Source organism: Streptomyces sp. NPDC031064 (assembly GCF_055570965.1).
In genome coordinates, this window is the sequence record NZ_JBVIGF010000001.1 from 1,206,509 (window position 1) to 1,264,179 (window position 57,671).

45 protein-coding genes (2 of these 45 running past the window's edge) are annotated in these 57,671 nt (G+C 71.1%); 34 read left to right on the top strand and 11 right to left on the bottom strand.

The features are described 5' to 3' along the window. The 7 genes from ACZ46W_RS05130 to ngcE form a co-directional block, all read right to left on the bottom strand. Positions 1-668 carry the 5' portion of a sugar ABC transporter permease gene (locus ACZ46W_RS05130; RefSeq protein WP_468331471.1) on the bottom strand. The gene continues 613 nt to the left of window position 1, outside the view, so 668 of the gene's 1,281 nt are visible here — the first part of the coding sequence; it begins with the start codon at positions 666-668; the stop codon falls past the left edge of the window. Beyond that, positions 665-1,459 carry an ATP-binding cassette domain-containing protein gene (locus tag ACZ46W_RS05135; protein WP_468331474.1) on the bottom strand — a complete coding sequence of 265 codons (795 nt, stop codon included), beginning with the start codon at positions 1,457-1,459 and terminating at the stop codon, positions 665-667. The genes ACZ46W_RS05130 and ACZ46W_RS05135 overlap by 4 nt, the downstream gene beginning before the upstream one ends. A gap of 690 nt (positions 1,460-2,149) precedes the next feature. Beyond that, on the bottom strand, positions 2,150-3,250 hold the full coding sequence (locus ACZ46W_RS05140; protein WP_468331477.1) for a substrate-binding domain-containing protein: 1,101 nt from the start codon (positions 3,248-3,250) through the stop codon (positions 2,150-2,152). A 122-nt stretch (positions 3,251-3,372) separates the two neighbouring features. Then, positions 3,373-4,572, bottom strand: a complete 1,200-nt coding sequence (locus ACZ46W_RS05145; RefSeq protein ID WP_366129868.1) for an ROK family transcriptional regulator — start codon at positions 4,570-4,572, stop codon at positions 3,373-3,375. 255 nt (positions 4,573-4,827) lie between these two features. Next, complete coding sequence (locus tag ACZ46W_RS05150) at positions 4,828-5,757, bottom strand: carbohydrate ABC transporter permease (RefSeq protein WP_468331481.1); 930 nt, start codon at positions 5,755-5,757, stop codon at positions 4,828-4,830. A gap of 10 nt (positions 5,758-5,767) precedes the next feature. Next, complete coding sequence (locus tag ACZ46W_RS05155; RefSeq protein ID WP_468331484.1) at positions 5,768-6,691, bottom strand: carbohydrate ABC transporter permease; 924 nt, start codon at positions 6,689-6,691, stop codon at positions 5,768-5,770. A gap of 83 nt (positions 6,692-6,774) precedes the next feature. Next, positions 6,775-8,226, bottom strand: coding sequence for an N-acetylglucosamine/diacetylchitobiose ABC transporter substrate-binding protein (gene ngcE / locus ACZ46W_RS05160; protein WP_468331487.1), 1,452 nt, complete (start codon positions 8,224-8,226; stop codon positions 6,775-6,777). 396 nt (positions 8,227-8,622) lie between these two features. On the opposite strand from ngcE, the gene ACZ46W_RS05165 reads away from it, so the two are divergent. After that, on the top strand, positions 8,623-12,510 hold the full coding sequence (locus ACZ46W_RS05165) for a GH92 family glycosyl hydrolase (RefSeq protein ID WP_468331490.1): 3,888 nt from the start codon (positions 8,623-8,625) through the stop codon (positions 12,508-12,510). Positions 12,511-12,586: 76 nt separating this feature from the next. Here ACZ46W_RS05165 and acnA read toward each other — a convergent pair whose 3' ends face one another. Then, positions 12,587-15,301 carry an aconitate hydratase AcnA gene (acnA, locus tag ACZ46W_RS05170; RefSeq protein WP_468331493.1) on the bottom strand — a complete coding sequence of 905 codons (2,715 nt, stop codon included), beginning with the start codon at positions 15,299-15,301 and terminating at the stop codon, positions 12,587-12,589. Between the two features lie 211 nt (positions 15,302-15,512). Here acnA and ACZ46W_RS05175 point away from each other — a divergent pair, with 211 nt between their 5' ends. The 3 genes from ACZ46W_RS05175 (at position 15,513) to ACZ46W_RS05185 (ending at position 18,925) form a co-directional block, all read left to right on the top strand. After that, the gene (locus tag ACZ46W_RS05175; protein WP_468331496.1) at positions 15,513-15,968 is read left to right on the top strand and encodes a helix-turn-helix transcriptional regulator; all 456 of its coding nucleotides are present in this window, start codon (positions 15,513-15,515) and stop codon (positions 15,966-15,968) included. Between the two features lie 10 nt (positions 15,969-15,978). Further along, positions 15,979-16,395, top strand: a complete 417-nt coding sequence (locus tag ACZ46W_RS05180) for a VOC family protein (RefSeq protein WP_468331499.1) — start codon at positions 15,979-15,981, stop codon at positions 16,393-16,395. Between the two features lie 136 nt (positions 16,396-16,531). Next, positions 16,532-18,925 (top strand): ATP-binding cassette domain-containing protein, encoded by a 2,394-nt coding sequence (locus ACZ46W_RS05185; RefSeq protein ID WP_468331501.1) that lies wholly within the window; start codon positions 16,532-16,534, stop codon positions 18,923-18,925. On the opposite strand, the gene ACZ46W_RS05190 is transcribed toward ACZ46W_RS05185, so the two are convergent. Next, the gene (locus ACZ46W_RS05190) at positions 18,910-19,356 is read right to left on the bottom strand and encodes a protein-tyrosine phosphatase family protein (protein WP_468331505.1); all 447 of its coding nucleotides are present in this window, start codon (positions 19,354-19,356) and stop codon (positions 18,910-18,912) included. The two genes, ACZ46W_RS05185 and ACZ46W_RS05190, sit on opposite strands and share 16 nt — an antisense overlap. Positions 19,357-19,518: 162 nt before the next feature. Between ACZ46W_RS05190 and ACZ46W_RS05195 the strand changes: the two genes are divergently transcribed. From ACZ46W_RS05195 to ACZ46W_RS05205, 3 genes are all read left to right on the top strand, one after another. Further along, entirely contained in the window at positions 19,519-19,875 is a 357-nt protein-coding gene (locus tag ACZ46W_RS05195) for a VOC family protein (protein WP_468331508.1), read from the top strand. Positions 19,876-19,925: 50 nt separating this feature from the next. Then, positions 19,926-21,455, top strand: coding sequence for a helix-turn-helix domain-containing protein (locus tag ACZ46W_RS05200; RefSeq protein ID WP_366129857.1), 1,530 nt, complete (start codon positions 19,926-19,928; stop codon positions 21,453-21,455). A 74-nt stretch (positions 21,456-21,529) separates the two neighbouring features. After that, positions 21,530-22,495, top strand: coding sequence for a DMT family transporter (locus tag ACZ46W_RS05205; protein ID WP_468331512.1), 966 nt, complete (start codon positions 21,530-21,532; stop codon positions 22,493-22,495). Between the two features lie 73 nt (positions 22,496-22,568). On the opposite strand, the gene ACZ46W_RS05210 is transcribed toward ACZ46W_RS05205, so the two are convergent. After that, on the bottom strand, positions 22,569-23,408 hold the full coding sequence (locus ACZ46W_RS05210) for a helix-turn-helix transcriptional regulator (RefSeq protein WP_468331515.1): 840 nt from the start codon (positions 23,406-23,408) through the stop codon (positions 22,569-22,571). Positions 23,409-23,683: 275 nt separating this feature from the next. Here ACZ46W_RS05210 and ACZ46W_RS05215 point away from each other — a divergent pair, with 275 nt between their 5' ends. From ACZ46W_RS05215 to ACZ46W_RS05330, 24 genes are all read left to right on the top strand, one after another. Then, a complete protein-coding gene (locus tag ACZ46W_RS05215; RefSeq protein WP_468331518.1) occupies positions 23,684-23,872 on the top strand; it encodes a hypothetical protein in 189 nt (62 codons plus the stop codon). A gap of 53 nt (positions 23,873-23,925) precedes the next feature. After that, positions 23,926-24,804, top strand: coding sequence for a thioesterase II family protein (locus ACZ46W_RS05220; RefSeq protein WP_468331521.1), 879 nt, complete (start codon positions 23,926-23,928; stop codon positions 24,802-24,804). Between the two features lie 40 nt (positions 24,805-24,844). Beyond that, positions 24,845-25,681 carry an isocitrate lyase/PEP mutase family protein gene (locus tag ACZ46W_RS05225; RefSeq protein WP_468331524.1) on the top strand — a complete coding sequence of 279 codons (837 nt, stop codon included), beginning with the start codon at positions 24,845-24,847 and terminating at the stop codon, positions 25,679-25,681. Between the two features lie 9 nt (positions 25,682-25,690). Beyond that, entirely contained in the window at positions 25,691-26,677 is a 987-nt protein-coding gene (locus ACZ46W_RS05230) for a beta-ketoacyl-[acyl-carrier-protein] synthase family protein (RefSeq protein WP_468331527.1), read from the top strand. Next, positions 26,674-28,941: an iron-containing redox enzyme family protein gene (locus ACZ46W_RS05235; protein ID WP_468331529.1), complete on the top strand. Its 2,268-nt coding sequence runs from the start codon at positions 26,674-26,676 to the stop codon at positions 28,939-28,941. The genes ACZ46W_RS05230 and ACZ46W_RS05235 overlap by 4 nt, the downstream gene beginning before the upstream one ends. A gap of 47 nt (positions 28,942-28,988) precedes the next feature. After that, positions 28,989-30,191, top strand: coding sequence for an acyl-CoA dehydrogenase family protein (locus ACZ46W_RS05240; RefSeq protein WP_468331531.1), 1,203 nt, complete (start codon positions 28,989-28,991; stop codon positions 30,189-30,191). A 27-nt stretch (positions 30,192-30,218) separates the two neighbouring features. After that, positions 30,219-31,361, top strand: a complete 1,143-nt coding sequence (locus ACZ46W_RS05245; protein ID WP_468331534.1) for a cytochrome P450 — start codon at positions 30,219-30,221, stop codon at positions 31,359-31,361. Positions 31,362-31,437: 76 nt separating this feature from the next. Beyond that, a complete protein-coding gene (locus ACZ46W_RS05250; protein ID WP_468331537.1) occupies positions 31,438-32,544 on the top strand; it encodes a saccharopine dehydrogenase in 1,107 nt (368 codons plus the stop codon). Further along, positions 32,541-33,722 carry a saccharopine dehydrogenase family protein gene (locus ACZ46W_RS05255; protein ID WP_468331540.1) on the top strand — a complete coding sequence of 394 codons (1,182 nt, stop codon included), beginning with the start codon at positions 32,541-32,543 and terminating at the stop codon, positions 33,720-33,722. Before ACZ46W_RS05250 ends, ACZ46W_RS05255 begins: the two co-directional genes overlap by 4 nt. Then, positions 33,719-35,110, top strand: a complete 1,392-nt coding sequence (locus ACZ46W_RS05260) for an ATP-grasp domain-containing protein (protein ID WP_468331543.1) — start codon at positions 33,719-33,721, stop codon at positions 35,108-35,110. Before ACZ46W_RS05255 ends, ACZ46W_RS05260 begins: the two co-directional genes overlap by 4 nt. Beyond that, a complete protein-coding gene (locus ACZ46W_RS05265) occupies positions 35,100-36,608 on the top strand; it encodes an MFS transporter (protein WP_468331546.1) in 1,509 nt (502 codons plus the stop codon). Before ACZ46W_RS05260 ends, ACZ46W_RS05265 begins: the two co-directional genes overlap by 11 nt. Positions 36,609-36,798: 190 nt before the next feature. After that, entirely contained in the window at positions 36,799-38,130 is a 1,332-nt protein-coding gene (locus ACZ46W_RS05270) for a lysine N(6)-hydroxylase/L-ornithine N(5)-oxygenase family protein (protein WP_468331549.1), read from the top strand. Beyond that, positions 38,130-39,251, top strand: a complete 1,122-nt coding sequence (locus ACZ46W_RS05275) for an NAD(P)/FAD-dependent oxidoreductase (RefSeq protein ID WP_468331552.1) — start codon at positions 38,130-38,132, stop codon at positions 39,249-39,251. Before ACZ46W_RS05270 ends, ACZ46W_RS05275 begins: the two co-directional genes overlap by 1 nt. Before the next feature lies 1 nt (position 39,252). After that, positions 39,253-41,526, top strand: a complete 2,274-nt coding sequence (locus ACZ46W_RS05280; protein WP_468331554.1) for a class I tRNA ligase family protein — start codon at positions 39,253-39,255, stop codon at positions 41,524-41,526. Continuing rightward, positions 41,523-44,855 (top strand): non-ribosomal peptide synthetase, encoded by a 3,333-nt coding sequence (locus tag ACZ46W_RS05285; RefSeq protein WP_468331557.1) that lies wholly within the window; start codon positions 41,523-41,525, stop codon positions 44,853-44,855. Before ACZ46W_RS05280 ends, ACZ46W_RS05285 begins: the two co-directional genes overlap by 4 nt. After that, a complete protein-coding gene (locus tag ACZ46W_RS05290; RefSeq protein WP_468331560.1) occupies positions 44,852-46,375 on the top strand; it encodes an AMP-binding protein in 1,524 nt (507 codons plus the stop codon). The genes ACZ46W_RS05285 and ACZ46W_RS05290 overlap by 4 nt, the downstream gene beginning before the upstream one ends. After that, positions 46,365-46,715 carry an acyl carrier protein gene (locus tag ACZ46W_RS05295; RefSeq protein WP_468331563.1) on the top strand — a complete coding sequence of 117 codons (351 nt, stop codon included), beginning with the start codon at positions 46,365-46,367 and terminating at the stop codon, positions 46,713-46,715. The genes ACZ46W_RS05290 and ACZ46W_RS05295 overlap by 11 nt, the downstream gene beginning before the upstream one ends. 5 nt (positions 46,716-46,720) lie before the next feature. Then, positions 46,721-47,347, top strand: coding sequence for a GNAT family N-acetyltransferase (locus ACZ46W_RS05300; RefSeq protein WP_366129838.1), 627 nt, complete (start codon positions 46,721-46,723; stop codon positions 47,345-47,347). Continuing rightward, complete coding sequence (locus ACZ46W_RS05305) at positions 47,344-48,396, top strand: C45 family autoproteolytic acyltransferase/hydolase (protein WP_468331566.1); 1,053 nt, start codon at positions 47,344-47,346, stop codon at positions 48,394-48,396. The genes ACZ46W_RS05300 and ACZ46W_RS05305 overlap by 4 nt, the downstream gene beginning before the upstream one ends. Further along, positions 48,393-49,106, top strand: coding sequence for a 4'-phosphopantetheinyl transferase family protein (locus ACZ46W_RS05310; protein ID WP_468331569.1), 714 nt, complete (start codon positions 48,393-48,395; stop codon positions 49,104-49,106). The genes ACZ46W_RS05305 and ACZ46W_RS05310 overlap by 4 nt, the downstream gene beginning before the upstream one ends. A 71-nt stretch (positions 49,107-49,177) precedes the next feature. Further along, a complete protein-coding gene (locus ACZ46W_RS05315; RefSeq protein ID WP_468331572.1) occupies positions 49,178-49,618 on the top strand; it encodes a protein kilB in 441 nt (146 codons plus the stop codon). 110 nt (positions 49,619-49,728) lie between these two features. After that, the gene (locus tag ACZ46W_RS05320) at positions 49,729-50,136 is read left to right on the top strand and encodes a hypothetical protein (RefSeq protein ID WP_468331575.1); all 408 of its coding nucleotides are present in this window, start codon (positions 49,729-49,731) and stop codon (positions 50,134-50,136) included. A 240-nt stretch (positions 50,137-50,376) separates the two neighbouring features. Then, positions 50,377-50,697: an alpha-amylase gene (locus tag ACZ46W_RS05325; RefSeq protein ID WP_468331578.1), complete on the top strand. Its 321-nt coding sequence runs from the start codon at positions 50,377-50,379 to the stop codon at positions 50,695-50,697. 5 nt (positions 50,698-50,702) lie between these two features. Next, positions 50,703-51,236: a quercetin 2,3-dioxygenase gene (locus tag ACZ46W_RS05330; RefSeq protein WP_468331581.1), complete on the top strand. Its 534-nt coding sequence runs from the start codon at positions 50,703-50,705 to the stop codon at positions 51,234-51,236. 15 nt (positions 51,237-51,251) lie between these two features. Here the strand turns inward: ACZ46W_RS05330 and ACZ46W_RS05335 are convergent, their stop codons facing one another. Continuing rightward, on the bottom strand, positions 51,252-52,658 hold the full coding sequence (locus tag ACZ46W_RS05335) for an FAD-binding oxidoreductase (RefSeq protein ID WP_468331584.1): 1,407 nt from the start codon (positions 52,656-52,658) through the stop codon (positions 51,252-51,254). Positions 52,659-53,472: 814 nt separating this feature from the next. On the opposite strand from ACZ46W_RS05335, the gene ACZ46W_RS05340 reads away from it, so the two are divergent. The 3 genes in view from ACZ46W_RS05340 to ACZ46W_RS05350 are tightly spaced (at most 6 nt apart) and all read left to right on the top strand, a layout consistent with a single transcriptional unit that may run on beyond the window. Beyond that, complete coding sequence (locus ACZ46W_RS05340; protein WP_468331587.1) at positions 53,473-55,338, top strand: DUF2334 domain-containing protein; 1,866 nt, start codon at positions 53,473-53,475, stop codon at positions 55,336-55,338. A gap of 6 nt (positions 55,339-55,344) precedes the next feature. After that, positions 55,345-56,412 carry a glycoside hydrolase family 113 gene (locus ACZ46W_RS05345; RefSeq protein ID WP_468331590.1) on the top strand — a complete coding sequence of 356 codons (1,068 nt, stop codon included), beginning with the start codon at positions 55,345-55,347 and terminating at the stop codon, positions 56,410-56,412. Further along, positions 56,409-57,671: the 5' portion of a glycosyltransferase gene (locus ACZ46W_RS05350; protein ID WP_468331593.1), read on the top strand. Its footprint extends 147 nt past the window's final position; 1,263 of the gene's 1,410 nt are visible here — the first part of the coding sequence; its start codon is at positions 56,409-56,411; its stop codon lies off the right edge, out of view. Before ACZ46W_RS05345 ends, ACZ46W_RS05350 begins: the two co-directional genes overlap by 4 nt.

Below are 57,671 nucleotides of genomic sequence, written 5' to 3' on the forward strand. Positions count from 1 at the left end.
TCCAGCAGCAGGGACGCGGCGTAGGCGAGGACGGCGACCAGGGCGAGGCCGTACGCGGCGGCCTTGTCCTCGAAGTAGTAGCCGGTCAGGTGCTCCACGACGCTGCCGGTCGGGGCGTTGATGGAGCCCTCCTGGCCCATGAGCCAGATCTGGAGGCCGCTCCAGCCGAGGAAGCCGGCCAGGGTGACGACGAACGCCGGTACGCCGATCTTGGCGAAGAAGAAGCCGTGCAGCAGGCCGAGCGCGAGGCCGGAGAGGACGGCGATGGCGACGGCGAGCCAGTCGTTCATGCCGTTGCTCACGTTGAGCACGGCCCAGACGGCGGCGCCGACGCCCGCGACGGAGCCGACCGACAGGTCGATCTCGCCGAGGATCAGGACGAAGACGATGCCGACCGCCATGATGCCGAGGCCGGAGGTGTAGACGGCGATGTTGGCGACGGAGCTGGCGGAGAGGAAGTTGCTGTTCTGCGACTGGAAGACGATCGCGATGACGATCAGGCCGATGAACACGGGCAGGGAGCCCAGCTCCCCGCCGCGGACCTTGCGCTTGAACTCGGTCCAGTAGCCCTTGAGGCCCTCTTCGCGGACGAGGAGCCGCGGGTCGACGGCGGGGACGGGGGCCGCCGACTCCTCGGGGGCCGCGGGGGTCTTGGTGAGGTCGCTCACTTCGCGTCCTCCTTCGTGGCCGTACGCGCCTGCCGGCGGGTCACGGCGTTGTCCGTGGCGCCGGTGATCGCGGCGATGATCGTTTCGTGCGTGGTGTTCTTGACGTCGAAGACACCGTTGTTGCGGCCCAGGCGCAGCACCGCGACCTTGTCCGCGACGGCGCGGACGTCGGCCATGTTGTGGCTGATGAGGATGACCCCGTGGCCGCGCTCGCGCAGCCGCTCGACCAGGTCGAGGACCTGGGCGGTCTGCTCGACGCCGAGGGCGGCGGTCGGCTCGTCCAGGATGACGATCTTGGGGTCGCCGATCAGGGCGCGGGCGATGGCCACGACCTGGCGCTGACCGCCGGAGAGGGAGGCGACGGGGATGCGGACGCTGGGGATGCGGATGGACAGGGTGTCCAGCAGCTCCTTGGCGCGCTTCTCCATCGCGATCTCGTCGAGGACGGAGAGGCTCTTCAGCTCGCTGCCGAGGAAGAGGTTGGCGACGACGTCGAGGTTGTCGCAGAGCGCCAGGTCCTGGTAGACGGTGGCGACCCCGAGTTCCTGGGCGTCGTTCGGCCGGTTGATCCGGACCGCGTTGCCCTCCCATTCGATGGCGCCTTCATCGATGGGGTGGACTCCCGAGATGGTCTTGACGAGCGTCGACTTGCCGGCGCCGTTGTCGCCGACCAGGGCGACGACCTCACCGGAATGGATCTCCAGGTCTACGTCGGTGAGCGCCTGGACGGCGCCGAACCGCTTGGAGACTCCGCGCAACGCCAGCACTGGCGTAGCGAACACGTGAATCATCTCCTTCGCCGCCTGTCCGGCGGGGATGGTGGTACGTGGAGCACAGGGGTGGTGTGCGGTACCCGCCCGACGGTGGCCGGGCGAGCCATGCTGGCCCCCGGCCGGGGCCGGGTGGCCCGTGGCCGTGACCGGTGGCCGGTGGCCCGTGGCCGGTGGCTGAGGCCGGTGGCCGGAGCCGGTGGCCGGGTGGCCTGGGCCGGTGGCCGGGTGGCCTGGGCCGGTGGCCCGTGGCTGAGGCCGAGGCCGGTGGCTGGGGCCGGTGGCCGGGTGGCCTGGGCCGGTGGCCGGGTGGCCTGGGCCGGTGGCCTGGGCCGGTGGCCGGAGCCGGTGACCCTGACCGGAGCCGTAGCCCGGGGGCCGGATGGCCATGGCCTGGGCCGGGAGGCCGAGGCCCGTGGCCCGTGGCCCGTGGCCGGGGCCGGTGGCCCTGACCGGAGCCGTAGCCCGGGGGCCGGATGGCCATGGCCTGGGCCGGGAGGCCGAGGCCCGTGGCCCGTGGCCCGTGGCCGGGGCCGGTGGCCCTGAGCGGAGCCGTAGCCCGGGGGCCGGGCCTGGGGCTGGTGGTCCGGGCGGATGGCGGGTGGCCGGTGGCCTCGGACCGGTGGCCGGGTCGGGTCCGGGTGAGTCCGGCGCCTGCCCGTGCTTGCGGGGCGTGGTGGGGCGGGCGCCGGACCGGTACGGGGTGGCGGGTTACTTGATGCCGGCCGCGGCGCAGGCCGCCTTGTACTCGGCCGTGCAGATGTCCGCGGCCTTGTAGACCTTGTCCGCGATGATCGTGGAGGCGATGTTCTCCTTGGTCACGATCTGCGCGTCGTACAGCTTGGCCGGGATGCCCTTGAACTCACCGGTGAGGCTGGTGACCTTGGTCGGGGTGAGGTCGTCGATCTTCTCGCCCTTCAGCAGGCGGACCGCGATCTCCGCGGTGGTCTCGGCCTCCGGCTTGATCTGCTTGTAGATCGTGAAGGCCTGGTCACCCGTCAGGATGCGCTGGAGACCGGCGAGCTCGGCGTCCTGGCCGCCGACCGGGACCTTGATGCCCTGCTTCTTGAGGGCGGTGATGATGCCGCCGGCCATGCCGTCGTTGGCGGAGTAGACGCCCTGGAAGCCGTCCTTGCCCAGGGAGTCGATGGCGGCGCCCATCTTCTTGTTGGCCTCGTCCGGGGACCAGTCCGGGATGTCCTGCTCGTAGACGACCTTCTTGACGCCGGTGTCCAGGACGCTGTGCGCGCCCTTCTTGAACAGCGGGGCGTTCGGGTCGGTCGGCGAGCCGTTGATCATGACGACGTTGCTGTCCTTGGCCTTGGCGCCGAGCGCCTTGACCAGGCCCTCGCCCTGGAGGCGGCCGATCTTCTCGTTGTCGTACGACACGTACGCGGAGATCGGGCCTTCGGCCAGCCGGTCGTACGCGACGACCTTCACGCCCTTCTTCTCGGCCTGCTGCACCCAGGACTTGGTGGCCTTGTAGTCGACCGAGTCGAGGATGATCACCTTGACGCCCTGCGTGACCAGCGCGTCGAACTGCTTCTTCTGGGTCTCGGTGTCCTGCGCGGCGTTGTTGTACTTGACCTCGCAGTCGCCGCACAGTTCCTTGATCTTCGCCTCGATGATCGGGCGGTCGAACGTCTCGTAACGGGTCGTCTTGTTCTCCGGCAGCAGCAGACCGATGGTCTTGCTGTCGCCTCCACTGCCGCCGGCGGTGTCGCCGTCGCCCGCCTTGCCACAAGCGGCGAGGGAAGCGGCCATGGTTACCGCTGCCGTGCCTATGACGATGCGTCGCGTCATTGCGTTCATGTGGGGTTGCCTCCCTGACGAGGCCGCGACGTTGCGGCCGAGGTGGCTGGAAGTCAACTCGGCCGTAACGTCGTCGTCAAGGAGTAAATTGACAACGAGATGACAACGGTGCCATCCGTTATCTAAGTGAACGCAGGCGTAGTCGACGGCAGCGCGCTCTCCAACAGGGTCGAATCACCCATTTCGCTCAGTACGAGCGCGAGCGCGCCCAGCACCTCCGCCCGCCCGCCGAGCGCCCCCGGGGCGACCGAGAGCTGCCGGGCCGCGCTGGGGATGGCGTACCGGGAGACCGAGTCGCGGATGGGTCCCAGCACCAGTTCCCCGGCCTCCGCGAGGTCGCCGCCCAGGACGACGCGGCTGGGGTTGAGGAGATTGCACAGGTTGGCCACGCCGCTGCCGATGTGCCGCCCGACGTCGCCGATCACCCGGCGGCAGCCGGGGTCGCCCTCGCGCGCGAGCTGCACGACCCGCTCCATGGTCAGGTCGGCCCCGTGACTGGGCTGGAGCAGCGGCAGCACGTACCGGGCGGCGGTGAACGTCTCCAGGCAGCCGCGGTTGCCGCAGCGGCACACCGGACCCGACTCGTCGAGCGTGATGTGGCCGATCTCGCCGGCCGTGCCGCCGGGGCCCCGGTAGATCTGCCCGTCGATCACCAGGCCGGCTCCTACCCCGCTGGCCACCTTGATGTACGCGAGGTCCTTGACCCCGCGCCCGCCGCCCCAGACCAGCTCGCCGAGCGCGCCGAGGTTGGCGTCGTTGTCGACGTACACCGGGACGCCGAGGCGCCGGGAGAGCTCCTCGCTGGGGTTGATCCCGGTCCAGCCCGGCAGGATCGAGGTGGAGCCGAGGGTGCCGGAGGAGACGTCGATGGGGCCGGGGACGCCGAGGCCGACGCCGATCACCTTGTCCTGGCCGATCCCGGTGGCCGCGATCAGCCGCTTGACCAGCGCCTGCGCCCGGTCGAAGCCCTCCTCGGAGGACGCGTCGACGTCCAGCGGCTCGGACTCCTCGGCGAGCACCTGGTGGGCCAGGTTGCCGACGGCGACGCGCAGGTGGGTGTGGCCGAAGTCGACGCCGATGACGATGCCGGCGTCCCCGCTGAGCGAGACGCTGCGGGCCCGGCGCCCGCCCGCCGAGGTGGGCGTCACCTCGACGGTGCCGCCGTCCTTGAGCTCGCGGACGATGTTGGAGACCGTGGCGGCGGACAGGCCGGTGGTCCTGGCGATCTCCGCCTGGGTGAGCGAACCGGCCATGCGCACCGCGCGCACGACCCGCTCGAGATTGGCCCGATGCAGAGATGTCTGCGACCCCGGAGTCTCCATCGACTCACTCACTCCTGCCGTTTTCTCCAACATGTGAACTCTAAGCTGAGCCTTTTGGGTTGGTCCCCGTCAAGACCTTGAGCGTTGTAGACCTCCGATGAGCGAATGAGATGCGGAGGAATCGGATATTTACCACCACGACATACGGAAACGGCCCGTCGGGAGCTGGCGCTCCACCGACGAGCCGTTTCGTTTCGTGACGCGAACCGTGACGCGAACCGTGGCGCGAACCGTGCTGCGAACGGGTGAGGCGGACTACTTCAGCGCACCGGCCGTCAGGCCCGACTGCACCTGCCGCTGGAAGACCGAGTACACGATCAGCACCGGCAGCATGGCGATCATCATGCCCGCCATCAGCGCGCCCCAGTCGTTCTCGTAACCCTGCTGCAACGCGATCATCGCCAGCCCCTGGGTGAGGACGTATTTCTCCTCCTGCTGATTGAGCACCATCGGCAGCAGGTACTGGTTCCACTGCCCCAGGAAGTTGAAGATGCCGATGCTGATCAGACCCGGCTTGGCCATCGGCAGCATCACCTGGAAGAACGTCCGGGTGTGCGAGGCGCCGTCGATCATCGCCGCCTCGGCCACCGAGGTCGGCAGCGTACGGAAGAACGCCGTCATGAAGAACACGGTGAACGGCAGCGAGTACGCGATGTAGACCAGGATCAGCCCGTGGTACGTGGCCAGCAGCGAGCTGCCCGGGAAGTCGCGCATCACGAAGAAGAGCGGAATGACCAGCATGAAGACCGGGAAGGACATGCCGGCCACGAACAGGTAGTAGATGAGCCGGTTGCCGGGGAAGGTGAAGCGGGCCAGGACGTACGCCGCCATCGACCCGAGCACCATCGTGCCGATGACGGATCCGCCCACCACGATCGCCGTGTTGACGAAGTACTGGCCCATGTTCGCGTCGTTCCACGCGTTGGACCAGTTCTCCCAGTGCAGGACCGTCGGCAGGCCCCACGGGTCGGTCAGGATGCCGTTGCTGTCCTTGAAGGCGCTCCACAGCACCCACAGCAGCGGAACGCCCACCATCAGCGCCCACAGCACGAGGATGCCGTGGGAGAAGACGTTGAGCACCCCGCCCTCCGAGGTGCGGCCGTTCGTCGGGCCGAGCCGGCGGGTGACCTTGGCGGGCGCCGGGGACTCCTGCTTGGTCACGGCTTCGATCTCGTCGGTCGTCATCCCCGTACCCCTAGTACTCGATCCGCTCACGGCGCGCGAAGCGCATCGTGAGCACTGCGAACGTCATGGTGACGATGAGCATCGCGACGCCCATGGCGGAGGCGTAGCCGAACTGGCTGTCCCGGAACGCCGTCAGGTACAGCCGCAGCGGCATGACGTCGGTGGCGCCGTCGGGCCCGCCCATGTTCACCGACATGATCTGGACCAGCGCGAAGGCGTCCAGGGCGATGATGCCCATGTAGACCCAGCCGGTCTGGACGGTGTCCCACAGCAGCGGGAGGGTGATCCTGAAGAAGGTGTGGAAGCGGCTGGCGCCGTCCAGCAGGGCCGCCTCGTAGATGTCCCGGGGGATGGAGGCCATCGCGGCGGAGAAGAGCACCACGTAGAAGCCGACGTGGCCCCAGACCATGACCGCGCTGATGCACCACAGCGCGAGGTTCTTCTCCCCCAGCCAGGAGTTCTGGAGGCCGTCCAGCCCGACCGCGCCCAGCAGGGAGTTGAGCATGCCGTCGTCGGGATCGGGGTTGTAGATGTTGAACCAGATGACGGCGATGATCGTGATGGAGATGACCTGCGGGAAGAAGAAGACGAACTTGTAGAACTTGGAGCCGGCGACACCGGTGACGACTTCGTTCTTCCGGCGGCGGCCGCCCACATTGAGCATGAAGGCGAAGAAGAGGCCGAGCGCGAGCGTGACCACGGGGACGAGCGCCAGCATGTAGACGTTGTGGCGCAGCGCGTTCCAGAATTCTTCGCTTTCCCACAGCTTGCTGAAGTTGTCCAGGCCCACGAATTCCGCCGTGCCCACCAGTCCGGACCAGTCGGTCATGGAGATCTGGAACGCCTGGACGAACGGCGAGATGACGAAAACGCCGTAAATGAGCAGAGGCAGGGCCAGGAAGCCCACGATGAATCGGTATTTGCCGTGTTGCATGGTGCTCCCCGGCCCTTCCCCTCGTTTTGTCGAACTGTCAGGTCAGGTGATTCGGACCGTCATGCCGTTATGCCGTCATGCCATCACGCCGTGCGCTTGAACTTGGTGACCGAGTCGTCCTTGGCGACCCTGTCGCATTCCGCCTGGGTCTTCTTGATCCAGTCGGCGGCCTTCAGCTCACCGGCGAGGAGCTGGCCGGTCAGGCCGCCGATCTTCTCGTCGGTGAGCGCCGGGTACCACTCCTGGAGCTGAAGGCTGATCAGGTTGTCCCCGGCCTCCTTGAAGACCTTGCTGGCGGAGGAGAGCCCCGGTGAGAGGGTCATGCCCTCGGTGGCGTTCATGACACAGGTCAGGGACTTCACCTTCGTCGCGAAGTTCTGCGCGTGCTTCTTGGAGAGCATGATGCGCAGCAGTTCCATGCCGCCGGCCGGGTTCTTGCCCTTGCTGGCGACGATGTACGGCTCGCTCGGCTCGGCGCGCAGGGTGCCGTGCGGCATCTTGTCGCCGGTGCCGTCGAAGAGGGCGCCGACGGCCATGCCGAAGTCGGCGGGCGTGGTGGGGGCGGCCTCGTTCTCGACCCAGGAGCCGTTGGGGATGAAGACGGCCTTGCCCTTGTTCCAGGCGGTCTGGGACTGGATGTGGGTCAGGCCCTGGCTGCCCTCGAGGAAGTACTTCTTGGCGGCGAGTTCCTCGTAGTGCTCGACGACCTCCTTGACCGCGTCGTTGGAGGTCCAGGCATTGGGCTCCAGGTTGTCGATGGCGATCCACTTCTCCATGCCGCCGATCTTGGCGATCTGGGCGAAGAGGTTGAAGTGGACGTAGTAGGGGAATTTGCCCGCGTAGGTCCAGGGGGCGATGCCGGCCTTCTTGATCTCGCCGCAGAGGGTGACCATCTCGGAGAGGGTCTTGGGGTACGTCCAGCCCTTGTCGGCCAGCAGTTTCTGCGAGTACCAGGTGCCGTAGATGGTGAAGGCGTAGTAGAGCACGTCGAAGGTGTCGCCGTGCTTGCCCTTCTCGATGGTGCTCGGGTGGATCGTGTCGCGGACCTTCTTGGCCGGGTCGTCGAGCGAGGGCGCGTCGAGCAGCGGGGCGAGGTCCTGGAGCTGGCCCTGGGTGGACAGCTTGTTCATGTCGAGGTGGTCGGCGCCGGAGTTGTCGATGACGTCCGGCGGGTTGCCGCCCGCGAAGCGCGGGGTGAGCTTGGGGCCGACCTGCTGGGTGCCGGTGTGCTTGACCTCGGCGCCGTAGGTGGCCTTGTAGTCGGCCTCGGCGTCCTTGGCGTACTGGTCGCCGAGGCCGCCCTTGAAGATGAAGGCCTCCAGCGCGGCGCCCTTGGCCACGCCGAGCGGGTTCTTCTCGGACTTCGGCCCGCCGGGCGCCTTCGTCTGCGTGTCGTTGCCGCCGCCACCGCCGGTGGCGCAGGCGGACAGGACGCTCATGGTCGGCACGGTGATCAGGCCGAGCGCGGCGGACCGCTTGATCAGGTCGCGACGGCCGAGGCCGTCGCCGTCGTTGCGGGCGGACGTGGATCCCATGCTCAAGTCCTCGCCTTCTCCAGGACTCAGGCGGTGTACCGGTCGCCCGTCCTGCTCGCCTGAGGCGAAGGGCCCCGCCACCGCGGTCATTTGCTGGGTCGTGCAGGTGCTGGGTACGCGTACTGTGCTGGCCGACAGGTATAGTCCACTTCGCGTCACATGAGCAAGATCGAAAGCAACTTTGGACAGCAGTCTTTCCCGAGTTGAGACCTCGGGGAAATACCGAAGCACCGGGTCCGCATACGTCGGCCATATGGTTCGACAGAACGGCTGAATCGGATCTTGCCGCGCCGTCAACACCCTTGACACCGCACGCCACTTAGCTCCCTACTGGTTCTTGCCCAGTTGGCCTGACAACGTTGTCCAACGCGCTTTCGGCAGGAGGCAGGACGCGGGATGCAGCCCAGACAGCCCAGCACGTCCGCACCGAGAACCCGTTACCGACACACCCGTGCACGCCCCCGCGCGCACCCCCGTGGATACCCCCGTACGGCCGCCCTCGTGGCGGCCGCTTCGCTGATCGCGGCGGCCGTCCCGTCGGCCACCGCCCTCGCCCTGCCCGGCCGGCCGGCCGTCCCCGCCCAACCGGCCGCGGCCGAGCGGGAATTCCACTCGTCCTTCGAGGCGGACGAACGCCCACCCGACTGGCGCAACACGGTCGACGTGGGCGCCGACGGCCACAAGCGGGCGTCCGGCGTCGACGGCGCCTACTCGGCGGGCATACCCGGCAACGTCACCGACAAGGTCACCGCGCTGCGCGCCAACGGCGAGAACAGCGGCGCCGGCGAGACCAAGGAGAACCTGGTCGACCTCCAGCCGGGCACCAAGTGGCTCACCTTCACGCCCACCGCCTGGGTCGAATTCGACCTGGACGAACCCGTCAAGGTGGTGACATACGCCCTCACTTCCGCGAACGACCACGCCCCGCGCGACCCGAGGAACTGGACGCTTCTGGGCTCGGCCGACGGCACGGAGTGGAAGGTCCTGGACACCCGCGAGGGAGAGACCTTCTCCAAGCGCTTCGAGACCAGGACGTACGACTTCGACAATTCAACGGAGTACGCGCACTACCGGCTGGAGATCTCGGCGAACAACGGCGCCGTTGGCATCACCCAGCTCGCCGACGTCCAGTTCTCGAACGGTGACGCCTCCACGCCCGTCCCGCCCGACATGCGCAGCCACGTCGACCGCGGCCCCGGCGGCTCCCCCACCGCCAAGGCGAACGCCGGGTTCACCGGGGTGCGGGCCCTGCGGTACGCGGGCACGCACAAACCGGGCGGGCGGGCCTACTCGTACAACAAGGTCTTCGACGTCGACACGCCCGTGCGGCGCGACACCGAGCTGTCGTACCGGATCTTCCCCGCCATGCCGGAGACGGACCTGAACTACCCCGCCACCAACGTCGCCGTGGACCTGGCCTTCACCGACGGCACCTACCTGAGCGACCTGCGGGCCGTCGACAGCCACGGCGGGGCGCTCACCCCGCAGGGACAGGGCGCCGCCAAGCGGCTCTACGTCAACCAGTGGAACCAGGTGACGTCCGGGATCGGGACGGTGGCGGCCGGCCGGACCGTGGACCGGATCCTGGTGGCGTACGACTCCCCCACGGGCCCCGCGAAGTTCCAGGGCTGGATCGACGACATCACCATCAAGCGGGCGGCCCCCGCCGACCACCCCTCCCGCCCCTCCGACCTCGCCTCGACCGTACGCGGCACCAACTCCAGCGGCTCCTACTCGCGCGGCAACACCTTCCCCGCGACGGCGGTGCCCCATGGCTTCAACTTCTGGACGCCCGTGACCAATGCCGCGTCCAAGAGCTGGCTGTACGAGTACGCGCGCGGCAACAACGCCGACAACCTGCCCACCGTGCAGGCGTTCAGCGCCAGCCACGAGCCGAGCCCCTGGATGGGCGACCGGCAGACCTTCCAACTGCTGCCATCGGCCGCCGCCGGGACGCCGGAGACCGACCGCGTCCGCCGCGCCCTGCCCTTCCGCCACGAAAACGAGACGGCCAGGCCCCACTACTACGGCGTGACGTTCGAGAACGGCATCCGGGCCGAGATCACCCCGAGCGACCACGCGGCGATGATGCGGTTCCGCTACCCGGGCGCGGACGCGTCGGTGGTCTTCGACAACGTCACCGACGAGGGCGGCCTCACGCTCGACCCGGCGACCCGGTCCTTCACCGGCTTCTCGGACGTCAAGAGCGGCCTGTCGACCGGCGCGACCCGGATGTTCGTGTACGGCGTCTTCGACGCGCCGGTCACCGGCTCCGCCTCGGCGGGCGTCAAGGGCCACCTGCGCTTCGACGCGGGCGCCGACCGGACGGTGACGCTGCGCATGGCGACCTCGCTGATCAGCGTCGAGCAGGCGAAGCGGAACCTGGCCGCCGAGATCCCTTCCGGAACCCGGTTCGAACGGGTCCGGGAGCGGGCGCAGGACGCCTGGGACGACATCCTGGGCCGGGTGAGGGTCGAGGGCGCCACCCGCGACCAGCTCGTCACCCTCTACTCCAGCCTCTACCGGCTGTACCTGTACCCCAACTCCGGCTTCGAGAAGGTCGGCGGCAAGGACCGGTACGCGAGCCCCTTCTCACCGCAGACCGGCCCGGACACCCCGACCCACACGGGCGCGAAGATCGTCGACGGCAAGGTGTACGTCAACAACGGCTTCTGGGACACCTACCGGACGACCTGGCCCGCGTACTCCTTCCTCACCCCCGGCAAGGCGGGCGAGCTGGTGGACGGCTTCGTCCAGCAGTACAAGGACGGCGGCTGGATCTCCCGCTGGTCGTCGCCCGGATACGCGGACCTGATGACCGGTACGTCCTCGGACGTGGCGTTCGCCGACGCGTACGTCAAGGGCGTCGACTTCGACGCGGAGGCGGCGTACGAGGCCGCGCTGAAGAACGCGACAGTGGTGCCGCCCGCGTCGGGCGTCGGCCGCAAGGGCATGGACACCTCCCCCTTCCTCGGCTACGCCTCCACCGCGACGCACGAGGGCCTGTCCTGGTCCCTGGAGGGCTACCTCAACGACTACGGCCTGTCGAAGATGGCCGACGCGCTGCACAAGAGGACCGGCAAGGCCCGCTACCAGGAGGAGTCGGCGTACTTCCTCAACCGCGCCCGCCAGTACGTCACGCTCTTCGACAAGGACGCCGGCTTCTTCCAGGGGCGGGACCTCAAGGGCGCGTGGCGGGTGCCGTCGGCCTCCTACGACCCGCGGGTGTGGGGCTACGACTACACGGAGACGAACGGCTGGGGGTACGCCTTCACCGCCCCCCAGGACAGCCGGGGCCTGGCCAACCTGTACGGCGGTCGCGGGGGCCTGGCGAAGAAGCTCGACACGTACTTCTCGACGCCCGAGACCGCGTCGCCGGAGTTCGTCGGCTCCTACGGCAGCGTCATCCACGAAATGACCGAGGCACGGGACGTACGGATGGGCATGTACGGGCACTCCAACCAGGTCGCCCACCACGTCACGTACATGTACAACGCGGCCTCGCAGCCGTGGAAGACGCAGGAGAAGGTGCGCGAGGTGCTGTCCCGCCTGTACACGGGCAGCGAGATCGGGCAGGGCTACCACGGTGACGAGGACAACGGCGAGCAGTCCGCCTGGTGGCTCTTCTCGGCGCTCGGCTTCTACCCGCTGGTGATGGGCAGCGGGGAGTACGCGATCGGCTCGCCGCTGTTCACCAAGGCGACCGTGCGGATGGACAACGGCCGCACGCTGGTGGTCAAGGCGCCGGAGAACAGTGCGCGGAACATCTACGTGCAGGGGCTGAAGGTCAACGGCAAGCGCTGGACGTCGACGGCGCTGCCGCACACGCTGGTCGCGCGCGGCGGGACGCTGGAGTTCGACATGGGGCCCGAGCCGTCGGCGTGGGGCACGGGCCGGAACGCGGCGCCCGTCTCCATCACGCGGGACGACTCCGTGCCCTCGCCCCGCCGGGACGTGCTGGCGGGCGCGGGCGAGCTGTTCGACGACACGTCCGCGACGGCGGCCTCGGTGGAGGCCGTGGAGCTTCCGGTACCGGCGGGCGGCACGCGGGCTGTCCAGTACACGCTGACCTCGTCGGCTCGGGGGTCCGCCCCTACTGGGTGGGTGCTCCAGGGCTCGCGGGACGGCACGGCGTGGACGGACCTCGACCGGCGCTCTGGTGAGTCGTTCGCCTGGGACCGCCAGACCCGGGTGTTCACGGTGGCCCGGCCCGGTACGTACGAGCGGTACCGGCTGGTGCCGAGTGCCGTGGCGACGCTGGCGGAGGTGGAGCTGCTGCGCTGAGCCGTACGCGTGTACGCGGAAGGGCCGCACCCCGTCGCTCGGACGGAGTGCGGCCCTTGTGCCGTGCGGCTGATCCCTAGCTGCGGATCAGGTTGCGCAGCACGTACTGCATGATGCCGCCGTTGCGGTAGTAGTCGGCCTCACCGGGGGTGTCGATGCGGACGACCGCGTCGAACTCGACGCCCGTGTCGGTGGTGACCTTCACCGTGCGGGGCGTGGTGCCCTCGTTGAGCTCGGTGACGCCGGAGATGGAGAAGGTCTCCTCGCCGGTCAGGCCGAGGGTCGCGGCGGACGCGCCCTCCGGGAACTGGAGCGGCAGGACGCCCATGCCGATGAGGTTCGAGCGGTGGATGCGCTCGTAGCTCTCGGCGATGACGGCCTTGACGCCGAGGAGCGCGGTGCCCTTGGCGGCCCAGTCACGGGACGAGCCGGAGCCGTACTCCTTGCCGGCCAGGACGACGAGCGGGATGCCCTGCTCGATGTAGTTGCGGGAGGCGTCGTAGATGAACGACACCGGGCCGCCGTCCTGGGTGAAGTCGCGGGTGTAGCCGCCCTCGGTGCCCGGCGCGATCTGGTTGCGCAGGCGGATGTTGGCGAACGTACCGCGGATCATGACCTCGTGGTTGCCTCGGCGGGAGCCGTAGGAGTTGAAGTCACGACGCTCCACACCGTGCTCGGTGAGGTACTGGCCGGCCGGGGTGTCGGCCTTGATGGCACCGGCCGGGGAGATGTGGTCGGTGGTGACCGAGTCGCCCAGCTTGGCGAGCACCCGGGCGCCCGTGATGTCGGAGACCGGGGTGGTCTCCATCGTCATGCCCTCGAAGTACGGGGGCTTGCGGACGTAGGTGGACTGCGGGTCCCACTCGAAGGTGTTGCCGGTCGGGATCGGCAGCGCCTGCCACTGGGCGTCGCCCGCGAAGACGTCCTGGTAGGACTTGTTGAACATGTCCTCGCCGATGGCGTTGGCGACGACGTCGTTCACCTCGGCCTCGGAGGGCCAGATGTCCTTCAGGTAGACCGGGTTGCCGTCCTGGTCGGTGCCCAGGGCGTCCTTGGTGATGTCCACCTTCATGGAGCCCGCGATGGCGTACGCGACGACCAGCGGCGGGGAGGCCAGGTAGTTCATCTTGACGTCGGGGTTGATCCGGCCCTCGAAGTTGCGGTTGCCGGAGAGGACCGACGTGACGGCGAGGTCGTGGTCGTTGACGGCCTTGGAGACCTCCTCCGGCAGCGGGCCGGAGTTGCCGATGCAGGTGGTGCAGCCGTAGCCGACGAGGTTGAAGCCGACCTTGTCGAGGTACGGGGTCAGGCCCGCCTTGTCGAAGTAGTCGGTGACGACCTTCGAACCCGGGGCGAGGGTGGTCTTGACCCACGGCTTGCGGGTCAGGCCCTTCTCGACCGCCTTCTTGGCCACCAGCGCGGCGGCGACCATGACGTACGGGTTGGAGGTGTTGGTGCACGAGGTGATCGCGGCGACGGTGACGGCGCCGTGGTCGATCTCGTACGTGGTGCCGTCGGGGGCGGTGACGGTGACCGGGTTGGACGGCACGCCGTTGGTGACCGCGGGGGCGTCGGAGGCCGGGAAGGACTCCTGGCCCGCCTCGTCGACCATGTCGACGTAGTTGCGGACGTCCTGCTTGAACTGCTCGGCGGCGTTGGCGAGGACGATGCGGTCCTGCGGGCGCTTCGGGCCGGCGATGGAGGGGACGACCGTGGAGAGGTCCAGCTCCAGCTTCTCGGAGAAGTCCGGCTCGGCGGCCGGGTCCAGCCAGAGGCCCTGCTCCTTGGCGTACGCCTCGACCAGCGCGACCTGCTGCTCGGAGCGGCCGGTGAGCTTGAGGTAGTTCAGGGTCTCGCCGTCGATCGGGAAGATCGCGGCGGTGGAGCCGAACTCGGGCGACATGTTGCCGATGGTGGCGCGGTTCGCGAGGGAGGTGGCGGCGACGCCCTCACCGTAGAACTCGACGAACTTGCCGACGACGCCGTGCTTGCGCAGCATCTCGGTGATGGTGAGCACCAGGTCGGTGGCGGTGGTGCCGGTGGGCAGCTCGCCCGTCAGCTTGAAGCCGACCACGCGCGGGATCAGCATGGAGACCGGCTGGCCGAGCATGGCGGCCTCGGCCTCGATGCCGCCGACGCCCCAGCCGAGCACACCGAGGCCGTTGACCATGGTGGTGTGGGAGTCGGTGCCGACGAGGGTGTCGGGGTACGCCTGGCCGCCCCGGACCATGACGGTGCGGGCCAGGTGCTCGATGTTCACCTGGTGGACGATGCCGGTGCCGGGCGGGACGACCTTGAACTCGTCGAAGGCGGTCTGGCCCCAGCGCAGGAACTGGTAGCGCTCCTTGTTGCGGCCGTACTCCAGCTCCACGTTCTGGCCGAAGGCGTCCGGCGTGCCGAACTTGTCGGCGATGACGGAGTGGTCGATGACCAGCTCGGCCGGGGCCAGCGGGTTGATCTTCGCCGGGTCGCCGCCGAGCTCCTTGACGGCCTCGCGCATGGTGGCGAGGTCGACGACACAGGGCACACCGGTGAAGTCCTGCATGATCACGCGGGCCGGCGTGAACTGGATCTCCTGGCTGGGCTGGGCCTGCGAGTCCCAGTTGCCGAGGGCCCGGATGTGGTCGGCGGTGATGTTCGCGCCGTCCTCGGTGCGGAGCAGGTTCTCCAGGAGGACCTTGAGGCTGTAGGGGAGGCGCGCGGAGCCCTCGACCTTGTCCAGCCTGAAGATCTCGTACGACTCGTCGCCCACGCGCAGCGTGCTGCGGGCGTCGAAGCTGTTCGCCGACACGACAGTCTCCTTCATCAATGTGCGCGTTCTTACCGCATCCTGCCGTGATGGCTCCTCGCCGATCCGCTAAGGTAAGACTTAGTTAGGTAACCCTTACCGGCTGGCGCGGCTGCGGTGCGTCTTTCGGCAGATATCTCGATGTCGAGATAACTCTAGTACATGACCGGCCGTGCGACGAGGCGTGCCCGGCGTGCCGTGGGATGCTGGGCCCATGGACCTGGAGGATCTGCGTCGGCTTCGCCGTGCCCGGGACACGATGGACCGCGATTACGCGCAGCCTCTGGACGTTCCGGCGCTGGCGAGGGTCGCCCTCATGTCGCCCGGGCACTTCTCCCGCAGCTTCCGCGCCGCCTTCGGGGAGACGCCGTACAGCTATCTGATGACCCGCCGTGTCGAGCGGGCCAAGGCGCTGCTGAGGCGGGGCGACATGAGCGTGACCGAGGTCTGCTTCGCGGTCGGCTGCACCTCGCTGGGGTCGTTCAGCTCCCGCTTCACCGAGCTGGTCGGGGAGAGCCCCAGCGCCTACCGGGCCCGCTGCCACGAGTCCGGCGCCGCCATCCCGCCCTGCGTCGCCAAGGTCTTCACACGACCGGCGCGGAACGGGCAGCCGGTCGCCGGCGGCGAACCGGTCAGGAATGGAGAAGCGCAATCGCCGGCCGCCTCGTAGCGTCGACGGCATGGACATCAAGCTCTCACAGTGCTTCATCGCAGTCGACGACCATGACAAGGCGCTCGCCTTCTACCGCGACGTCCTCGGCCTGGAGGTACGCAACGACGTCGGGTTCGAGGGGATGCGCTGGGTGACGGTCGGCTCACCCTCGCAGCCGGACGTGGAGATCGTCCTCGAACCGCCGCTCGCCGACCCCAACGCACCCGAGGCCGACCGCCAGGCCATGGCGGAGCTGCTGGCCAAGGGCATGCTGCGCGGCGTGATCTTCTCGACCGACGACGTCGACGCCACCTTCGAACGCGTCCGGGCCGCCGGCGGCGAGGTGCTCCAGGAGCCGATCGACCAGCCGTACGGCGTTCGCGACTGCGCCTTCCGCGACCCGGCGGGCAACATGCTCCGCTTCAACCAGCCCCGCAAGCGCTAGGCCCGGCCCACAGAAGCGATCCAATTCGGCGGAACCGTACGGGGACCGGCCGTTACGCTCGGACGCCGGTCGGATCGGGCCGCCGATGACGACGGGGACCGCGACGGCGGTCCCCGTACAACCAGATGGAGACAGGATGACCAGGGGCACGAGGACGGACACGCAGTCGCCTGAGCAGCACGTCGCCGACAGCCACGATCTGATCCGCGTGCACGGCGCGCGCGAGAACAACCTCAAGGACGTCAGCATCGAGATCCCGAAGCGCCGGCTGACGGTGTTCACCGGCGTGTCCGGCTCGGGCAAGAGCTCGCTCGTCTTCGACACCATCGCCGCCGAGTCGCAGCGGATGATCAACGAGACCTACAGCACCTTCATCCAGGGCTTCATGCCGACGCTGGCGCGGCCCGAGGTCGACGTACTCGACGGGCTGACCACCGCCATCACCGTCGACCAGCAGCGGATGGGCGCCGACCCCCGCTCCACGGTCGGCACCGCCACCGACGCCAACGCGATGCTCCGCATCCTCTTCAGCCGGCTCGGGCGGCCGCACATCGGCCCGCCCAGCGCGTTCGCCTTCAACGTCGCCTCGGTGAGCGCGAGCGGCGGGCTCACCGTCGACCGGGGCACCGACAAGACGAAGACCGAGAAGGTGACCTTCACCCGCACCGGCGGCATGTGCACGCGCTGCGAAGGCCGGGGCACCGTCTCGGACATCGACCTCACCCAGCTCTACGACGACTCCAAGTCGCTGGCCGAGGACCCGTTCACCATCCCCGGCTACACCGGGGGCGGCTGGGTGGTGCGGGTCATCACCGAGTCGGGGTTCTTCGACCCGGCCAAGCCGATCCGCGAGTACACCAAGAAGGAGCGGCACGACTTCCTGTACCGCGAGCCGACCAAGGTGAAGATCAACGGGGTCAACCTCACCTACGAGGGGCTGATCCCGAAGATCCAGAAGTCGTTCCTCGCCAAGGACCGGGAGGCGATGCAGCCGCACATCCGGGCGTTCGTGGACCGGGCGGTCACCTTCACCACGTGTCCCGAGTGCGACGGAAGCCGGCTCAGCGAGGCGGCCCGCTCGTCGCGGATCGGCGGGATCAGCATCGCCGACGCGTGCGCGATGCAGATCAGCGACCTGGCCGCCTGGGTGCGCGGCCTCGACGAGCCGTCGGTGGCGCCGCTGCTGGCGAAGCTGGGGCACACCCTGGACTCGTTCGTGGAGATCGGCCTCGGTTACCTCTCGCTGGAGAGGCCATCGGGCACGCTGTCGGGCGGCGAGGCACAGCGGGTCAAGATGATCCGCCACCTCGGCTCCTCGCTCACGGACGTCACCTACGTCTTCGACGAGCCCACCGTCGGGCTGCACCCGCACGACATCCAGCGGATGAACGGCCTGCTGCTGCGGCTGCGGGACAAGGGCAACACGGTGCTCGTCGTGGAGCACAAGCCGGAGGCGATCGCCATCGCCGACCACGTGGTCGACCTGGGCCCCGGCGCCGGCACGGCGGGCGGCAGCGTCTGCTTCGAGGGCACCGTCGAAGGGCTGCGCTCCAGCGGCACGGTCACCGGCCGTCACCTCGACGACCGGGCCACACTCAAGGAGACGCCGCGCAAGGCCACGGGGACGCTGGAGATCCGCGGGGCGGCGGCGAACAACCTGCGTGACGTGGACGTCGACATCCCGCTCGGTGTGCTGTGCGTGGTCACCGGCGTGGCCGGCTCCGGCAAGAGCTCGCTCATCCACGGATCGATCCCGGCCTCGGAGGGTGTGGTGTCCGTGGACCAGACACCGATCCGCGGCTCGCGGCGGAGCAACCCGGCGACGTACACCGGGCTGCTCGACCCGATCCGCAAGGCGTTCGCGAAGGCCAACGGCGTGAAGCCGGCGCTGTTCAGCGCCAACTCCGAGGGCGCCTGCCCCACCTGCAACGGCGCCGGTGTCATCTACACCGACCTGGCGATCATGCAGAGCGTCGCCACCACCTGCGAGGACTGCGAGGGGAAGCGGTTCGACGCGTCGGTGCTGGAGTACCACCTCGGCGGCCGCGACATCAGCGAGGTGCTCGCGATGCCGGTGACCGAGGCCGAGGAGTTCTTCGGCGCGGGCGAAGCGCGTACACCGGCGGCCCACAAGATCCTCCAGCGGCTCGCCGACGTCGGCCTCGGCTACCTCACGCTGGGCCAGCCGCTCACCACCCTGTCCGGCGGCGAGCGGCAGCGGCTCAAGCTGGCCACGCACATGGCCGACAAGGGCGGCGTCTACGTCCTGGACGAGCCGACCACCGGCCTCCACCTGGCCGACGTCGAGCAGTTGCTCGGCCTGCTCGACCGGCTGGTCGACTCCGGCAAGTCGGTCATCGTCATCGAGCACCACCAGGCGGTCATGGCGCACGCCGACTGGATCATCGACCTCGGTCCGGGCGCGGGTCACGACGGCGGCCGGGTCGTCTTCGAGGGCACGCCCGCCGACCTGGTCGCCGCCCGCTCCACCCTGACCGGCGAGCACCTGGCGGCCTACGTCGGCGCCTGAGCGACGCCGAAGCGGCGAACGAAACGTCTCTGCCAGGGGGTTTCGACGGCGTGGCGGTCGTAGTCGCGGCGGACGAACTCCACCGCTTCGCCGGCCGGCACGCCGTCGAGGACGGCGAGGCAGGCCAGGGCCGTACCGGTACGGCCGCGGCCGCCGCCGCAGGCGACCTCGACGCGCTCGGTGGCGGCCCGCTCCCACGCCTCGCGGAGCACGGCCCGGGCGTCCGCCGGGTCGCTGGGCAGCCGGAAGTCGGGCCAGCGCAGCCACCGGGCCTCCCAGGAGACCTCGGGCGGCTGCTTGCCGAGCAGGTACACGGCGTAGTCGGGCGCCGGCCCGGCGGGAAGCGGACGGCGCAGCGCGCGGCCCCGGACCAGCCGCCCGGAGGGCAGGCGGAGGACACCGGGACCGGAGGCGTTCCAGGTATCGGTCACCGGGCCACGGTAATCGGTCGCGGCGCCGGCGGGGGGTGGTTCGGGGGCGGTCGCCGGGGGTGCTTTTGGGCCGGTACCGGGAAGGGCCACCTGGGGGACATTCAGGACAAACTGACCGATTTTCGGGTTGCGGGGGCGGGCGGGTGCGCCGAGCATCGGAGCATGTTCAGTGGCGCGCACGTCATCCTCTACACCAAGGACGCCGACGCCGACCGGGCGTTCCTCCGGGACGTCCTCGGGTTCGCCAACGTCGACGCCGGGCGCGGCTGGCTGATCTTCAAGCTGCCGCCGGCCGAGGTCGCCGTACACCCGACGCCGGGCGAGCCCAGGCATGAGTTCTCCTTGATGTGCGACGACATCGAGGGCACCCTGCGGAAGTTGGCGGAGCGCGGGGCCGAGGTGTCGCGGCCGGTCAGCGACCAGGGCTGGGGGCTGCTCGCGGCGGTGCGGCTGCCCAGCGGCGGTGAACTGCCGCTCTACGAGCCACGGCACCCCACGGCGCACGGCCTGTCACCCTGACGGCGGACCCCGTCGCGAGCGTCATCTCATATGTGAGATAACCTTCCCCCATGGCAGACGACTACCTCGTACGCATCGGCAAGCTCATCCGTGACGCCCGGCAGCACCGTGGCTGGACGCAGACGCAGCTCGCCGAGGCGCTGGCCACAAGTCAGAGCGCCGTCAACCGCATTGAGCGCGGTAACCAGAACATCAGCCTTGAGATGATCGCCCGGATCGGCGAGGCGCTCGACAGTGAAATCGTGTCACTCGGGTACGCGGGTCCCATGCACCTCCGCGTAGTGGGCGGGCGCCGGCTGTCCGGCTCCATCGACGTCAAGACGAGCAAGAACGCGTGCGTGGCGCTGCTGTGCGCCTCGCTCCTCAACAAGGGCCGTACCACGCTGCGGCGGGTCGCCCGGATCGAGGAGGTCTACCGGCTGCTCGAAGTCCTCAACTCCATCGGCGTCCGCACCCGTTGGATCAACGACGGGATGGACCTGGAGATCGTCCCGCCCGCGCACCTCGACATGGCGGCCATCGACGCGGACGCGGCGCGCCGCACCCGGTCCATCATCATGTTCCTCGGCCCGCTGCTGCACCGGCTGCGGCAGTTCAAACTCCCGTACGCGGGCGGCTGCGACCTGGGCACGCGCACGATCGAGCCGCACATGATCGCGCTGCGCCGCTTCGGCCTGGACATCACGGCCACGGAGGGCCTGTACCACGCGGAGGTGGACCGCCAGGTCACCCCGGACCGCCCGATCGTGCTGACCGAGCGCGGCGACACCGTGACCGAGAACGCGCTGCTGGCCGCCGCCCGCCACGACGGCGTCACCGTCATCCGCAACGCCTCCTCCAACTACATGGTCCAGGACCTGTGCTTCTTCCTGGAGGCGCTGGGCGTACGGGTCGAGGGCATCGGCACCACCACGCTGACCGTGCACGGCATCCCCTCCATCGACGTGGACGTCGACTACTCCCCCTCCGAGGACCCGGTCGAGGCGATGAGCCTGCTGGCGGCCGCGGTCGTCACGGAGTCGGAGCTGACGATCCGTCGCGTACCGATCGAGTTCCTGGAGATCGAGCTCGCGGTCCTGGAGGAGATGGGCCTCGACCACGACCGCACGGCGGAGTACGCCGCCGACAACGGCCGTACGCGGCTGGTGGACCTCACGGTGCGCCCCTCCAAGCTGGAGGCGCCGATCGACAAGATCCACCCCATGCCGTTCCCCGGCCTGAACATCGACAACGTCCCGTTCTTCGCGGCCATCGCGGCCTCCGCCCAGGGCCAGACCCTCATCCACGACTGGGTCTACGACAACCGCGCCATCTACCTCACCGACCTCAACCGCCTGGGCGGCCGCCTCCAGCTCCTCGACCCGCACCGGGTCCTGGTCGAGGGCCCCACCCGCTGGCGCGCCGCCGAAATGATGTGCCCGCCGGCCCTGCGCCCCGCCGTGGTCGTCCTGCTCGCCATGATGGCCGCCGAGGGCACGTCCGTCCTGCGCAACGTCTACGTCATCAACCGCGGTTACGAGGACCTGGCGGAACGCCTCAACTCGGTGGGTGCGCAGATCGAGATCTTCCGGGACATCTGACCGGCCGCCCCTCCTTCGCCATGCCAACAGGCCTTTGTCATGCCAAGGTCACAGCCGATCGCTACCATGCCAGGATGGATCACACAACCGGCGGTTCCCGAACCGATCGTCGTGCCCTGTTAGCAGCCTCCGTGACGGTGGTTCTGTGGGCGTCGGCGTTCGTCTCCATTCGCGCGTCAGCGGAGCACTTCCATCCAGGAGTGCTGGCGCTGGGGCGGCTGTTGACCGCGTCGGTCGCCCTCGGCGTCGTCTTCCTGCTCAAGGGCGGCACCCTGCCCGACCGCCGGGCGTGGCCCGGCATCCTGGTGTCGGGTGTGCTGTGGTTCGGCGTCTACATGGTCGCCCTGAACTGGGGCGAGCAGCAGGTGGACGCGGGGACGGCCGCGATGGTCGTCAACATCGGGCCCGTGGTGATCGCGCTGCTCAGTGGCTGGCTGCTGAAGGAGGGGTTCCCCCGGCTGCTGCTCGCGGGCATGGGCGTGTCGTTCCTGGGCGCGGTCGTGGTGGGCTGGTCCATGTCGGGGCACGGGTCGTCGTCCGTGACGGGCGTGCTGCTGTGTCTGCTCGCGGCGGTCACGTACGGGGGCGGGGTCGTGGCGCAGAAGCCCGCGTTGCGGTACGCGAGTCCGTTGCAGGTGACGACGTTCGGCTGTTTCGCGGGCACCGTCGCGTGTCTGCCGTTCAGCGGTCTGCTGCTGGAGGAACTGCCGAAGGCCCCGTGGTCGGCGACGCTGAACCTGGTCTACCTGGGCCTGTTCCCGACGGCGCTGGCGTTCAGCACGTGGGCGTACGCGCTCGCCCGGACGAGTGCGGGAAAGCTCGGCGCGACGACGTACGCGGTACCGGCCGTGGTGGTGCTGATCTCGTGGGTGTGGCTGGCCGAGGTGCCGGGCTCGCTGACGCTGCTCGGCGGTGCCATCTGCCTGGCGGGCGTGGCGGTTTCCCGGCTCCCGGGGCGGCGGAAGCCGACGGCGGACGGCGCCCCGGAACCGCAGCGTTCCGACAAGGAACGGACGCCGTCGGGCACCACGACGGACTGAGTAGAAGACTGGGACCCCCAAGGGCCGGCCGTCTCATGACGGCCGGCCTTTCCGTTGTCGGGCGCCGGTTCGCTCAGAGGATGTACGTGGTTTCGTTCCGCCCCAGCAGGTAGCCGAGTTGGAGGCGGTTGTGTGCGCCCAGTTCCTGCTTCATGGCGGCGATGTGGGCCTGGAGTGACCGCTCGCTGATGCCCATGCGGCGGGCGATCCGTTTGTCGGAGTAACCCTCGACCAGGAGTCGGCTGATCGACTCCCGTATCGCGGGCATGACTTCATCGGCGGCCTTGGCCGCGTGGATGGGCACGAAAGGGAAGGGGCTCGCGCGGTCCCAGGCCCGTTCGAAGGTGTCCTTGAGGAATCGGACGATGGCGGGTTCGGTTATCGCGACGGCCGTCGTGCGGTCCTCATTGGCGGAAATGAACGCAACCGATGCGTCAATGATGATGAGCCGGTCGAAGAATTCCTCCAGGGTACGGACTTTCGCTCCGTATTCGGTGACGGCGCGCACGTATGCCTTGGTCGCTTCATCGAAGCGCGTGGTGTGCTGGTAGAGCGTGCGCATCGCGACATCGGCCGCGATATGCCGGCGCACGGCTTCCAGCGCGTCTTTCAGTACGGCGGTGGGGCGGGGGCCGTCGGGCTGTGCGGTGAGGATCTCCCGCTGGGCGCCGTCGAGCATCTCGTCGATGGCCTCGGAGATCGCGGTCAATCCGTGGATGTAGCGAACCCCGGAACGGTCGGGACTCGCCTCCTCGAAACAATCGGCCCGTCCGGCTTGTTTCTCGGTCAGCCGGGCCAGCTCGTCGAAGTGTCCTGCCATCCACCGCAGAAACTGCGCGGGAGGTCCCGACGGCATCGGAAGCTCCATCGTTTCGCGGCAGTTGTCCCCATTTTCACGCGGTAAACCGTTCATCAGCCCTCCCAAGTCACCCCGTATGACCGTTTTGGCCCGTTATGGACCCCGTAGCTTGCCGCAGTGCGGAAACCCGAGCCACAGAGATCATTGTCCCCCCAAGACCGCATACGCAAGATTGGAACTCGTCAGGAGGTCTCCGGCCAATCCGAGCGACAACCGACTTCCCCGGAACGGGAATTCGGAATCCGTCGTTACGCTCATCGGATCGGTCCGTTCAAAACCCGGAGGCCCATTCGTTTCCTTATGTTTTCCAGAAGGGCTCGGGGATCCAAATGAAGAAGGACATCGCTGTTCTCTCCCTCCGCATCCGCCTGGCGGCCTGCGCCGTCGTCACCGGCCTCGGACTGCTCGCCGTCGGTGTCTCCCACTCCGCCGGGCCGGTCACCTCCCCGGCCGAGCGGACCGCCCTGGCCGACGGGGACGTCGGCTGGAACGTGGTCAAGCCCGCCGTCGCCGCCTGAGCGACCGAACCACTGACTCGTACCGGGTAATGAAGAAGCGTGGTGGATCTTCCATGACCGACTCGCCCTGGCTCGTCACCGCCACCGGACCGGGCACCGCTTCGGCCGGCACCGGTGGTGGCGGTGAACCCCCCGTCCGCGTCTACTGCTTCCCGCACGCCGGCGGAAACCCCCGCTCGTTCCTGGCCTGGCAGCAGGACCTGGGGACCGCCGCCCGGATCGTCGCCGTCTGCCCGCCGGGCCGGGGGCACCGCTTCCGGGAGCCGGCCGCGGCGTCCGTCGCCGAGCTCGCCGACGGGGCGGCCGAGGCCATCACCGAAGCGGAGCGGCCGGCCGGGGCGGCAGGACCACAAGGCGCGTTCCTGCTCTTCGGGCACAGCTTCGGCGCCGTCGTGGCGTTCGAGGTGGCGCGCAGACTGCGCGGCGTCCCCGGACTGCGTCACCTGGTCGCCTCCGGGTGCTCCGCGCCCGCACTGCTGCCGACCCGCCGCGTGGTGGAGACCGCGCGGCTCGAAGGCAGGGCGTTCACGGAAGCCGTCGGGTTCTTCGGCGGGCTGCCGCCCGAGGTGGTCGCCGACGAGGCCCTGGCCGAGCTGCTGCTGCCGAACCTGCGCGCCGACTTCCGCATGGTCGCCCACTACCGGTACCGCGAGGACGCGCCCCTGACCGTGCCGGTCACCCTCGTCAACGGCGTCGACGACCCGCACGTCAAGGAGGCGGGTCTGGAGCCCTGGGCGCGCGAATGCGCCGGCGAGCCCCACCAGCACTGGGCCGACGGCGGCCACTTCTACTTCCAGGACGACCCGGGCGCCCTGACGGGACTTCTCGGATCGCTCGCCCGTGGGGGTCCCTCCCGTCCGGACGGAGCCGAGAGCCCCGGGGACGCGTATGACCGTGGCCTCGACACGGCTGACCACGTTGAACTTATCTGAGCCGGTCAGGCCACCGTCACCCGACCACGAGGGGACCACCATGATCAACGCCACCGCCGACCAGCGCCGCAAGGCGGAGGAGTTCCGCGCGCTGCACGCCGCCGACCGGCCGTTCGTCGTCGCCAACCCCTGGGACGCGGGCACCGCCCGCGTGCTCTCCGGGCTCGGCTTCGCCGCGCTCGCCACCACGGGTGCCGGGTTCGCGCACAGCCTCGGCAGGGCGGACGGCCATGTGACCCGCGAGGAGATCCTGGCCAACGCGGCGGCGATCGTCGAGGCCACGCACCTGCCGGTCTCCGCCGACCTGGAGAGCGGCTTCGGCGAGACGCCCGACGACGTGGCCGAGACCATCCGGCTCGCCGCCCGCGCGGGTCTGGTCGGCGGATCGGTCGAGGACTCCACGGGCCGGGCCGACGATCCGATCCGCCCGCTGGAGGAGGCCGTCGAGCGGGTCGCCGCCGCCGTCGCCGCCGCGCGCGAACTGGGCTTCCCCTTCACCGTGACCGCGCGCGCCGAGAACTTCTTCCAGGGCCGGCCCGACCTGCCCGACACCATCCGCCGCCTTCAGGCGTACGAGGAGGCGGGCGCCGACGTCCTGTACGCGCCGGCGCTGCCCGACGCGGACGCGGTGCGTGCCGTGTGCGCGTCGGTCGGCCGCCCGGTCAACGTCCTCATGGGCGGTGCCCTGCCCCTGTCCGTCCCGGAGCTCGGACAACTGGGCGTGCGCCGCGTCAGCGTCGGCTCCGCGATGTCCCGCGCCGCGTACGGCGCCCTCGTGCGCGCCGCCGAGGAGATCCGTGACCACGGCACCTTCACGTTCGGGGCGGACGCGCTGCCCTACGCCGATCTCAACAGGATTCTCGACACCGGAAAGTGATCCCACACCGTGACGCCGTCCTCCCCCCGACCGACCATCGCCCACACACACCATCCGCGCCCCGCGGGCACCGTCCACCTGTGCGGTCCCGCCTACGTCCTCGGTGAGCAGGACGCCGACCACACCACCGTCACAGGACTGGCCGAGCGCGCCCGGAAGTTCGGCATGCCGGCCAAGGCGTCCCTGTGGGGCTGGGGGCGGGTCCGCCGCACCGCGAAGGACCTGGAGACCCTGGCCGTGGAGAGCGGCACCGCCACCCTGCGCGGCTGCGGCGCGGAACCGGAGTCCGTGGACGCGCTGATCCTGTGCTCGACGCGGTTCCCCGGCGGCCCCGTGACGCACGGCAAGTTCGTGGGGCACGTCCTCGGCGGCCTCGGCATCGGGGACGCGGCGTTCACCGGCATCACGCTCAACCGCTGCACCAACCTGCTGGTCGGCATCCGCACCGCGCAGGCGCTCGTGGCCGCCGGCCACCATCGCCGGGTGCTCGTCATCACGACCGACCGGGTCACCGACGAGTCGGTCCGCATGGAGAGCTTCGCACTGTTCAGTGACGGGGCGGCGAGCTGTCTCGTCAGCGACGAGCCGCTCGGCCCGGACGCGTACGAGATCGTCGGCGGCGCGTCCGCGCAGGACCCGGGCGCGCTGGACTGGTCGCACGAGATCAGCGCCGACCTCTCCCGGGTGGTGAACGACCGGATACTCGGCGCCGCCGGCATGAAGGCGGGCGACGTCGACGCGGTCCTGCACCCGAATCTGTACCGCCCGGTCGTCGTCCTGAAGGAGCGTCAGGCCGGTTTCTCGCAGGAGCAGTTGTTCCTGGACAACATCGCGCGCACCGGGCACTGCTTCGCCGCCGACCCGCTGATCAACCTGGTGGACCGCGCCGCCGCCCACGGCACCCGGCCCGACGGGCACTACCTGCTGGTCTCCAGCGTGCCCGGCGTACGGGTCGGTGTCCTCCTCCACACCTCACCCCTCGGGAGCCCCGCATGAGCACGCGTTCCACGATCCCGCCGAGGGACCTGACCACGTCCTTGCCGACCGGTGCCGTACGGGCCGGACGCGCGGCGGTCGACGAGGCCGCGGCGGTCGTGGCCGGCGATCCGGCGGACCTCTTCCGCAGGCTGCTCGCCGACCAGGAGAGCGAGGCCGCGCTGCTGGCGGCCCGCCAGGTGGTGAACGGTTTCCTGGCCGAAGGCGGTCGTGACACCGACCCGGCCCCGGATGCCGCCGGGTGCGACGCCGACGCCATCGCCGCGTACGTGCTCGCCGCCCGTACCCGTATCTCCTCCGCCGTCGCCGCGCTGACCGGCGCGGACGCCGACCCCGAGGCGCGTGACGCCGTGCTGCGCCAGCGGGCACCGCTCGCGCTGCTCGGGGCGTGCTGGCTGGACACCGTCTCGCAGGCGGCCACCCAGCCCGCCGTGATCGTCAACGAGCTGTTCGGCCACCACTTCTTACTCGCGGGTGAGGGCACCTGGGACAAGGGCGCGCCCGCACGGCACCGGCGGGCACTGGCCGAACAGGGCGTCCACCTCCCGGACGTGGCGGCCGTGACGTTCCTGGACGGCGCGGCGGCGAGGCCGCTGACCGCGCTGCACGGCGCGTTCCGTCTCGCGCTGTCCCGGCTGCCCGCGTCGTTCCTGCCGGAGGTCGTCGGCGTCCACTACGCCGTCCACGCGCTCGGCGTCGACGATCTGCTCATCGGCACCGAGCCGATGCTGCCGGAGGAAGCCGTACGGGATCTGCTCGCCTCGTACCTCCGGCTCCTGGCGGACAGCCCGACCGGCGAGGACGATCTGCGGCGGCTGCTGGCCGCGGTCCGGCTCATGGTCCGGCTGGAGGAGGAGCACACCGCGCTCCTCACCGAGCTGGCCGCGTGGCAGTCCGGCCTGTCCCTGGACGCGAAGGTCGCGGCGATCGTGGTGAAGCACGCGCCGCTCGCCGGCCGGCAGCACCGGGCCGTACGCCTCGGCGACCGCCGTCTTTCGGAATGGCTGGACGACGAGCGACTGGACGTCGCCGCGTTCATGGCGGAGTTCCGCGCGTCCCGGCAGATGCGGCCGTCACGGGACGGCGGCTGCCGGTTCCTGAAGGCCATCAAGTTCGGCGGCCCCATGTTCGGCATCTTCGACGAGCGCGAGGCGGCGACGTTCACGGCGTGGGCCGAGGCGATCGCGGCGGGTGAGCCCGCCGACCCCGACCTCCCGCCGAACACGGCGGGCGACGCGGCCGCCGGACACTGGGCCGGCGCCCTGGTACGGGCGCGGGCCGCCGACGAGGTCGTCGAGCAGGGCGAGCTGATCGCGGAGGGCACGGCGCTCGGCCACCGGGAGCTGCTGTACCGCCTGGTGAACTTCGAGCGTTTCCCCGGCATCCTGCCGGTGGCCCGCGCCCATGCCGAGGACCGGCTCGCCGACGCCGAGCTGCTGTTCACGCACGGCGCGGGCGGCAAGCTGACCGACGCCTCGTACTTCGACTACACGCCCGAGGCGCTGATGCGCCGCGTGGAGCGGATCTACTGGGACCAACTGGTGAACCCGTACCGGCCGCTGACCGAGATCCCCGACCGCGACGAGGTGATCTTCGGCCAGTCGACGTTCGCGCTGGGCAGCCTCATCGACGGCACGTGGGCGCACCGCGTCGGCAACACCGGCCGCCGCCACCGGCCCGGCGACGGCATGCTGTTCGCGATCTACGCGGACGAGATGGGCCGTGGGGACATCGCCAAGAACCACATCACGCTCATCAACCAGGTCCTCGCGAGCATGGACATCCACCTGCCGCACCTCAGGGACGAGGAGTTCCTGCACCAGCGGGATCTGCCGGACGAGCTGTACGGGTTCTCGCTGCACCAGCTCAGCCTGTCCCTCTTCCCGGACACCCTGTACGAGGAGATCCTCGGCTACAACCTCGGCATCGAGATGTTCGGCCTCGGCGAGATGCGGCTGCACGAGATACAGAAGCTGCGCCGCCACGGCCTCGACATCGCCTACGAGGAAGCGCACCTGTCGATCGACAACTTCTCGGCCGGGCACGCCCGCCAGTCGGCCGACATCATCGTCGCTCACCTCGACGGGGTGCGCCGCGACGGGGGCGACGACGCCGTACAGCGGGCCTGGCGCCGCGTCTGGCGCGGCTACGCCTCGTTCGCGTACTTCGTGGAGCACGCGCTGGTCAAGCAGGCCCGGGAGGCCGAGGCGGCAAAGGCGGCCGCCGCGCGGGTGCCCGGCGACATCGTCGACGTCGTTCTCTGAAAGCCCTCTTGACCATCCGTCCCCGACTCACCGCACGGAGTGACCCTGTGGAAACCACCACCAGCTTCGACCGCGAGATCCTGCGTCTGCCCTTCCACGACGAGGGCCACCGGCGCCTCGCCGAGGAGATCGGCGCCTGGTGCGACGCCGGTACGGCGCTGTGGGAGAAGGTGCGCGCCATGGACCCGGACGACGCGGGGCGCACGCTGGCACGGCAGTTGGGCGAGGCCGGCTGGTTCGCCGCGCTCGACCCGGCCGGTGTGCCGGACGCGGCCCCCGGTGACGCCCGCGCGCTGTGCCTCATGCGGGAGGCGCTCGCGTACGCGGAGGACCTGGCGGACTTCGCGTTCTCCATCCAGGCGCTCGCGGCGACGCCGGTGATCCGGTTCGGGAACGACGAGCAGCGCGGACGCTGGCTGCCCGCGCTGGCGCGTGGCGAGGCGATCGGGGCGTTCGCCGTGTCCGAGAAGGAGGCCGGGTCGGATCTCGCCGCCGTCGCCCTCGCCGCCGAACGGACCAGGGACGGCGGATACGTGCTGAACGGGCGCAAGGCGTGGATCGCCAACGGCACCATCGCGGACGTCGTGGTCGTGATCGCCCGTACCGGCGAGGGCCCGGGCCCGCTGGGGCTCACGGCCTTCCTGGTGCCGACGGACACACCCGGTGTGGCCGCCGAACGGATCGACGCGGTCGCGCCCCGCTCGTTCGCGCACCTGTCGTTCACGGACGTCCACCTGCCGGCGGAGGCCGTGCTCGGCCGGCCGGGCAAGGGCTTCGTCGTCGCGGTCGACCTGCTGGAGCGGTTCCGGATGACGGTGGGGGCGGCCGCGCTCGGGTTCGCGCGCCGGGCCGCCGACACGGCGCTCGCGCACGCCCGGTCCAGGTCGGCGTACGGCGGCACGCTGTTCGACCTGCAGTTGGTCAAGGCGTCGCTCGCGGACATGGAGGTGAAGCTCAACGCGGCCGCCCTGCTCGTGGCGCGTGCCGCCTGGGAGTGCGACCGGGGCAACCGCGGCTACGCACGGCACTCCAACATCGCCAAGGTCCACGCCACGGAAGCGGCGCAGGAGGTCGTCGACGCGGCGGTGCAGATGCTCGGTGCCGCCGGGGTCGTGCGCGACGGGGTCACGGAACGCCTCTACCGGCAGATCCGTTCCCTGCGGATCTACGAGGGCTCGACGGATGTGCTGCGGCTCGCGATAGCGGGCGCGCTGGACATGCGTCGCGCCGCACGACCCACCACCCCCTGACCGACCGCCGGACACCGAGGAGTTCCGTTGACCACCCCGATCGAGGCAGTGCGACTGCCCGACCCCCGTCCCGCCTACGCCTCGCTGCTGCGCGAGCGCCCCTTCGCCTTCGACGAGCGTGTCGGCGCGTGGGTGGCCGCAGACGCGGCGGCCGTGCGGACCGTGCTCGGCTCGCCCGCGCTGCGGGTACGCCCCCCGGCCGAACCGGTGCCCGCCGGCATCACCGGAACCGCCGCCGGCGAGGTCTTCGGCGACCTCGTACGCATGACGGACGGCGATCTCCAGCGGCGGCTGAAGGCCGTGGTGACCGACGCGCTCAAGGCCGTGGACGCGGGGCGCACCCGCGCCCTGGCCGCCGGCCACACCCGCGACGCCCTGACGGCACGTCAGGACCGTCCGGGCCTGTTCCAGGACCTGATGTTCGGGGTGCCCGCGCGGACCGTCGCCTCGCTGTGCGGGCTCGACCGGGACGCGGGCGCGGAGGCTGCCCGGGCCATCGGTGACTTCGTCCAGTGCATCCCCGCGTCGGCGACAGCCGAGCAGCAGCGGGCGGCCGCGGTGGCGGCGGCCAGGCTGCGGGAGCTCCTCGGCCCGGGCATCGACGCGGGCGAGGGCGGTCCGGGCCTGCTGGGCGACCTGGTACGAGCGGCGACCCGGGCCTCGTGGAGCAGCACCGCACCGCTGCTCGCCAACGCCGTCGGCTTCCTGTCGCAGACGTACGACGCCACGGCGGGCCTCATCGGCAACACGCTCGTCGCCCTGGCGCGCGGCACCGCGAAGGTGCCGGGGACGCCGGAGGAGACCGAGGCGCTGGTGCGGGAGATCGTGCGGTACGACGCGCCCGTGCAGAACACGCGCCGGTTCGCCGCCGAGCCCTTCGAGTACGCCGGGGCCACGGTGGAGCCGGGCGGTCAGGTCCTGGTCGTCCTCGCCGCCGCCAACCTCGACCCGGCCGTCAACCCCGACCCGCACGAGCTGCGGCCCGGCCGGGTGGACCCGGTGGTGTTCACGTTCGGGGCCGGGGCACACCGCTGCCCGGGCGAGGAGATCGCGGTGTCGATCGCCACGGCCGTGGCCGGTGAGCTGATCGCCGCCGGGCTCGCCCCGGGTGACCTGCCGCCGGAGCCCGGGTACCGGCCGCTCGCCAACGCCCGTATCCCGCTGCTCTGACGCCTCCGCACTCGCGTCACCGCCTGCCCTGCCCCTTCTCCCCCTGCCCCTCATCACGGAGAAAAGACACTCACCCATGCCGGACATGACCCACCTGTGGATGCGGCACGAATCCCGCGCGAGCGAACGCCGCGCGCCCCTCGTGCCCGAGGACGCCGCGAAGCTCGTCGCCCAGGGTGTGACCATCACCGTCGAGGAGTCGCCACAGCGCGCCTTCCCGCTCACCGACTACACCGCCGCCGGCTGCCGCACCGCTCCGGCGGGGAGCTGGGCCGACGCCCCCGACGACGTCTTCGTCGTCGGCCTGAAGGAGTTGCCCGCCGAGCCGAAGGAGCTGCGCCACCGGCACGTCTACTTCGGCCACGCCTACAAGGGCCAGTCGGGCGCCCGTGAGCTGCTCGGCCGTTTCACCGCGGGCGGCGGGGCGCTGCTGGACCTGGAGTACCTGACGGACGGCGCCGGGCGGCGGCTCGCCGCGTTCGGCTACTGGGCCGGGTACGCGGGTGCCGCACTCGCCGTGCTGCACCGGCGCGGGTCGCTGACGACACCGCTCACGCCCCTGGACAAGGCGCGACTGGACGCCCTCCTCGCCGCCGGGCCGGGCGGCCACACCGGCGCCGCCGCCACCGGGGCCGTCGACGCCCTCGTCATCGGCGCCCTCGGCCGCAGTGGCCGGGGCGCGTGCGACGCGCTGGAGGCCGCCGGGATCAACCCGGTGCGGTGGGACCTGGCGGAGACCCGCGACCTGGACCGGGCGGCCCTGCTCGGCCACGACATCCTCGTCAACACGGTCCTCGTGACCCGTCCCGTGCCGCCGTTCCTGCGGGCCGAGGACCTGGACGACCCGCGCCGCCGCATCTCCGTCGTCGTGGACGTGACGTGCGACGTGACGTCGGAGTGCAACGTCCTGCCCGTCTACGACGAGATCACCGACTGGGAGCACCCGGCGCGGGCGCTGCGGGGCGGTGAACGGCCTCTCGACGTGATCGCGATCGACAACCTGCCGTCACTGCTGCCGGTCGAGGCGAGCCGGGCGTTCTCCGCCGAACTCGCGCCGCACCTGGCCCGGCTGGGTACGGGCGACCCGGTGTGGGAGCGCTGCCTGGACTTCTTCGAGACGGCCGTGCACGAGGACGGCATGGTCCGCGACCACGAGTTCGAGACCGAGGAGACCCACCCGTGACAACCACCCCTCCCGCCGCCGCGAGCGGCACCGTCCACTGGATCGGCACCGGTCTGTCCGTCGGCCGCTCAGGGCTCGGCCTGCTGTGTGAACGCGCCGCCCGCGTGGTGCTGTGGGACCGCACCGCGGACCGGGCCGCCGAACGCCTGGCGGCCCTCGGCCTCTCGGGCCGCGCCGAAGTGCGCGCCCTCGGGCCGGGCGCCCTGGAGAGCGAGGTGGGCGCCGGTGACGTGGTCGTGTCGATGCTGCCCGCCGCCGAGCACGCGCGCCTGCTGCGGCTGGCGATCGCCGCGCGGGCCCACTTCGCCTGCACGAGCTACGTGTCCGACGAGCTGCGCCAGGAGGCCGAGCGGGCCGCCGCTATGGGCCTGGTGGCCCTCACGGAGGCCGGTCTCGACCCGGGCATCGACCACCTGATGGCACATCAGCTCATCGAGCGGGCCCGCGAGGAGGCCGGGGACACCGCCGAGTCCGTGACCTTCACCTCCTACTGCGGCGGCGTGCCCGCCGTGCCGAACGACTTCCGCTACCGGTTCAGTTGGGCCCCGTACGGCGTGCTGGCCGCGCTCGGCTCGCCCGCGCGCTACATCGACGGCGGCGCCGAGCGCACCGCCCCGCACCCGTGGGAGGCGACACGGGAGCTGATGGTCGGCGGGGAGGCCTTCGAGGTCTACCCGAACCGCGACAGCGTGCCCTTCGTCGGCCAGTACGGCGTTCCGGACGGCTGGCGCCTCGAGACCTTCGTACGCGGCACGCTGCGCAACGCGGGCTGGCGGGCCGCCTGGACCGAGGTGTTCGCGACCGTGCGCACCGGTGACGAGGCCCGGCTGCGGGCCCTCGCCAAGGAGCTCGCCCAGCGCTATCCGACGGGCGAGAACGACCGGGACCGGGTCGTGCTGTCGGTCGCGCTGGACGTGCGCGGAGCCGCGGGCGGCCGTGACTGGCGCGGGGCGCGGCTGCTCGACCTCACGGGCGACGAGGCGGAGAGCGCGATGGCCCGCTGCGTCTCGCTGCCGCTCGCGTACGGCGTGACGCGCCTGCTGGCCGGCGCCCTGCCGGCGGGGCTCAACCGGGCGGCGGAGTCCGTGGCCGAGGCGGGCCGCTGGCTCGCCTTCCTCGCGGAGCACGGCGTGCGCACCGCCACCGACGACACCTTCTCACCAGGAGCACCCCGATGACCACGGACGCGACGGCAGGTACCAGCATGGACACGATCACCGGCATATCCGCCGGCCCGGGCGGCACCAGCAGGCCACGGGCCTTCGTCCTCACCGGGGCGTTCTGGGTCGTCTGCCGCAACCCCCGCTATCTGGAGGAACTCGCCGCGCGCGGGCTGAAGGTCCTGCTCGTCACCCCGGAGAACTACCGGGAGCACGCGCAGACCTGCCGCAAGGACCCGGAGCACCCGGCGTCCCTGATCGACGACATCGCGTACGTCGACGGGGCGCTCGACCAGGAGGGCTCTTTCACGCCGAGCTTCGTCGCGGGCGTGCGCGCCTGGCGGGAGCGGTACGAGATCACCGGCGCGTACGCGGTCGGCGAGACGCTGGTGGAGCAGACGGGTCTGCTGTGCGACGCGCTGGGGCTGCGCGGCCCGGGTCTGCGGGCCACGCGGGCCTGCCGCAGCAAGTACCTCCAGCGCTGGTACCTCGACGAGTTCAGCCCGGCGTCCCTGGTGATCCCGCCGGGGCGGCGCGAGGACGCGGACCTGGCGGCGCTGCCGTACCCGGTGGTGGTCAAACCCGCGACCCGGCACTCCAGTTCGGGCGTGGTGGCGGTCTCCGACGCGGGCGCGCTGCGGGCGCTGCTGGCCACGTACCCCGAGTACGAGACGGTCCTCGTCGAACAGCAGGTGACGGGCCAGGAGTTCTCGGTGGAGAGCCTGGTGCAGGACGGCGAGGTGATCTTCGCGTCGGTGACCCGCAAGGAGACCACCGAGTCCCACGCCCGTACGTTCGTGGAGCTGTCCCACTCGGTGCCGAGCGCCGACGCGGACGCCGAGGGGCCGCTGCGGGAGGCGAACGGGCGGATGCTCGCCGCGCTCGGCTTCCGCGACGGGATCGCGCACGCCGAGTGGCGCACCGGCGCGGACGGCAGGCCGTACCTGATGGAGGTGGCGGCCCGCACACCCGGCGACGGGCTGCTCGCCCTGTACCACCTGGCAACGGGCCGCCCGCTCGAACCGGAGATCGTCCGTATCGCGCTCGGTGAGCCGGCCGCGTACCCGGCACCGCGCCGCTGGACGCGCCAGGTGTACCTGGAGCACGGCACCGGGACGCTGGAGGACGTCGCCGTCGACTGGCCGGGCGTCCGTCCGGTGTGGGTCGGCGACGGCGGGATGTGGCCGGAGCTCGCCCCGGGCTCGGCGGGTGACCCGGCGACGCTGCGCGGGGTACTGGTCCTCAAGGACCGGGGCGCGCCGCTCGCGCCGCTCGCCAGCTCGGACGACCGTGCCGTGACCTTCCTGCTCGACGCCCCGTCACCGGGCGAACTGGACGCGCTGGAGCGGCGGGTGCGTGCGGCGGTGACCGTGACGACGGGTCCGGAGGCCGACGGTGTCCACTGAGGCGGAGCCGCGCAGCCGGACCGGCGAGGACTCGGTCACCGGTGCCGGGACCGGGGCGGGTGCCGGAATCGGGACCGAGGCCGGGGCCGGGACCGGGACCGGGAAGGGCGGCGCGGGCGGTGCCGGGACCGGGAAGGGCTCCGAGGCCGGTGCCGGGACCGGGGCCGGGACCGGGGCCGGGGCCGTGGCCGGGACCGGGGCCGGGACCGGGGCCGGGACCGGTGCCGAGGCCGGTGCCGGGGCCGGGAAGGGCGGCGCGGGTGGAGGGGCGCGGGAGCGGGTCCGGGTGTGGGCCACCTTCCGGGACGCGCCGCTCGCGGTCAGGACCGTGCTCGCGGGCGTGCTCGTCAACCGGCTCAGCGGCTTCCTCCACGTCTTCCTGGTGCTGTTCCTGACCGCGAAGGGCTTCTCCAAGGGGGACACGGTCGTCGCGCTCGGCGTCTACGGCGGCGGCGCGGTCGTCGGCTCCCTCGTCGGCGGCACGCTCGCGGACCGGATGGGCGTGCGCAACGCGACCGTGCTGTCGATGGGCAGCACCGCCGTGCTGACCGCCGCGCTGCTGTACCTGCCGAGCTTCGCGCTGGTGCTCGTCACCGTCGCCCTCGTCAGCCTGGGCGCGCAGTTGTTCCGGCCCGCGTCGGCGACGCTGATCGCCGATCTGACGGACGACGACCGGCAGATCATGGTCTTCGCGATGTACCGGTTCGGTCTGAACGTCGGCGCGACCGCCGCGCCGCTGCTCGGCTACGCCCTCTACCACGCGGGCGACCGCAGCTACACCCTGCTGTTCTGGGGCGAGGCCCTGATCGCCCTGGTGTACGCGTGCTTCGCCTGGGCGACCCTGCCCGCCCGGACGCCCAAGGCGGCGGCCGGCGTCGCGGGCGAGGACCGGACCCGGGCCGGGGAGGGCGGCTCAGCGGGGTACGCGGCGGTACTCCGCGACCGCAGGTACGTGCTGTACCTGCTGGCCGCGCTGTGCCACGCGGCGGTCTACATGCAGTACCTGTCGACGCTGCCGCTGTACATGACGTCCGTCGGCATGGCGCTGTTCTGGTACACCTTCGCCGTCTCCCTCAACGGCGTCATCGTCATCGCCTTCGAACTGCTGGTCACCAAGCTCTCCCAGAACTGGTCCCTGAAGATCACGATCGGGCTCGGCTTCGCCCTGGTCGGCGCCGGGGTCGCCTTCTACGGGCTGCCGATCGGACCGGCCGCGATCGTGGTGGGCACCCTGATCTGGTCGCTCGGCGAGATCCTGGGCGGTCCGGCCGTGTTCGCCTACCCGGCGAAGGCGGGGCCCGAGCACCTGAGGTCCCGTTACATCGGCAGCTTCCAGTTCATGTTCGGACTCGGTACGGCCCTGGGCCCGATGGCCGGCAGTTGGCTGTTCCTGCGGCTCGACGGGCTCGTCTGGCCGGTCATCGCGATCGGGTCCCTGTTGGCCACGGTCCTCGGACTGATCGCGGTACGGCCCCGGCCCGAGGCCCGCACCGCTTAGGAACCGCGCCCGGCGCGGCGAGGGAAGCGCGTACCGAGCCCGCTCGGGGCGGCGCTCCCGGACGGTGACACCACCCTCACCACCCCCGAACGCCCTCCCCTGCCCCCTCACGCGCCTTCGACACCCTATTCCTCCCGTTTCCTCCTGATTCGTTCTGCTTGATCCCACCGCACTAAGGAGAGGTACGACCATGGGGCACGACCACATCCGGTCCGTACCGGCGCACTACCGATGCGTCGGCGTCGGCGTGGGGCCGGCCAACCTGAGCCTGGCCTCACTGCTGCACGGCCTGCCCGACATGCCGAATCTGTTCATCGACCGCAAGGAGTCCTTCACCTGGCACGACGGCCAGCAGATGCCCGGCAGCACCCTCCAGGTCTCCATGTTCAAGGACCTGGTGAGTCTCGCCGACCCGCGCAGCCCCTTCTCGTTCCTGAGCTATCTGCACGACCAGGGCCGCGTGTACCACTTCCTGAACGCCCGGTTCGACGACGTACCCAGGATGGAGTTCCGCAACTACCTGGCCTGGGCGAGCCGCCGCAACGAGAACCTCGCCTTCGGCGAGAGCGTCCTGGAGGTGGACTTCCACGACGGCGTGTTCAGGGTGCGCACGGACCGCCGTACCGTCACGGCGGACAACGTGGTCCTGGGTGTCGGCAGTGAGCCGTGGCTGCCGGAGCAGGTGCGCGACCAGCTCGGCCCGACGCAGTTCCACGTCGGCCAGTACATGGACATGGCCCGGGACCTCGCGGGCAAGCGGGTCGTCGTCGTGGGCGGCGGCCAGTCCGGCGCCGAGGCGGTCCTCGATCTGATCTCGCGGCCCGCGGCCGGCCTGCCGCGCCGGGTGTCGTGGATATCGCGGCGCCGCAACTACTTCCCCATCGACGACTCGCCGTTCACCAACGACTACTACATGCCCTCCTTCGCCGACTACTTCTACGGTCTTCGGCGTGAGGCCCGCGAGGCGTTCAACGCCCAGCACATCCTCACCAGCGACGGCGTCTCCGAGTCGACCCTGCGGGACATCTACCAGAGCATCTACGTGCACCGGTTCATCGAGGGCAGGCCGGACCTCGTGGGTCTGCACCCCAACCGTGAGGTCACCTCGGTCACCGCCGGGCCGTACGGCGGGTGGGAGGTCGCCGCGCGGCACAACGACGAGCCGGACGCCGCCGAGCTGTACGAGGCGGACACGGTGATCTGGGCGACCGGTTTCCGCCCGGCCCGCACGGACTTCCTCGCGCCGATCGCCGACCGGCTGGAGCGCGACGGTGACGAGCTGCGCATCGACGAGGACTACGCGGTGCTGTGGGACGGGCCGAGCAACCGGCGGATCTTCGTGCAGAACGCGGCACGGGGCCAGCGCGGCCTGGCCGACCCCAACCTCAGCCTCAACGCCTGGCGCAGCAGGCGCATCGCCGACCGGCTGTGCGGGGTGCGCAGCGACGAGCAGCTCGCCTCGTTCATCGAGTGGTCCACCAAGGCCGTCGCCCCCGGAGCGCAGTCCCGGTGGAGCGCGTGATGGGGCGCGCCACGGACACGGACGTGGCGGTGGTCGGTGCCGGGGTGCTCGGCTGCCTGATCGCGCGCCGGATCCTCGACGAGGCGCCCAGGACGCGGGTGACCGTGCTCGACCGGGACCTGATCGCCAGTGGCGCGACCCGCAGGTCGGCCGGGCTGCACTTCCCGCGCGGCGCGTCGGCCCGGGTGCGGGCCATGGCGTCCGAGAGCCAGCGGTACTACGCGGCGCTCAAGGCCGAGCGGCCCGATCTGCCCATCCACCCGGTCGGCATGACGGTCGTGGCCCGGGAGTCGGCGCGCGACGAGCTCGCGGAGGTGTACCTGCCGGAGGCGCGGCTGCGCCGGGTCGAGGCGGTGCCGGGCGGCATCGCCCGGGTGCCGGACGGCCACGCGGCCTGGGACGGTGACGGCTGCCAGTACGCGGACGTCGCCGCCCTGACGCAGGCGCTCGCCGTGGAGCTCCGCCCCCGGGCCGACTTCCGCGAGGCCACCCCGGTGACCGGCGTCGACCCCGGCGCGGACGACGTGCGGCTGGCGCTCGGCACCGGCGACACCCTGACCGCGCGTCAGGTCGTCCTCGCCCCCGGGCCGTGGCTGGACGAGCCGGCCTGGGCGGACCTCGTACGGCCGCTCGGGGCGCGCGTGAAGAAGATCGTCGCCCTGCACATCGAGCGGACGCCCCGGCCGGACGACCGGGTCGTGGTCTTCCACGACCAGGACGCCTTCCTGCTGCCGCTGCACCACCGGGGCCACTGGCTGTTCAGCTACACCTGCCAGGAGTGGGACGTCACCCCGCGGACCGCGGGCCCCGGCCTGTCGCCCGCGCACCGCGCCGAGGCGCTGGAGCTGCTGGGCCGCTACGCGCCGGAGCTCGCCGGCGAGCGCGTGTCGGGCCGGGTCTTCTGTGACGCGTACGGGCCGGATTGCGCCCCGCTGGTCCAGCCGGTCACCGACGACGGACGCGTGGTGTTCGCGGGCGCCGCCAGCGGCTCCGGGTACCGCCTCGCACCGGCCGTGGCGGGTGACGTCCTCGCCGCGCTCGCGCTTCCCTCCCGCGCGCTCCCCTCCCGCTCGTCCGCCTCCCTCGCGCCCGCTTCCCCCGCGCCTTCGAAAGGACATTGACGTGATCATCAATACCTACGACCCCGGAGTCCTCCAGGAGGCGTTCGGGATCGACATGAGCTCCATCGACGGCATCGGGGTCGGCGCCGGCTGGGGCCGTGTCGCCCCGGGCCGTTCCTCCGACAGCCACCACCACGACGAGACGGAGTTCTTCGTGATCGTCGCCGGTCACGGCGAGTTCGAGGTGGACGGCGAGCGGCATCCGGCCGGGCCGGGCACCGTCGTCCTGTTCGAGCCGTTCGAGTCGCACGTGCTGACGAACACCGGCGACACGGACCTGGTGTTCCTCACGCAGTACTGGCGCGACGCCGGGCGTGCCCTCGTCGCCGCGAGGGACGGGGAACGCGCCACGTTCGGCGAGCGGCCCGTGTTCGTGTTCTCCACTCCCCCGACGCCCAACGGGGATCTCCACCTCGGGCACCTGTCGGGCCCGTACCTGGGCGCGGACGCGTTCGTGCGGTTCCAGCGCATGAACGGCACGCGGGCCTGGCACCTGACGGGCAGCGACGACTACCAGAGCTATGTGGTGGCCGCCGCCCGCCGGGACGGCCGCACCCCCGCCGAGACCGCCGCGCACTACAGCGCGGAGATCGAGCGGACGCTGGAGCTGATGGACATCCCCCTCGACCAGTACACGGTGACGGACACCGCCGAGGGTTACCGCGACGGCCTGCGCGACTTCTTCTCGCGCGTCGTCGCGTCCGGTGAGGTGAAGGTCGAGGAGCACGACGCCCTGTTCGACTCGACGACCGGCCAGTACCTGTACGAGGTCGACGTCAAGGGCCTGTGCCCGGGCTGCGGTTCGGGCACGGGCGGCAACATCTGCGAGGAGTGCGGGGAGCCCAACACGGTCGTCGACCTCGGCGAGCCGGTCTCCGGAGTGTCGGACGCGGCGCCGCGCCGGACGCCCGCGGCCCGCTGGTCGCTTCCGCTGCACGCGTTCCGCGACCGGGTCGCCGCGCACCACCGGCTCGGCCGGGTCCCCGCGCGGGTGCGGGAGCTGGCCGACCGGCTGTTCCGCCGCGACCGCCTCGACATCCCTGTCACCCACCCCTCCGACTGGGGCGTGCCGCCCGCCGAGGGCGATGTCGACGGTCAGGTCATCTGGGTGTGGCCCGAGATGTCCTACGGGTTCCTGCACGGCATCCAGTCGCTCGGCGCCCGGATCGGCGAGGAGTGGCGGGCCGCCGAACCGCACCGGGACTGGAAGATCGTCCACTTCTTCGGCTACGACAACAGCTTCTACCACGGTGTGCTGTATCCGGCGCTGTACCAACTGGCGTTCCCCGGCTGGAACCCCGACATCGACTACCACGTCAACGAGTTCTACACACTGGAGGGCGCCAAGTTCTCCACCAGCAGGCGGCACGCGATCTGGGGCAAGGAGATCCTCGGCCCGGACTCCGTGGACGCGGTGCGCTACTTCCTCTCGCGCACCCGCCCCGAGGGCCGCCGCACCGACTTCACGCGCGAGGCGTACGAGTCGGTGCTGGACGAGACCCTGATCGGTACCTGGCAGAGCTGGCTGAACGACCTGGGCACCCGGGTCGCCAAGCACTACGACGGTACGGCGCCCGACGCCGGGAACTGGACGCCGGAGCACACGGCGTTCCTCGCCCGGCTCGGCGCCCGGCTCGACGCGGTCACGGGCGCGCTGCGCTCCGACGGCTTCTCGCTGAACCAGGCGGCGGCCGAGCTCGACGGGATCGTCGAGGACACCGTCCGCTTCTCCCGCCAGGAGGGCCGGCTCGGCCAGGTCACCGGCTGGGAGTCGGAGACCCGTACCGCGATCGCGCTGGAACTGGCGGCGGCGCGGCTGCTGGCACACGCGGCGGCACCGGTGATGCCGCGCTTCGCGGGCCGGCTCGCGGCCGCGCTCGGCATGCCGGAGCCCACCGCGTGGCCGCGGGCCGTGGAACTCGTCGCGCCGGGCTCCGCGATCAGCCTCGACGACGCCGTGTTCTTCCGTCCGGCCGGTGCGACCCGGGCGCCCGCGTCCGGTGCGTCCCCGGTGCTGCCGTGGCTCGCGGGCGTCGTGCGCGGCGCGCTGCAACTGCCCGACGATGAGGCCATCGAGGACCGGCCGCCGGCCGACCTCGCCATGAGTTCCCTCCAGGCGGTGACCGTGCAGTACCGCATCCTCGACGAGCTGGACGTCGACGTCGCCGTGGACGAGCTGCTGGGCGCCACCGGGCTGACCGCGCTGGCCGCCCTGATCGAGGAGCGCGCCGAGCCGGCCGCCGTCGCCGCGCTGCGCGAGGCGGACGCGTCATGACGTACACGGATGTGCTGCGCGAGATCGCCGCACGGGGCCTGACCTGCGGCCTGGCCGGAGACGACCTGCGGCTGCACGGCGACCGGGCCCGGATGGACGCCGAGTTCATCGCCCGGGTGAAGAGCGTGAAGGCGGAGCTGATCGCGCACCTGACCAAGGAGCAGCTCACGGCCGGTTTCCCGCTGTCCCCGCTCCAGCGCAGCTATCTGCTGGGCCGCAGCGGCATCTTCGAGATCGGGGACGTGGCGAGCCACGTGTACCACGAGATCGAGGGCGTGTGGGACGTGGGCCGGCTCCAGACGGCGCTGGAGGCGGTCGTCGACGCGCACAGCGCGCTGCGGTCGCGGTTCGCGTCCGACGAGCGTCAGATCACCGAGTACACGCCGTACGGGCCGCGCATCGAGCGGCTGGACCTGCGCCGGGAGACCCCGAAGGCCCAGGAGCGGATCCTGGCGGAGCTGCGCGAGAAGCGCTCGCACCGGATCCTCCCCGCCGACCGGGTTCCCCTGATCGCCGCCGAGGTGACGATCCTCGCGGACGACCGGATGGTGCTCCACGTCAGCCATGACGGGCTCGTCATGGACGGCTTGAGCATGTTCCTGTTCTTCCGCGCCTGGTGGCAGGCGTACGACACGGGCCGCGCGCCCGCCACCGACGAGCTGCCGTACGAGGAGTACATCGCGGCCGTCGAGGCACACCGTGGCAAGGCCGTCGCCCGGCGCTCGCGCGACTACTGGCTCGCCCGGGTCGACGACCTCGCCCCGCACCCGGACCTGCCACTCGCCACGAGCCCGTCGGCGCTGACGTCCTCCAGGTTCACGCAGCGCGCGGTGCGGCTCGACGCACCCGCGTGGTCGGCGCTGAAGAAGCGTGCCGCGAACGCCGGACTGACCCCGTCGGCCGTGGTGTTCGCCGCCTACGCGGAGGCCCTGTCGGCGTGGGGCGCGGGCCGGCGGTTCACGCTGACGACGACCGTCGCGAACCGGCCGCCGATCCACCCGCAGATGCCGTACGCGATCGGGCAGTTCTCCGACACGATGCTCGTCGAGGCGGACGTGGACCGCTCGGTGACGTTCGAGGAGCGGGCCCGGGCGCTCCAGACCAGGCTGCGCAGCGATCTGGACCACCGCCACTTCTCCGGTATCGAGGTGATGCAGGAGCTGGCACGGCGGCGCGGGGGTGTGGCGGGCGCCCGGATGCCGTTCACGTTCAACAGCGCCATCGGGCACGGGGATGCCGACGGGTCCGCGCTGGAGCTGTTCGGGACCGAGGTGTTCACGGTCAGCCAGACCCCCCAAGTGTGGCTGAACGCGTTCGCGATGGAACAGCACGGCGGGCTCGTCGTGCAGTTGGACGGGATCGACGAGCTGTTCCCCGAGGGCCTGCTCGACGCCCTCGCGCACGGCTTCGGCACCCTCCTCGAAGCGCTCACGGACGACGAGGCGTGGGCCCGGCACTCCTTCGACCTGCTGCCCCCCGAACAGCGGGCGCGGCGCGCGGCCGCCAACGACACGGCCGTGCCGCTGCCGCGGACGATGCTCGGTGACGACTTCGTCGCCCGGGCCCGCAGTGCGCCGGACGCGGCCGCGATCCTCACGTCGTCGGGCACGGTGACGTACGGGGAGCTCCTCGACCGGGCGGCGCGTGCCGCGGCCTGGCTGCGGGAGCGGGGCGTGGCGCGGGACGAACTGGTGGGTCTGGTCATGCACCGGGGACCGGAGCAGATCGTCGGCATCCTGGCGACGGTGCTCGCGGGCGGGGCGTACCTGCCCGTGGACGCGGGCCTTCCGGCCGCGCGGCAGGAGTACATGCTGCGCGACGGGCGGGTGCGCCACGTCCTGACGAACGCCGGGTGGACCGACCCGGACGGCGAGCGCGAGGTGCTGCCGCTCGATGTGACCGCCCCGCCGGCCGGTGACCCGGTCCGGGTGCCGGAGCGGCTGCCGGACTCCGGCCCTGAGGACCTGGCGTACGTGCTGTACACGTCGGGTACGACCGGCGCGCCCAAGGGCGTGATGGTCAGCCACCTGAATGTGGCCAACGTCGTCGCCGACTGCCACGAGCGGTTCGGCATCGCCGCATCGGACCGGTTCTTCGCGATCAGCGCGTTCAACTTCGACCTGTCGGTGTGGGACGTGTTCGGCGCGCTGTCCGCGGGGGCGGCGCTGGTCATGCCGGACCGGGACAAGGCGGTCGACCCCGCGCACTGGCTGGACCTGTGCCGCCGGTTCGGGGTCAGCGTGTGGAACTCGGTGCCCGCGATCGTCAACCTGCTGCACGACCAGGCCGTCGCCCAGGCCGAGGTGCCCCCGGAGCTGCGGCTCGTGATGATGAGCGGCGACCGCGTCCCGCCCGCGCTGCCCGCCGCGCTGCGGCGCCTCAAGCCGGCGCTGGACGTGGTGTCGCTGGGCGGGCCGACCGAGACGACGATCTGGAACATCCTGCACCCGGTGGGCGCCGACGAGGACGGCAGCGAGTCCATCCCGTACGGCAGGCCCAACGCCAACAACCGGGCGTACGTCCTGGACGCGGACGGGCTCGACGCGCCGGACTGGGTGACCGGCGAGATCTGCGCGGCGGGCACCGGTCTCGCGCGCGGCTACTGGCGCGACGAGGAGCGCACCGCCGAGCGGTTCTTCCTCGACGAGGCCCGCGGCGAGCGGATGTACCGCACGGGCGACCTGGGCCGTTACCTCCCGAACGGTGAGATCGCGATCCTGGGCCGCGGCGACTTCCAGATCAAGGTCAACGGCTACCGCATCGAGGCGGGCGAGGTCGAGACCCGGCTCGTGGCCCTCGACGGGGTCGGCAAGGCGGTGGTCGCCGGGGTACCGGGGGCCCGTGGCGACCGGCTCGTGGCGCACCTGGTGCCCAGCGGGGCCGGCCGGCCGTCGGCGGCGGAGCTGCGCACGGGGCTGCGCGCCGATCTGCCGGACTACATGGTGCCGTCGGTCTTCGTGTGGCACGACGAGCTGCCGCTGACCCGTAACGGCAAGGTCGACCGGTCGAAGCTCGCGCGGATTCCCGTGGACGAGGAGGAGCCGCCCGGTCCGGGTGCTCCGGGCGCGGACAACGGGCCCGCGGACGACACCGAGCGGGCGCTGGTGGAGATCTGGGCGTCGGTGCTGCGCCGGGAGAGCGTCGGTGTGAACAGCGGCCTGGCCTCGCTCGGCGGCGACTCCATCGCGGCGGCGCGGATTCTGACGGCCGTCCGGAAGAGGTTCGGTGTGTCGCTGACCCTGGACGAGTTCGCGGAGCTGGAGACGGTCCGTGCCATGGCGCCCGTGGTGGCGAAGGGCACGCGGACACCGGAGGGCACACAGCGATGACGGAGAACCTGCTGGACCGCGTGATCGGCTCGCCCCCGCTCGCCGGCCGGATCACCTTCGCCCGCCTGGTCGGCTCGGAGAGCCTGCCGCTCGGTGAGCTGTACGAGCGGGCCGGCCGGGTGGCCCGGTGGCTGCGCGGCCGCGGGATCGGCCCGGGCGACCGGATCGGCATCCTCGCGGCGAACTGCCTGGAGTGGGTGCTGCTCGACCTCGCGGCACTGCGGCTGAAGGCGGAGACGGCCGGGTTCGAGCCCGGCAAGTTCGAGCCGACGGCCGAGCTGATGAGGCGTTACGGGCTCACGCTGCTGTTCACGGACCGCGCGGCGGACATACCGGGTGCGGTGTCGATGGAGGAGGTGCGGGCCGCGTCCGAGGCCGGGGCGGCCGGCGAGGCTCCGCTGCCGCCCGTGTCGTGGGGTCCGCGTGAGGTGACCACCATCAAGTTCACCTCCGGGAGCACCGGTGAGCCGAAGGGGCTCGGTGCGACGGCGGGCAGCATCAACAGCTCGCTCGCCGCCGTGCAGGAGATCTTCGCGCACAAGCCGGACGACAACCTCTTCGTGTTCCTGCCGCTGTCCCTGCTCCAGCAGCGCTACTGGGTCTACTCGGCGCTGCTGCACGGCCACGACGTCACGATCACCACGTACGAGGCGGCCTTCGCGGCGCTGCGCCGGGTGCGGCCCACCGTGGTGATGGGGGTGCCCGCCCTCTACGAGACGGCGAAGCGGCAGATCGAGGCCCGGCTCGCGCGGGGCAAGGACGGCAACCGGCCCGAAGAGGCCGCGCGGGCCGTGTTCGGTGACCGGATCCGCTACCTGTGGACCGGCTCGGCGCCCGCGAACCCGGAGACGCTGCGCTTCTTCACGGAGGCGGGCCTGCCCATCTACGAGGGGTACGGGCTCAACGAGACGTGCATCGTCGCCAAGAACCACCCGGGCGCGAACCGGGAGGGCAGCGTCGGCCGGGTGCTGTCCGGCAAGCAGGTGCTGATCGGCGACGACGGACTCGTCCGGGTGCGCAGCGAGTACCCCGTCAACACCCATTACGCGTACGCCAGGCCGGGCGACTCGGAGCGGATCTTCGAACCCGACGGCACCGTGCGGACCGGGGACCTCGGCCGGCTCGACGAGGACGGGTTCCTCTACATCCTCGGCCGGGCCGACGACGTGATCGTCCTCGACAACGGCAAGAAGGTCGTCGTCCGGCCGATCGAGGAGCGGATGAAGGCGGACCCGGCGATCGCCGAGTGCGTCGTGTTCTGCCCCGCCCAGACCGAATTGGTCGCCGTCGTCTCGCCGGCGTCGGTGCCCGCCGACCGGGACGCCATCGCGGCCCGGCTCGCCCTGGCCAACGCCTCGCTCTCCGGGGACGAGCGGATCAGCCGGGTCGTCGTCGCGGACACCCCGTTCAGCATCGAGAACGGGCTGCTCACCTCCCAGTACAAGCCGAAGCGGCGACAGATCCTCGCCGCCCACCACACCGCCGTACACGACAGCACGGAAGGCATCCATGCGCACTGACACGCGAACCGAAGACGCCCGTACCGAAGACGCCCGTACCGAGGACATCCGCACCGAGGACATCCGCACCGAAGACGTCCGTACCGCCGTCGACGCGGCCGCCCGCGAGCAGCTCTCGGCCGTGCTCACCCCCGAGGTGGCCCCCGAGGCACTCGACCCGGACGCCGACATGGTCGCCGCCTACGGGCTGACCTCGCTCAACAAGGTGCTCTTCCTGACCGAGGTGTGCGAGGCCACCGACGTGGACCTCGCCCACTTCACCGAGCACGACCTCGCGGCGATGAAGACGCTGCGCGACGTCACCGACGCACTGACCCGTCACACCGGCAAGGGAGTCTGACCACCATGGGCATCGAGACGAACTGGGCGGCGGACGCCCCCGCCGTTCTGGAGAACGACCGAGTGCGGCTGGCCCCGGTCACCGAGGCCGACCGTGAGCCGGTCCGGGCCGTGGCCATGGACCCGGACATCTGGCGCTACTTCGTCGCCGCCGTGACGGACGAGACCGACTTCAAGGAGTTCTTCGACACCGGCCTCGCCGACCAGGCCGAGGGGCGGCGCGTGGTGTTCGTCATCACGGACAAGGAGTCGGGCCGGGTCGCGGGCAGCATGAGCTACGGCAACATGGCCGAGGCCGACCGCCGGCTGGAGATCGGCTGGTCCTGGCTCGGGCGTGACTTCCGCGGCCAGGGCATCAACCGATGGGCGAAGTACCTGCTCCTGGAGCACGCCTTCGAGCGGTTGGGGGCCGAGCGCGTGGAGTTCAAGACCGACGTGCTGAACATCCAGGCTCGGCGCGGTCTCTCCAACATCGGTGCCGTGGAGGAGGGCACGCTGCGCAGCTTCAACTACATGCCGGGCGGCCGGCGCAGGGACGCCGTCTTCTACAGCGTCCTGCGCGCCGAGTGGCCGCGGGTGAAGCAGGAGCTGGCGACGCGGCCGAAGGTGACGCCGAAGGCGCCGGAGGCATGAGCGGGCACACGGCCGTCCCCTTCGTCAGGGCCGCCGGTGACCCGTACACCGTCGGCCGGACGCACGGTGCGGCACTCGCGACAACGCTGCGGGCCTTCCTCGGGGACTCGCTCGCCCGGCTGAACAAGGTGCTGCCGGAGCCGGTGACCCTCGACGGGCTGCGGCCCACGATCGCCGCGCACCGGGCCGAGATCACGGCGGCGCTGCCCGGCCTCGCGGAGGAGGTCGCGGGCCTCGCCGCGGGGGCGGGCATCACCGAGGACGAGGCGTGGCTCCTGCAATTGCGGCGGGAGATCATGGGCTACCGGAAGGTGCCCACCGCCGGTGACTGCACGACCTGGGCGCTCGCGGGGTCCGACCCCGCGGGCCCCGCCCTCGCCCAGACCGTCGATCTGAACGGCGACCTGGACAATGTGATCAGCGTCCTGGAGGTGTCGCCCGCGGGCTCGCCGCGCCGTTCCCTCGTCCTCAGCTTCGGCGGCCTGCTCGGCTATCTCGGCATCAACAGCGACGGTCTGGCCGTGGGTCTCAACCTCGTGCTGGGCGGCGACTGGAAACCGGGCGTGCCACCGTACCTGGCCATCCGTCACCTCCTGGACTCGGCGGGCAGTGTGGAGGAGGCCCTGAAGGTCCTCGCCGGTCTGCCCCTCGCCAGCTCCCGCTCCCTGACCCTGTGCGACCGGGAGCGGGCCCTGTGGGTCGAGGTACTCGACGACGACCTGCGCGTCCACGAGGCGCAACGGACGGTCCACACGAACCACTTCCTGCATCCGGACTTCGTGACGGCCGACGAGATCAACGTGTTCGCGCGCAACTCGTCGACACGACGCCTGCGGGCGGCGACCGACGGCCTGGCCGGACTGGGCGCGGGCGCCGGCCCGGAGGAGCACTTCGCGCTGCTCTCCCGGCCGCCGATCCGCGTCCCCGACCGGGGTGACATCCGGGCCGAACGCACCGTGGCCGCGGCGGTGCTGCTGCCCGCCGAGGGCCGGCTGCATCTGCGGCCCGGCGACCCGGCCCTGTCCCGGACGCAGGTCTTCACGCTGTGACCGGCACGGCACGGATGGACGCCTGGCTGGTGGACCTCGACGCGGCCGACGCGGCGCGGCTGCTCGACCACCGGCCGGGCGGCCTCACCGAGGAGGAGGCGCGCCGCTTCGAGTCCTTCGAGAACGAGGAGGCGGCGCGCCGCTTCCTGCGTACGAGGCGGACGGTACGGCACCTCGTGGCGGACTGGCTGGGGCTGGCGCCGTGCGAGGTCCGCATCGCCCACGGCCCCACCGGGAAGCCCTACCTGCCGGACCATCCGGGGCGTCACATCAGTTGGTCGCGCTCGGACGGACTGCTCCTGCTGTGCGCGGCGGCCCACGGGCCCATCGGCGTGGACGTGGAGGTGATCCGCCCGGTCCCCTCGGCGCTCGACGTCCTGTCGTTCGTCGTCCCCGACCTCCCGCCGGAGGCGGCCCCGGAGTCCTTCTTCCCGGCCTGGACCCTCCTGGAGGCGGCGGTCAAGGCCACGGGCCAGGGCCTCGCCCGAGGCGCGAAGTCGGTGAACCTGACCTTCACGACCGGCGGCAGGGTGGAGTTCCGCGGCATAGCGGGCCACGCCCCGGGCGCCTGGCACGCCCGCACCACCATCCTCCCGACGTCCCGCACCCCCACCACGGCCATGGCCTCCTTCGTCGCACCGGTGGTCCTGGGCTCGGTGGGGGTCCGTCGCTGGCCCGGGGACCGCGGGGGTCTTCCCCACGCACCATGATGGTCGCGACCCGACGCCGCGGGCCGCCGAGGCCGCCGGCGTCACCGCCGCTTCCCGAGGAGGACTTTCCGATGTGGTCCAGCATCATCGCCGTGGCCGGCACGCTTCTGGGCGGCGCGCTCACCGGGCTGCTGCAGTACCGGGGTGAGCGGGCCGCCCGTGCCGAACGGAGGGCGGAGGCGCTGCGCGTGGCGCTGGGCGAGCTGGTGGCCGCCCTGGGGGACCACCGGCGGGCCATGTGGCACCGTGAGGAGCTTCGCCTGAACGGCGCGGGCCGGGAGGCCCTGGAGGCGGCCCGGTCGGCCTCCCACGCGACCCGCTCCGCCGTCACGTCCCCGCTGGTCGCGGTCTCGGTGCTCGCACCGTCCCTCGCCGAACCGGCCCGCAGGGCCGCCGTGGCCGCGTTCGACATACGGGGCGCCGCCGACCACGCCGCCCTGGCGGCCCGCCGGGAGGCCGCCATCGCGGCGACCGACGAGCTGGTCGCGGCGGCGGGGCGCGCGATGGCCTGACGACGGGCGCTGACGGCAGGCGCCGGAGTGGCATCCGGCCACCGGTGGACGGACAATTTCTCTTGATCGTGCACGGCCCGTGGACGGCCCGGTTCCCCACCGGAGGTGGCATGACGGATCCGCGAGAGATCCTCTGGCAGGCGCGCCAAGGCCCCGTACCGGCGAATTGGCGGGTCTTCACCAAGAAGCGGGGGAAACTGTCCGGCTTCTTGCGCGGGACATCGGACGATCCGGACCCGCTGCTGGTCATCACGCCTGACGGCGCCATCGAGTACACGAGCGAACGCAAGCCGCTGGCGATCGTCGACTTCTACGACCTGGCCGGAATAACGCTACGAGTCTCCGGATCCAGCTTCTCCGACAGTTCCATGGTGAGTCTTTCCGTATGGGTCGACCTCACCTACCGGAACGGCCGGAAGGACAAGTGGCGATCCGCGTCCTTCGACGACGTCCAAACGGTTCAGAACTTCATCGAAGCGTTCGGCGCCCACCAGGCGCTGCAAGGGTACTGGCGCTGAGTTTCCCGGCGGTTGTTTCCCGTGGTGGTTCCCCCTGGTGGTTCCCCGGTGGTCGTTTCCCAGCCTTCCGCGAGCCGCCACGGTGCGCACCGCCGCATACAACGGGCCGCTCCGTAGCAGCCGGCGGGTCCGCGGGAAACAGTCCCGACATACGCGGCGGTGGCCGGATCCGTTCGGACGGCCGTCTCCCCTTCCTTATGCTCGCCAGCGCAGCGTTCGAGAAGTGAAGGGAAGATCCCGATGAGTCCGTTTATTCGTTCAACTATCCGCGTCACTACGGTCGGCCTGACGGCCCTGGCCGCCTGTTTCACCCAGGCCGCCGGAGCCGGTGCGGCGACCACCGGCGGGGAAGCGGCGCCGCCGTGCGTGCAGTACTCGACGAGCTGGCGCTACACGTTCGTCACCAACGCCTGCGACTCGGCCCAGCACGTCACCGTCGAGTACCGCGACGGCAGCACCGTCCCGTGCCGCACGGCGAACCCCGGCGACACGGTGACCTTCCCGGGGTACGGCGCCGGGGACAACGCCGTACTGGGCGTGAGCCTATGTCAGGTACCCTGACATTCATGTCACAGATACCCGCCGAGCCCGGCAGGCCGTACTTCATCGAGAAGGGCATGGGCGACCGCGCCCACCTGTTCACCGACCTGGTCACCGTCTACGCGGGCGGCGCGCAGACCGAGAACACCTTCAACTTCTTCACGGTCGAGGGCCCCAAGGGCGACGTCATCCCGGCGCACGTCCACTCCGACACCTACGAGGTCTTCTACATCACCGACGGCGCGGTGCGGCTTTTCGTGGAGGACCTGGAGGGCGAGCAGCACGAAAGGCTGCTGACCGCCGGCGACTTCGGCTTCGTACCGAAGAACTGCCCGCACGCGTACCGCATCGAACGCCACCACAGCCGCGTCGTCGGCGTGGCCGCCGGCCCCGGCGGCACCTTCGAGCGGTTCTTCGAGAACCTCGGCACCCCCACCCACACCCTCGGCCTGCCCCGGCAGCCGTACGTGCCGGAGCCGCACACGTTCCACACCGTGCCGCAGCGGTACGACGTGCGGTTCCTGCCGGACCACCAGTGGCGGACCGGCAGCGAGACCTGACGCGATCAGGGGTCGTCAGATCGCGACGGCAGGAAGGATGTTGGCGTTGCGGTGGAAGACGTTCTCCGGGTCGTACGTGGCCTTGACGCGGGCCAGCCGGTCGTACTTCTCAGGTCCGTAGGACCGGCGTACGCGGTCCTCCTCGATCTCGACCATGAAGTTCACATAGCCGCCGACGTTCGCGGCGTGGGGCGTCAGTTCCGTCCACAGGGCCCGCGCCCAGGCCGTGTCGGCGATCAGGGTGTCGGGGTCCGGGCTGATGGCGGAGCAGCTCATGACGTACATGGGCTCGCGCAGCCCGCCGAAGGCGGTGTCGTCCTCGTCGGGGTCGGTGTACGCCCCGCTCAGGTGGAACGTGGGGCAGAACGACATCGGCGAGGTCTTGCGCGGCACGTACTCCCCCAGCAGGGCGATCACGTCCTCGCTCAGCTCGGAGTACGTCAGCCCCTTGTCGTAGGAGAGGATGCCGACCGGGGCTGATTCGTCCAGCATGCACTGGAGTCCGGTGAACGGCATGGGGCTGCGCAGTTCGAAGAGCGGCGGGACCCCGTCGGCGAGCGGGGCGAGCGCCTCGGCGTGCTCCTCGGCCGTGCCGAAACCGGCGACGATCAGTGCGTGACCGAGCTTGCCCTGGTGTTCCTGCGGGACGAAGGGCTCGGGCGGGGCGTTCATGCCGATACCCATCAACGCGCCGGTGGCGCGCGGCAGTCCGGGCACCACGTGGCCGAACAGGCGCAGCGCGTCGGCGCTCACACCCATGTCCCAGAAGAACAGCCCGACATGGACCTCGGGACCGACCGGGTGCGCCCGGAAGGTGAAGGTGGTGACGACGCCGAAGTTGCCGCCTCCGCCGCGCAGCCCCCAGAACAGGTCCGGGTTCTCGTCCTCGCTCGCGCGGACGAAGCCGCCGTTGGCGAGCACCACGTCGGCGGCGAGCAGATTGTCGACGGTCAGCCCGTGCCGGCGGGTCAGCCATCCCATGCCGCCGCCGAGGGTCAGGCCGGCGACACCGGTGTGGCTGACCGTGCCGCCGGGCACGGCAAGGCCGTACGACTGGGTGGCGGCGTCCAGTTCGGCGAGCGTGGCTCCGGCCCCGCAGCGGACGGTGCGCGCGTCCGGGTCGACCTCGACGCGGTTCATGTCACCGAGGTCGACGACCAGCCCGTCGGGGCAGACGGACGCCCCGGAGAAGCTGTGCCCTCCGCCGCGTACGGAGATCTCCAGGTGCTCCTCACGGGCGAAGGCCAGCGCGGTGGCGACGTCCTCGGGACTCGCGCACCGGGCGACCAGGGCGGGCCGGTGGTCGATGGCCCCGTTCCAGAGGGACCGGACCTGGTCGTAGTCGGTGTCGTCGGGCGTGACGAGCCGCCCTTCGAGCCGGTCACGGAACGAGCCGACGGCCTGTTCGGCGAGAGTGGTCATGACAGTCTCCGCGGGATTCCTGGCGCGCCTCGCGGGGATCCCGGCGCATGGGGCGGTCCGGGCGCGGAGGGGCGGATCGACACGTCGGCGAGCGAGGCGAGGTCGCGCTGTCTTGATTTTCAGGTTGCCTTTCAACGTAGACGCCGTGCGGGTGGGTGGACAATCACCCTTTCCTGCCCCATAGGTATTCGTCCGGCCCCATGGACGCTCACCGCCTCCCGCCACGAAGGGGCGAGGGTGAGGCCCCCGAGGGAGGCTGTGACCAGCGCGGAAGCGCATGGGGGCCGACCTGTCGACCACCAGGGACGTAAAGGAACCGGAAAATTGGTGCATATGTGCCGAATACACCTTGACTGGCTCGCGCGTCAGTCATGAGGGTGGACAGCAGAGCGTCACGGGCCCCGCGTCCGAAAGCCGCTCAGGCCCCGCATCGGCCGGTTTGGAAAGGGTTCGCCATGTCCCTGCGCACGAGTCGGGCGTCAGCGCCCGCCCCGCACCCCCTGCGGCGCGCCACGGACTGGCCCCCGACGGACCTGCGGCACCGGCGCCCCCACCGGAGCGGTACGAGTGGCCCGGGCACCCACCCCGCACGGCGTGCCTCCGACCGCGTCACCCTGACCGCCTCCCCGCAGCCTCGCGCGGCGCGCCGCACCGCCGCCTCGCCCCGCCGTCGCCGTACGCGCACATCCCCCGGCGCGTCCGAGGCAGGCCGCCGGAGCGGCGGCGAAGGCGGCCCACCAGGGCATCCCGGAGAACACTCCGAGCCACCGGGTGACGCACCTCCGCGACCCCCCGTCCGTCCGGGGGCGTCGCGATGACCACGAACCTCATCGCCCTGGCCGCGATCGCGCTGATCGCCTACCCGCTGCTGCTCGTGATCCTGATGGCCGCGTCCGGCGGGCACCGTGCCCGCCGCTGGTACGGCAGGCTCAGGCGCGGCGGCCAGAGCATGGTCGCGCTCGGCCTGGCCGCCGTGGTGGGCGCGGGTGTGTGGGCTGGACCGAACGTCGTGGCACCGATGTTCGCGGACGACCCGATCGACTGCTACCCCACCGGCCCCGTACGGGCTCGGCAGGTCGCGACCGGCCCGACCGCCGCCGACCTCTCCGCCCCGACCCGGCCTCCTCAGCGCTCCGAGCCCGGAGTGCTGTCCGGAGCCGCCGCGCCCACGGCTGAGCCGGGCAGGCGGCCGGCCCTGGTGCTCTACGACGGCGCCGGTGGCCGCGACGCGGACTGGACGGCTCAGGTGACGGCCCAGCAGGCGGCCAACCTCGCCTCGCACTTCGCGCCCTGGACCGTCAAGCCGGTCGCCGAGTACGAGGCGGGCGAGGCACGCGAGCACTCCGCGGTGCTGTACTTCGGGTCGACGACGGACTCCCGCCTCCCGGCGCCCTTCCTCGACGACGTGCTGACCAGCCGGGTGCCGGTGCTCTGGGCCGACGAGAACCTCGGCCAACTGGCCGACCACGCCCCCTGGCTCTGGAAGAGCCGGTACGCCTTCCGCGCCACGGGCCCCGGCATCAGCGGAGTCGACCGGATCGACTACCGCGGCACCACCCTGACGCGCGAGACCCCGCCGCACCACGGCATCCGGCACATACGCGTCGACGACCCGGGCAAGGCGAAGGTCCTGGCCGAGGCACAGCGCCCCGACGGCAGCCGGACTCCCTGGGCGGTGCGGGCGGCGAACCTCTGGTACGTCGCCGAGAGCCCGTTCGACTACACCTCGCCGACCGACCGGTACCTGGCCTTCAGCGACCTGCTCACCGACGTCCTGGCCCCCGCCGCCTCCGCCGCCCCCGTCACCCCCGCCGTCGAGCAGCGGCACGCGCTGGTCCGGCTGGAGGACATCGGTCCGAACGCGGACCCGGACCAGCTCCGCGACATCGGGACCTGCCTCCACCAGGCCGGGGTGCCCTTCAGCTTCGGCGTCCTGCCCATCTACATCGACCCCCACGGCAAGGCCAACCAGGGCGAGCCGACGAGCTTCACCCTCAAGGACCGCCCGAAGGTGGTCGAGGCGCTGCGGTACCTGATCGACCACGGCGGCACCATGATCATGCACGGCGTGACCCACCAGCTCGGCACGCTGAAGAACCCGTACCACGGGATAAGCGGCGAGGACTTCGAGTTCTTCCTCGCACACCAGGACGCCCGGCAGTTCGTCATACCGGACGGCCTGGTACCCGGCACGTCGCGCGACTGGGCGCTGGACCGTATCGACCGAGGGCTGGCCGAGTTCAAGGCCGCCGGACTCCCGCGACCGCAGATCTGGGAGTTCCCGCACTACGCGGCCGGGCCCCTCGACTACGAGGCGGTCGGGCAGCGATTCGGCTATCGGTACGACAACACGATGAACTACGCCAGTTCGGTCCAGGGCGGCTTCCCCCACGGCGAGCAGCGCGCCGACCAGTTCTACCCGTACGGCGTCAGGGACGTCTACGGCTCGGCGGTGATCCCGGAGAGCCTCGGCAACGTCGAGTCCGCCGGGCACAACGGCCGTCCCCCGCGCGGCCCCGAGGACATCATCGACGCGGCCCGGCGCACCCTGGTCGTCCGGGACGGTGTGGCCAGCTTCTTCTACCACCCGCCCCTGGGCGTCGACAGGCTCGACGAGATCGTGCGGGGCATCCGCGATCTGGGCTACGACTTCGTCCGCCCGTCGGACGTCATGAGGTGACGCGGCATGCCGATCCCCCGTCCCCTCCGCCTCGGCCGTGACCGGCCCGGGTACGGGCTGCTGCGCCGCCGCCGGTCGCCCGGATCGCCCGGGACCGGCCCGCTGCCCGCCCACCGGGGCTTCGCACTGCCCACGTACGAGACCGACGGGTACGACGATCCGCACGCGCCCGCGTACCTGCGGCAGATGGCTTCCGTGGGCGCCAACTGGGTCCAACTGAACCCGACGTGGTACCAGCCCGACCCGGCCGTCGACGTGATCCGCACGACGTCGGAGACTCCGCGCGACAGCGGCGTCGCCCGCATGGTCTACCTGGCCCACCGGCAGGGGCTCAAGGTGCTGCTCAAGCCCCACGTCGATCTGGAGGACGACACCGACCGCGCGACCATCCGTCCCGGCCGCCCCGGCGACTGGTTCACGGCCTACGGCCACTTCGCGACGCACTACGCGCGCCTCGCCGCGTGGTGCGGTGCCGACGCCTTCGCCGTGGGCACCGAACTGGCCGGCACGGTCGGCCACCGCGGGCACTGGCTGGCGGTGATCGCCCGCGTTCGCGAGTCCTACGCCGGCCCGCTGTTCTACGCGGCGAACTACGACGAGTACGAGAACGTCCGGTTCTGGGACGCGGTCGACCTCGCCGGAATCGACGCGTACTGGCCGCTGAGCGACACCCCGACGACCGACGTACGGCGGCTGACCCACGCCTGGGGACCCGTCCGCGACCGGCTGGAACGATTCGCCACCAAAACCGGCAAGCCCGTCGTGTTCACCGAGGCGGGTTACACCAGCGTGCGCGGCGGCGTGACCGCCCCCTACTCGTGGACCGTCTCGTCGGCACCCGACGCGGCCGAGCAGGCCGCCGGCTACGAGGCGCTGCTCCGCGCGTTCACCGGCCGGCCGTGGTGGGCCGGCGTCCACTGGTGGGTCTGGGAGCAGCTCCCCGCCACGACCGGCCGGACCCGTTCGCTGGACTACTCCGCACACGGCAAGGACGCCGAAGGCGTGGTGGCCCGCTGGTGGGAGCCCCAGGGACCCCGTGTGGGGGCCGCCCACAGAGAGGCACGACAGACATGACTCTGGTCGCATCCGCAGTCCTGTTCACCTTCCTGCTCTACGTCCTGGGCATGTTCGTCCTCGGCCGTGGCGAGGGGCGGCAGGAACACAAGCACCGCAAGCACCGGCAGGGCGACCGCGGCGCCCCCGCACAGGCGAACACGGATCCGGACCAGGACCACCTGCTGTTCGTGTTCGTCCTGCCCTGCCTCGACGAGGAGCTGGTGATCGGCGGGAGCCTGGACCGGCTGTTGGCCCTGCCCGAGCGCAACTGGGTCGCCCTCGTCGTCGACGACGGCTCGGACGATGCCACGGCCGAGGTCGTGGAGCGCTTCACGGACCCCCGGATCCTGCTGCTGCGGCGCGTCCGGCCACAGGCCAGGCAGGGCAAGGGTGAAGCGCTCAACGCGGCGTACCGGCACATCCGCACGGAGCTGATCCGGACACCGGCCTTCGCCGGGTACGGGCGGGAGGACATCGTGCTGGTGGTCGTCGACGCCGACGGACGGATCAGGTCCGACGCGCTGTCCGTGGTGGCCCCGATGTTCCGGGACCCGAAGGTCGGCGCCGTGCAGGTCGCCGTACGGATCCACAACGCCGCCGCCGGTCTGCTGGCGAGGCTCCAGGATGTCGAGTTCGTCACGTACACGGAGATCTTCCAGCGCGCCCGGAGCAGGCTCGGCAGCGCCGGTCTGGGCGGCAACGGTCAGTTCACCCGGCTCTGCGCGCTCCAGGCGCTGGGGGACGCCCCCTGGACCCGCTGCCTCACCGAGGACCTCGACCTGGGCGTACGACTGCTCTCCCGCGGCTGGCGCACCCGGTTCACCCCGCGCACCCAGGTGTGGCAGCAGGGCCTGACCGGGGTGCGGGCCTTCGTGCGCCAGCGCACCCGGTGGTTCCAGGGCCATCTCCAGTGCATCGCGGAGATCCCCCGGATCCTCACCTCACAACTGCCCGTGCGGACCGTCGTGGACCTGCTGATCGTCCTGACGCTGCCTCTGCTGGTCCTTCTGACGACGTTCTCGGTGGCGGCCTTCTACGCGTCGCTCATCAGCGTCGCCACCGGGGGCGGGACGGAGATGTTCGAGACGGTGACGGCCAACTACGGCATCGTCCTGATCGTTTGGGCGCTCGTCTCGTTCGGCGTGTCGCCGCTGTGTGCCTACGCCTACCACCGGGCCGCGCGGACCGGCGTGCTGCGCAGCCTGGGGTACGGAGTGCTCTTCACGTTCTACTGCTACCACTGGCTGCCCGTCGGCTGGCTGGCCCTCGGACGGCAA

What these genes read in the sequence shown, in the direction of transcription:
- ACZ46W_RS05270 (WP_468331549.1), top strand. Translation starts at nt 36,799, where the DNA reads ATGGGGCACGACCACATCCGGTCCGTACCGGCGCACTACCGATGCGTC.
- ACZ46W_RS05175 (WP_468331496.1), top strand. Translation starts at nt 15,513, where the DNA reads ATGGACCTGGAGGATCTGCGTCGGCTTCGCCGTGCCCGGGACACGATG.
- ACZ46W_RS05325 (WP_468331578.1), top strand. Translation starts at nt 50,377, where the DNA reads ATGAGTCCGTTTATTCGTTCAACTATCCGCGTCACTACGGTCGGCCTG.
- ACZ46W_RS05185 (WP_468331501.1), top strand. Translation starts at nt 16,532, where the DNA reads ATGACCAGGGGCACGAGGACGGACACGCAGTCGCCTGAGCAGCACGTC.
- ACZ46W_RS05315 (WP_468331572.1), top strand. Translation starts at nt 49,178, where the DNA reads ATGTGGTCCAGCATCATCGCCGTGGCCGGCACGCTTCTGGGCGGCGCG.
- ACZ46W_RS05140 (WP_468331477.1), bottom strand. Translation starts at nt 3,250, where the DNA reads ATGAACGCAATGACGCGACGCATCGTCATAGGCACGGCAGCGGTAACC.
- ACZ46W_RS05305 (WP_468331566.1), top strand. Translation starts at nt 47,344, where the DNA reads ATGAGCGGGCACACGGCCGTCCCCTTCGTCAGGGCCGCCGGTGACCCG.
- ACZ46W_RS05330 (WP_468331581.1), top strand. Translation starts at nt 50,703, where the DNA reads ATGTCACAGATACCCGCCGAGCCCGGCAGGCCGTACTTCATCGAGAAG.
- ACZ46W_RS05220 (WP_468331521.1), top strand. Translation starts at nt 23,926, where the DNA reads ATGACCGACTCGCCCTGGCTCGTCACCGCCACCGGACCGGGCACCGCT.
- ACZ46W_RS05235 (WP_468331529.1), top strand. Translation starts at nt 26,674, where the DNA reads ATGAGCACGCGTTCCACGATCCCGCCGAGGGACCTGACCACGTCCTTG.
- ACZ46W_RS05135 (WP_468331474.1), bottom strand. Translation starts at nt 1,459, where the DNA reads ATGATTCACGTGTTCGCTACGCCAGTGCTGGCGTTGCGCGGAGTCTCC.
- ACZ46W_RS05215 (WP_468331518.1), top strand. Translation starts at nt 23,684, where the DNA reads ATGAAGAAGGACATCGCTGTTCTCTCCCTCCGCATCCGCCTGGCGGCC.
- ACZ46W_RS05145 (WP_366129868.1), bottom strand. Translation starts at nt 4,572, where the DNA reads ATGGAGACTCCGGGGTCGCAGACATCTCTGCATCGGGCCAATCTCGAG.
- ACZ46W_RS05195 (WP_468331508.1), top strand. Translation starts at nt 19,519, where the DNA reads ATGTTCAGTGGCGCGCACGTCATCCTCTACACCAAGGACGCCGACGCC.
- ACZ46W_RS05250 (WP_468331537.1), top strand. Translation starts at nt 31,438, where the DNA reads ATGCCGGACATGACCCACCTGTGGATGCGGCACGAATCCCGCGCGAGC.
- ACZ46W_RS05200 (WP_366129857.1), top strand. Translation starts at nt 19,926, where the DNA reads ATGGCAGACGACTACCTCGTACGCATCGGCAAGCTCATCCGTGACGCC.
- ACZ46W_RS05285 (WP_468331557.1), top strand. Translation starts at nt 41,523, where the DNA reads ATGACGTACACGGATGTGCTGCGCGAGATCGCCGCACGGGGCCTGACC.
- ACZ46W_RS05340 (WP_468331587.1), top strand. Translation starts at nt 53,473, where the DNA reads ATGACCACGAACCTCATCGCCCTGGCCGCGATCGCGCTGATCGCCTAC.
- ACZ46W_RS05345 (WP_468331590.1), top strand. Translation starts at nt 55,345, where the DNA reads ATGCCGATCCCCCGTCCCCTCCGCCTCGGCCGTGACCGGCCCGGGTAC.
- ACZ46W_RS05155 (WP_468331484.1), bottom strand. Translation starts at nt 6,691, where the DNA reads ATGCAACACGGCAAATACCGATTCATCGTGGGCTTCCTGGCCCTGCCT.
- ACZ46W_RS05335 (WP_468331584.1), bottom strand. Translation starts at nt 52,658, where the DNA reads ATGACCACTCTCGCCGAACAGGCCGTCGGCTCGTTCCGTGACCGGCTC.
- ACZ46W_RS05295 (WP_468331563.1), top strand. Translation starts at nt 46,365, where the DNA reads ATGCGCACTGACACGCGAACCGAAGACGCCCGTACCGAAGACGCCCGT.
- ACZ46W_RS05320 (WP_468331575.1), top strand. Translation starts at nt 49,729, where the DNA reads ATGACGGATCCGCGAGAGATCCTCTGGCAGGCGCGCCAAGGCCCCGTA.
- ACZ46W_RS05225 (WP_468331524.1), top strand. Translation starts at nt 24,845, where the DNA reads ATGATCAACGCCACCGCCGACCAGCGCCGCAAGGCGGAGGAGTTCCGC.
- ACZ46W_RS05180 (WP_468331499.1), top strand. Translation starts at nt 15,979, where the DNA reads ATGGACATCAAGCTCTCACAGTGCTTCATCGCAGTCGACGACCATGAC.
- ACZ46W_RS05150 (WP_468331481.1), bottom strand. Translation starts at nt 5,757, where the DNA reads ATGACGACCGACGAGATCGAAGCCGTGACCAAGCAGGAGTCCCCGGCG.
- ACZ46W_RS05210 (WP_468331515.1), bottom strand. Translation starts at nt 23,408, where the DNA reads ATGAACGGTTTACCGCGTGAAAATGGGGACAACTGCCGCGAAACGATG.
- ACZ46W_RS05275 (WP_468331552.1), top strand. Translation starts at nt 38,130, where the DNA reads ATGGGGCGCGCCACGGACACGGACGTGGCGGTGGTCGGTGCCGGGGTG.
- ACZ46W_RS05300 (WP_366129838.1), top strand. Translation starts at nt 46,721, where the DNA reads ATGGGCATCGAGACGAACTGGGCGGCGGACGCCCCCGCCGTTCTGGAG.
- ACZ46W_RS05260 (WP_468331543.1), top strand. Translation starts at nt 33,719, where the DNA reads ATGACCACGGACGCGACGGCAGGTACCAGCATGGACACGATCACCGGC.
- ACZ46W_RS05290 (WP_468331560.1), top strand. Translation starts at nt 44,852, where the DNA reads ATGACGGAGAACCTGCTGGACCGCGTGATCGGCTCGCCCCCGCTCGCC.
- ACZ46W_RS05165 (WP_468331490.1), top strand. Translation starts at nt 8,623, where the DNA reads ATGCAGCCCAGACAGCCCAGCACGTCCGCACCGAGAACCCGTTACCGA.
- ACZ46W_RS05205 (WP_468331512.1), top strand. Translation starts at nt 21,530, where the DNA reads ATGGATCACACAACCGGCGGTTCCCGAACCGATCGTCGTGCCCTGTTA.
- ngcE (WP_468331487.1), bottom strand. Translation starts at nt 8,226, where the DNA reads ATGGGATCCACGTCCGCCCGCAACGACGGCGACGGCCTCGGCCGTCGC.